At 30.5% G+C, this 57,671-nt stretch carries 70 protein-coding genes and 1 pseudogene (2 of these 71 cut by a window edge); 61 read left to right on the top strand and 10 right to left on the bottom strand.

Features of this window, described 5'->3' with window-relative positions:
• The 9 genes in view from HW275_RS04385 to HW275_RS12380 are tightly spaced (at most 13 nt apart) and all read left to right on the top strand, a layout consistent with a single transcriptional unit that may run on beyond the window.
• Positions 1–209, top strand: the end of a protein-coding gene (locus tag HW275_RS04385) for a phage tail tape measure protein (protein WP_178935420.1). Its footprint begins 2,806 nt before the window's first position; 209 of the gene's 3,015 nt are visible here — the last part of the coding sequence; its start codon lies off the left edge, out of view; the stop codon is at positions 207–209.
• Positions 210–220: 11 nt separating this feature from the next.
• Complete coding sequence (locus HW275_RS04380; RefSeq protein WP_178935419.1) at positions 221–814, top strand: phage baseplate protein; 594 nt, start codon at positions 221–223, stop codon at positions 812–814.
• Complete coding sequence (locus HW275_RS04375) at positions 811–1,146, top strand: hypothetical protein (protein ID WP_178935418.1); 336 nt, start codon at positions 811–813, stop codon at positions 1,144–1,146. The genes HW275_RS04380 and HW275_RS04375 overlap by 4 nt, the downstream gene beginning before the upstream one ends.
• Positions 1,146–2,282, top strand: a complete 1,137-nt coding sequence (locus HW275_RS04370; RefSeq protein ID WP_178935417.1) for a hypothetical protein — start codon at positions 1,146–1,148, stop codon at positions 2,280–2,282. The genes HW275_RS04375 and HW275_RS04370 overlap by 1 nt, the downstream gene beginning before the upstream one ends.
• Positions 2,279–2,863, top strand: a complete 585-nt coding sequence (locus HW275_RS04365) for a hypothetical protein (RefSeq protein WP_178935416.1) — start codon at positions 2,279–2,281, stop codon at positions 2,861–2,863. Before HW275_RS04370 ends, HW275_RS04365 begins: the two co-directional genes overlap by 4 nt.
• A gap of 9 nt (positions 2,864–2,872) precedes the next feature.
• Complete coding sequence (locus tag HW275_RS04360) at positions 2,873–3,250, top strand: hypothetical protein (RefSeq protein WP_178935415.1); 378 nt, start codon at positions 2,873–2,875, stop codon at positions 3,248–3,250.
• 13 nt (positions 3,251–3,263) lie between these two features.
• The gene (locus HW275_RS04355) at positions 3,264–4,445 is read left to right on the top strand and encodes a baseplate J/gp47 family protein (protein ID WP_178935414.1); all 1,182 of its coding nucleotides are present in this window, start codon (positions 3,264–3,266) and stop codon (positions 4,443–4,445) included.
• Positions 4,438–5,178, top strand: a complete 741-nt coding sequence (locus tag HW275_RS04350) for a hypothetical protein (RefSeq protein WP_178935413.1) — start codon at positions 4,438–4,440, stop codon at positions 5,176–5,178. The genes HW275_RS04355 and HW275_RS04350 overlap by 8 nt, the downstream gene beginning before the upstream one ends.
• Positions 5,179–6,078 (top strand): hypothetical protein, encoded by a 900-nt coding sequence (locus HW275_RS12380; protein WP_255460014.1) that lies wholly within the window; start codon positions 5,179–5,181, stop codon positions 6,076–6,078.
• A 117-nt stretch (positions 6,079–6,195) separates the two neighbouring features.
• On the opposite strand, the gene HW275_RS04340 is transcribed toward HW275_RS12380, so the two are convergent.
• Positions 6,196–6,498, bottom strand: coding sequence for a hypothetical protein (locus tag HW275_RS04340; protein ID WP_178934344.1), 303 nt, complete (start codon positions 6,496–6,498; stop codon positions 6,196–6,198).
• Positions 6,499–6,573: 75 nt separating this feature from the next.
• Between HW275_RS04340 and HW275_RS04335 the strand changes: the two genes are divergently transcribed.
• The 9 genes from HW275_RS04335 to HW275_RS04300 all read left to right on the top strand — a co-directional run bounded on the left by HW275_RS04335 (position 6,574) and on the right by HW275_RS04300 (position 12,167).
• Complete coding sequence (locus tag HW275_RS04335) at positions 6,574–7,308, top strand: hypothetical protein (RefSeq protein WP_178935412.1); 735 nt, start codon at positions 6,574–6,576, stop codon at positions 7,306–7,308.
• Between the two features lie 16 nt (positions 7,309–7,324).
• A complete protein-coding gene (locus tag HW275_RS04330; RefSeq protein ID WP_178935411.1) occupies positions 7,325–8,308 on the top strand; it encodes a glycosyl hydrolase 108 family protein in 984 nt (327 codons plus the stop codon).
• 147 nt (positions 8,309–8,455) lie between these two features.
• Positions 8,456–8,779 (top strand): universal stress protein, encoded by a 324-nt coding sequence (locus tag HW275_RS04325; RefSeq protein ID WP_178935410.1) that lies wholly within the window; start codon positions 8,456–8,458, stop codon positions 8,777–8,779.
• 20 nt (positions 8,780–8,799) lie between these two features.
• On the top strand, positions 8,800–9,357 hold the full coding sequence (locus HW275_RS04320) for a hypothetical protein (RefSeq protein WP_178935409.1): 558 nt from the start codon (positions 8,800–8,802) through the stop codon (positions 9,355–9,357).
• A 123-nt stretch (positions 9,358–9,480) separates the two neighbouring features.
• Positions 9,481–9,903, top strand: coding sequence for a hypothetical protein (locus HW275_RS04315; protein WP_178935408.1), 423 nt, complete (start codon positions 9,481–9,483; stop codon positions 9,901–9,903).
• 10 nt (positions 9,904–9,913) lie between these two features.
• The gene (locus HW275_RS04310) at positions 9,914–10,129 is read left to right on the top strand and encodes a ribbon-helix-helix protein, CopG family (RefSeq protein ID WP_178935407.1); all 216 of its coding nucleotides are present in this window, start codon (positions 9,914–9,916) and stop codon (positions 10,127–10,129) included.
• A 105-nt stretch (positions 10,130–10,234) separates the two neighbouring features.
• Complete coding sequence (locus HW275_RS12375) at positions 10,235–10,360, top strand: hypothetical protein (RefSeq protein WP_255460013.1); 126 nt, start codon at positions 10,235–10,237, stop codon at positions 10,358–10,360.
• A gap of 109 nt (positions 10,361–10,469) precedes the next feature.
• Complete coding sequence (locus tag HW275_RS04305; protein WP_178935406.1) at positions 10,470–10,997, top strand: hypothetical protein; 528 nt, start codon at positions 10,470–10,472, stop codon at positions 10,995–10,997.
• A gap of 225 nt (positions 10,998–11,222) precedes the next feature.
• A complete protein-coding gene (locus tag HW275_RS04300; RefSeq protein ID WP_178935405.1) occupies positions 11,223–12,167 on the top strand; it encodes a hypothetical protein in 945 nt (314 codons plus the stop codon).
• A 39-nt stretch (positions 12,168–12,206) separates the two neighbouring features.
• On the opposite strand, the gene HW275_RS04295 is transcribed toward HW275_RS04300, so the two are convergent.
• Entirely contained in the window at positions 12,207–12,356 is a 150-nt protein-coding gene (locus HW275_RS04295; protein ID WP_178935404.1) for a hypothetical protein, read from the bottom strand.
• 341 nt (positions 12,357–12,697) lie between these two features.
• Between HW275_RS04295 and truA the strand changes: the two genes are divergently transcribed.
• The 36 genes and pseudogenes from truA (at position 12,698) to HW275_RS04120 (ending at position 39,786) form a co-directional block, all read left to right on the top strand.
• On the top strand, positions 12,698–13,450 hold the full coding sequence (gene truA, locus HW275_RS04290; protein WP_178935403.1) for a tRNA pseudouridine(38-40) synthase TruA: 753 nt from the start codon (positions 12,698–12,700) through the stop codon (positions 13,448–13,450).
• Between the two features lie 169 nt (positions 13,451–13,619).
• Entirely contained in the window at positions 13,620–14,087 is a 468-nt protein-coding gene (locus HW275_RS04285; RefSeq protein WP_178935402.1) for an N-acetyltransferase, read from the top strand.
• A gap of 246 nt (positions 14,088–14,333) precedes the next feature.
• Positions 14,334–14,570: a hypothetical protein gene (locus tag HW275_RS04280; protein ID WP_178935401.1), complete on the top strand. Its 237-nt coding sequence runs from the start codon at positions 14,334–14,336 to the stop codon at positions 14,568–14,570.
• A 148-nt stretch (positions 14,571–14,718) separates the two neighbouring features.
• The gene (locus HW275_RS04275; RefSeq protein ID WP_178935400.1) at positions 14,719–15,405 is read left to right on the top strand and encodes an N-acetylmuramoyl-L-alanine amidase; all 687 of its coding nucleotides are present in this window, start codon (positions 14,719–14,721) and stop codon (positions 15,403–15,405) included.
• 40 nt (positions 15,406–15,445) lie between these two features.
• Complete coding sequence (locus HW275_RS04270; RefSeq protein WP_178935399.1) at positions 15,446–16,114, top strand: hypothetical protein; 669 nt, start codon at positions 15,446–15,448, stop codon at positions 16,112–16,114.
• Between the two features lie 25 nt (positions 16,115–16,139).
• Entirely contained in the window at positions 16,140–16,676 is a 537-nt protein-coding gene (locus HW275_RS04265) for a YqeG family HAD IIIA-type phosphatase (protein WP_178935398.1), read from the top strand.
• Positions 16,677–16,678: 2 nt separating this feature from the next.
• Complete coding sequence (locus HW275_RS04260; protein WP_178935397.1) at positions 16,679–17,515, top strand: VanW family protein; 837 nt, start codon at positions 16,679–16,681, stop codon at positions 17,513–17,515.
• Positions 17,516–18,475: 960 nt separating this feature from the next.
• Entirely contained in the window at positions 18,476–19,093 is a 618-nt protein-coding gene (locus HW275_RS04255) for a lysozyme inhibitor LprI family protein (RefSeq protein ID WP_178935396.1), read from the top strand.
• Positions 19,094–19,206: 113 nt separating this feature from the next.
• A pseudogene (locus HW275_RS04250) lies at positions 19,207–19,470 on the top strand (N-acetylmuramoyl-L-alanine amidase); the annotation flags it as partial.
• Between the two features lie 449 nt (positions 19,471–19,919).
• Positions 19,920–20,168 (top strand): hypothetical protein, encoded by a 249-nt coding sequence (locus tag HW275_RS04245; protein WP_178935395.1) that lies wholly within the window; start codon positions 19,920–19,922, stop codon positions 20,166–20,168.
• Positions 20,169–20,212: 44 nt separating this feature from the next.
• The gene (locus HW275_RS04240) at positions 20,213–20,824 is read left to right on the top strand and encodes a lysozyme inhibitor LprI family protein (protein WP_178935394.1); all 612 of its coding nucleotides are present in this window, start codon (positions 20,213–20,215) and stop codon (positions 20,822–20,824) included.
• 53 nt (positions 20,825–20,877) lie between these two features.
• Positions 20,878–21,390 (top strand): hypothetical protein, encoded by a 513-nt coding sequence (locus HW275_RS04235; RefSeq protein ID WP_178935393.1) that lies wholly within the window; start codon positions 20,878–20,880, stop codon positions 21,388–21,390.
• Between the two features lie 234 nt (positions 21,391–21,624).
• Positions 21,625–22,635, top strand: a complete 1,011-nt coding sequence (hrcA, locus tag HW275_RS04230; protein WP_178935392.1) for a heat-inducible transcriptional repressor HrcA — start codon at positions 21,625–21,627, stop codon at positions 22,633–22,635.
• A 21-nt stretch (positions 22,636–22,656) separates the two neighbouring features.
• Positions 22,657–23,241 carry a nucleotide exchange factor GrpE gene (gene grpE / locus HW275_RS04225; RefSeq protein WP_146997462.1) on the top strand — a complete coding sequence of 195 codons (585 nt, stop codon included), beginning with the start codon at positions 22,657–22,659 and terminating at the stop codon, positions 23,239–23,241.
• Positions 23,242–23,319: 78 nt separating this feature from the next.
• Positions 23,320–25,146 carry a molecular chaperone DnaK gene (dnaK, locus tag HW275_RS04220; protein WP_178935391.1) on the top strand — a complete coding sequence of 609 codons (1,827 nt, stop codon included), beginning with the start codon at positions 23,320–23,322 and terminating at the stop codon, positions 25,144–25,146.
• Positions 25,147–25,286: 140 nt separating this feature from the next.
• Positions 25,287–25,535: an AbrB/MazE/SpoVT family DNA-binding domain-containing protein gene (locus HW275_RS04215; RefSeq protein WP_178935390.1), complete on the top strand. Its 249-nt coding sequence runs from the start codon at positions 25,287–25,289 to the stop codon at positions 25,533–25,535.
• The gene (locus HW275_RS04210) at positions 25,529–25,858 is read left to right on the top strand and encodes a type II toxin-antitoxin system PemK/MazF family toxin (protein ID WP_178935389.1); all 330 of its coding nucleotides are present in this window, start codon (positions 25,529–25,531) and stop codon (positions 25,856–25,858) included. Before HW275_RS04215 ends, HW275_RS04210 begins: the two co-directional genes overlap by 7 nt.
• Before the next feature lie 31 nt (positions 25,859–25,889).
• Positions 25,890–26,771, top strand: coding sequence for an aldose 1-epimerase family protein (locus HW275_RS04205; RefSeq protein ID WP_178935388.1), 882 nt, complete (start codon positions 25,890–25,892; stop codon positions 26,769–26,771).
• A gap of 469 nt (positions 26,772–27,240) precedes the next feature.
• Positions 27,241–28,428, top strand: coding sequence for a molecular chaperone DnaJ (gene dnaJ / locus HW275_RS04200; RefSeq protein WP_178935387.1), 1,188 nt, complete (start codon positions 27,241–27,243; stop codon positions 28,426–28,428).
• Between the two features lie 267 nt (positions 28,429–28,695).
• Positions 28,696–29,280, top strand: a complete 585-nt coding sequence (locus HW275_RS04195; RefSeq protein ID WP_178935386.1) for a biotin transporter BioY — start codon at positions 28,696–28,698, stop codon at positions 29,278–29,280.
• Between the two features lie 406 nt (positions 29,281–29,686).
• Positions 29,687–30,361, top strand: coding sequence for a metal-dependent transcriptional regulator (locus tag HW275_RS04190; RefSeq protein ID WP_026748722.1), 675 nt, complete (start codon positions 29,687–29,689; stop codon positions 30,359–30,361).
• Complete coding sequence (locus tag HW275_RS04185) at positions 30,354–31,289, top strand: metal ABC transporter solute-binding protein, Zn/Mn family (RefSeq protein WP_178935385.1); 936 nt, start codon at positions 30,354–30,356, stop codon at positions 31,287–31,289. Before HW275_RS04190 ends, HW275_RS04185 begins: the two co-directional genes overlap by 8 nt.
• 157 nt (positions 31,290–31,446) lie before the next feature.
• A complete protein-coding gene (locus HW275_RS04180) occupies positions 31,447–32,223 on the top strand; it encodes a metal ABC transporter ATP-binding protein (RefSeq protein WP_178935384.1) in 777 nt (258 codons plus the stop codon).
• 1 nt (position 32,224) lies between these two features.
• Positions 32,225–33,181 carry a metal ABC transporter permease gene (locus tag HW275_RS04175; RefSeq protein ID WP_178935383.1) on the top strand — a complete coding sequence of 319 codons (957 nt, stop codon included), beginning with the start codon at positions 32,225–32,227 and terminating at the stop codon, positions 33,179–33,181.
• A 3-nt stretch (positions 33,182–33,184) separates the two neighbouring features.
• Positions 33,185–34,285: a metal ABC transporter permease gene (locus tag HW275_RS04170; RefSeq protein ID WP_178935382.1), complete on the top strand. Its 1,101-nt coding sequence runs from the start codon at positions 33,185–33,187 to the stop codon at positions 34,283–34,285.
• A gap of 313 nt (positions 34,286–34,598) precedes the next feature.
• Positions 34,599–35,078, top strand: coding sequence for a hypothetical protein (locus HW275_RS04165; RefSeq protein WP_178935381.1), 480 nt, complete (start codon positions 34,599–34,601; stop codon positions 35,076–35,078).
• Positions 35,079–35,128: 50 nt separating this feature from the next.
• Entirely contained in the window at positions 35,129–35,293 is a 165-nt protein-coding gene (locus HW275_RS04160) for a hypothetical protein (protein ID WP_178935380.1), read from the top strand.
• 84 nt (positions 35,294–35,377) lie between these two features.
• Entirely contained in the window at positions 35,378–36,103 is a 726-nt protein-coding gene (locus HW275_RS04155) for a hypothetical protein (protein WP_178935379.1), read from the top strand.
• Positions 36,104–36,165: 62 nt separating this feature from the next.
• The gene (locus tag HW275_RS12370; protein ID WP_255460012.1) at positions 36,166–36,300 is read left to right on the top strand and encodes a hypothetical protein; all 135 of its coding nucleotides are present in this window, start codon (positions 36,166–36,168) and stop codon (positions 36,298–36,300) included.
• A gap of 41 nt (positions 36,301–36,341) precedes the next feature.
• A complete protein-coding gene (locus tag HW275_RS04150) occupies positions 36,342–36,719 on the top strand; it encodes a hypothetical protein (protein ID WP_255460011.1) in 378 nt (125 codons plus the stop codon).
• A gap of 235 nt (positions 36,720–36,954) precedes the next feature.
• The gene (locus tag HW275_RS04145; protein ID WP_178935378.1) at positions 36,955–37,218 is read left to right on the top strand and encodes a hypothetical protein; all 264 of its coding nucleotides are present in this window, start codon (positions 36,955–36,957) and stop codon (positions 37,216–37,218) included.
• A gap of 11 nt (positions 37,219–37,229) precedes the next feature.
• Positions 37,230–37,685 carry a hypothetical protein gene (locus HW275_RS04140; protein WP_178935377.1) on the top strand — a complete coding sequence of 152 codons (456 nt, stop codon included), beginning with the start codon at positions 37,230–37,232 and terminating at the stop codon, positions 37,683–37,685.
• Positions 37,658–37,939, top strand: coding sequence for a pre-toxin TG domain-containing protein (locus HW275_RS04135; protein ID WP_178935376.1), 282 nt, complete (start codon positions 37,658–37,660; stop codon positions 37,937–37,939). The genes HW275_RS04140 and HW275_RS04135 overlap by 28 nt, the downstream gene beginning before the upstream one ends.
• Positions 37,940–37,971: 32 nt before the next feature.
• Entirely contained in the window at positions 37,972–38,430 is a 459-nt protein-coding gene (locus HW275_RS04130) for a hypothetical protein (RefSeq protein ID WP_178935375.1), read from the top strand.
• A 14-nt stretch (positions 38,431–38,444) separates the two neighbouring features.
• Positions 38,445–39,338, top strand: a complete 894-nt coding sequence (locus tag HW275_RS04125) for a hypothetical protein (RefSeq protein ID WP_178935374.1) — start codon at positions 38,445–38,447, stop codon at positions 39,336–39,338.
• 121 nt (positions 39,339–39,459) lie between these two features.
• Positions 39,460–39,786 (top strand): transposase, encoded by a 327-nt coding sequence (locus tag HW275_RS04120; RefSeq protein ID WP_370464343.1) that lies wholly within the window; start codon positions 39,460–39,462, stop codon positions 39,784–39,786.
• 246 nt (positions 39,787–40,032) lie between these two features.
• Here the strand turns inward: HW275_RS04120 and HW275_RS12365 are convergent, their stop codons facing one another.
• Positions 40,033–40,380 carry a hypothetical protein gene (locus HW275_RS12365; protein ID WP_255460010.1) on the bottom strand — a complete coding sequence of 116 codons (348 nt, stop codon included), beginning with the start codon at positions 40,378–40,380 and terminating at the stop codon, positions 40,033–40,035.
• Positions 40,371–40,739 (bottom strand): replication initiation protein, encoded by a 369-nt coding sequence (locus HW275_RS12360; protein WP_370464342.1) that lies wholly within the window; start codon positions 40,737–40,739, stop codon positions 40,371–40,373. Before HW275_RS12360 ends, HW275_RS12365 begins: the two co-directional genes overlap by 10 nt.
• Before the next feature lie 271 nt (positions 40,740–41,010).
• On the opposite strand from HW275_RS12360, the gene HW275_RS04110 reads away from it, so the two are divergent.
• The 7 genes from HW275_RS04110 to HW275_RS04080 all read left to right on the top strand — a co-directional run bounded on the left by HW275_RS04110 (position 41,011) and on the right by HW275_RS04080 (position 49,976).
• On the top strand, positions 41,011–41,265 hold the full coding sequence (locus tag HW275_RS04110; RefSeq protein ID WP_178935372.1) for a type II toxin-antitoxin system RelB/DinJ family antitoxin: 255 nt from the start codon (positions 41,011–41,013) through the stop codon (positions 41,263–41,265).
• Complete coding sequence (locus HW275_RS04105; RefSeq protein ID WP_304599209.1) at positions 41,258–41,521, top strand: Txe/YoeB family addiction module toxin; 264 nt, start codon at positions 41,258–41,260, stop codon at positions 41,519–41,521. The genes HW275_RS04110 and HW275_RS04105 overlap by 8 nt, the downstream gene beginning before the upstream one ends.
• Positions 41,522–41,705: 184 nt before the next feature.
• On the top strand, positions 41,706–42,212 hold the full coding sequence (locus tag HW275_RS04100; RefSeq protein ID WP_178935370.1) for a hypothetical protein: 507 nt from the start codon (positions 41,706–41,708) through the stop codon (positions 42,210–42,212).
• A gap of 216 nt (positions 42,213–42,428) precedes the next feature.
• A complete protein-coding gene (locus HW275_RS04095) occupies positions 42,429–43,673 on the top strand; it encodes a DKNYY domain-containing protein (RefSeq protein WP_178935369.1) in 1,245 nt (414 codons plus the stop codon).
• Positions 43,674–43,967: 294 nt separating this feature from the next.
• A complete protein-coding gene (locus HW275_RS04090; RefSeq protein WP_178935368.1) occupies positions 43,968–44,387 on the top strand; it encodes a hypothetical protein in 420 nt (139 codons plus the stop codon).
• 39 nt (positions 44,388–44,426) lie between these two features.
• Complete coding sequence (locus tag HW275_RS04085) at positions 44,427–49,442, top strand: DUF4132 domain-containing protein (protein WP_178935367.1); 5,016 nt, start codon at positions 44,427–44,429, stop codon at positions 49,440–49,442.
• Between the two features lie 39 nt (positions 49,443–49,481).
• On the top strand, positions 49,482–49,976 hold the full coding sequence (locus HW275_RS04080; RefSeq protein ID WP_178935365.1) for a DUF441 domain-containing protein: 495 nt from the start codon (positions 49,482–49,484) through the stop codon (positions 49,974–49,976).
• Between the two features lie 111 nt (positions 49,977–50,087).
• On the opposite strand, the gene HW275_RS04075 is transcribed toward HW275_RS04080, so the two are convergent.
• From HW275_RS04075 to HW275_RS04050, 6 genes are all read right to left on the bottom strand, one after another.
• On the bottom strand, positions 50,088–53,042 hold the full coding sequence (locus HW275_RS04075; protein ID WP_178935363.1) for an autotransporter domain-containing protein: 2,955 nt from the start codon (positions 53,040–53,042) through the stop codon (positions 50,088–50,090).
• 158 nt (positions 53,043–53,200) lie between these two features.
• Positions 53,201–53,848, bottom strand: coding sequence for an N-glycosylase/DNA lyase (locus HW275_RS04070; protein WP_370464341.1), 648 nt, complete (start codon positions 53,846–53,848; stop codon positions 53,201–53,203).
• Between the two features lie 85 nt (positions 53,849–53,933).
• Positions 53,934–54,809 (bottom strand): alpha/beta hydrolase fold domain-containing protein, encoded by an 876-nt coding sequence (locus tag HW275_RS04065; RefSeq protein WP_178935359.1) that lies wholly within the window; start codon positions 54,807–54,809, stop codon positions 53,934–53,936.
• A gap of 95 nt (positions 54,810–54,904) precedes the next feature.
• Positions 54,905–55,675 carry a LamB/YcsF family protein gene (locus tag HW275_RS04060; protein ID WP_178935357.1) on the bottom strand — a complete coding sequence of 257 codons (771 nt, stop codon included), beginning with the start codon at positions 55,673–55,675 and terminating at the stop codon, positions 54,905–54,907.
• Between the two features lie 112 nt (positions 55,676–55,787).
• Positions 55,788–57,131, bottom strand: a complete 1,344-nt coding sequence (accC, locus tag HW275_RS04055; protein ID WP_178935355.1) for an acetyl-CoA carboxylase biotin carboxylase subunit — start codon at positions 57,129–57,131, stop codon at positions 55,788–55,790.
• 92 nt (positions 57,132–57,223) lie between these two features.
• Positions 57,224–57,671 carry the 3' portion of a helix-hairpin-helix domain-containing protein gene (locus HW275_RS04050; RefSeq protein ID WP_178935353.1) on the bottom strand. Its footprint extends 134 nt past the window's final position, so only the last 448 of its 582 coding nucleotides appear in the window; its start codon lies beyond the right edge, outside the window; its stop codon occupies positions 57,224–57,226.

Raw genomic sequence — 57,671 nt, 5'->3', positions numbered from 1 at the left:
GGTTGCCAAATGGAAGTATGGTTGCAAGAAACACTACAACTCTTGATATGTTGAACAATTTAAAATCCATCAAGAAAAATACACGTGGCGGTGCAAAAGAAACAGGAACAGTCGTTACAAATAATAATCATTTTGTATTCAATGTTAATGGAACCGATGAAACATTGCAGGAATTGAAACGTGAACTTGAAAAATTAGGGATAGTGTAAAGGGGGATAGGATGCAAGTATTAGATTTTTTGAAGACAAAGTTTGCTGAATTTGAAGTTCAGAAAGATAAACTTGAAAAACTGTATTTGAAATATTTTGGTATTAAGCCTAATGGATTTTTAGGCACTATACCCCTTTTAGTTCTTTCAACTGATTATAGCCAAGATAATGAGATAACAGGGTATAAATCTTATTTAAAGGATAATTTCAATGAAAATATGTTTATAAATCCATATACTTTGAAAATTGAAGTTATTTTGCATGGCAAAGAATGGAAAGATGAACTTGAAAAATTAGTAAAGGAATCAAGGAAAAGAAATTATACGATGTTTATGTATACTAAATTCGACAAGATTTACGCACCGCTCGCAATCACAAGTGTAAGTTATTCAGAAAATTACGAAAGTTATACAAACATTAAGGTTTCAATAAATCTGAAAGAAATAAATTTGCTTAAATTTACTACAGCTGACGGAAAAACAACAACGGAAGCATACGTTCCTGAAACAAGTACACAGAACAAGGAAGTTACGGAAGTCAATTTGAATGAATCAATGCAAAATGAATTTGAAATTGATCCTAGAGCGGGAGATGTTATAGAATGAAAAAATTATATAGCTTTGATATTACGTACAAAGAAAATGGCAAAAGCAGTTATAAAATATTGCTTGATGATGGGGAAAAGACGCTTGTAGCAACGTTGGATATTTATAACATCAGGGAGCTTTGGTATTTGGATATAAAGAGCGATAACGAGGATTTGCATATTGGACAGAGAATTAATACTTATGAAGATTTGTTTTTGATATGCAGGAGAAGATATAAGGAATTTCCAAATGTTAAGATGATAGCCTTACCAATCAATTTAAATGGCTTTGATGTTGAGTTTACAACGGAAACGGCTGGAGTGTTGCAAGATATTATGGTGGTGGTTTAATGGCTGAAAATACACAAAATAACAATAATTATTATATTTTATGGGATAGATACGCAAAAGTAACTTTTAAAGTGAAAAACGGAAGTGAAATAGAAGAAATTGAGTTTGAAAGGTTTCAGATTGAAAATGGTATCGATTCATCGCCTGACTTCGAGATAGAAACAGAGTTTGATATTACCGAGAGTACGAATATTGCCAAAATAGTTATCTACAACCTAACAGATGAAATGATTAAGAAACTAAAAAAAGGCGTGGAAGTAGTTATTGAAGCAGGATACTGGAACGATGGAAAAAACAAGGATATTGGAGTTATTTACAAAGGAATTATCGAAAGTTTGAAAGGGAGCTGGAACAATGCTGACAAGAAATTTGAGATAATTTGCAACACTTATAATGATGAATACAAGGACACAAAAATTAATTTAAAGGCTGGAAAAGGAACTAAGGCAAGCACGATTATAAAACTTATTTTATCAAAGCTGGATAAATTAAAGGCTGGAACAATAGAACTTGGTAAAGATATTGATTATAAGGACGGAAAAACTTTACACAACAATGTCAAGCATATTTTCAAGGAACTTGCAAAAGATACAAAAAGTGTATTTTTTATAACAAACGGAGTTGTAACGTTTCAGCCAAGAGATAAGATAAACAGAGGTGTTTTAGAGTTCGATCCAAACAGATTTCAAGATGTCAAGGAAAATGACGGAACTTATACTTTGAAAGCGATATTTGACCATAGATTCCAGGAAGGATTCAAAATTAACCTTGATTTGAAAAAGACTTTTGAACAGCTTGAAATTAAAGGGGAGTATCTTATTACAAAAGGCAAGCACGTGATGAACTTTAAAACAGAGGCGTACACAGAATTGGAAATTAAAACTAAATTTGATGACGAAGAAACTAAAAAAGCTAATGAAATTGAGATTGTTACAGGCAAAAAAGGTAAAAATGAAAAATCATCTAAGAAAAAAGATAAGAAAGATAAAGATGATAAAAACAAAAAAGAAAAAGGAAAAAACTCTAAAGATTCTAAAAAGAATAATAAGAAAACTAGCACAAAAAGTGGTGGAAAGAAAAAAGAAAAAGATTGGGATGGAATTGTAAGAACTTATGGAGTAGGAGGCAACAAATGAGAAAAAAAACAGTAGGTGATCATATCGAAAGTATGATAAACGGAAGTTTTGATAATTTAAATACTTTTGCAATAGCCAAAATTGTAGAGATGGATAACTCGAATATGAGTTGCAGCATTCAAATGCTTGATATTCCTGAACTTTTTGGAACTCGTGATGAAGTTGAAGTGATTGAAAATGTGCCGGTTGCTCCAATATTTTGGAGTAGCAAATGTAAAATAAATGCTCCGTTGTCTGCAAATGATAAAGTTTTAGTGGCATTTTGTCAGCATGATACATTCAATGCTCGTAACGCTTCTGAACCTTGTGAGCCGAACTCCAGTGCTAAATTTGACATAAATAACGCTATCGTAGTCGGACAGATAACAAGTGATGCAGAAAAGAATGTATCTAATGACTTCTACATTGCTTACGGTGGAACGCTTGTAACAATAAATGATAGTGAAGTTACCATAAAAGGCAATTCTATAAACATAAGCGGAGCAGTAAGCATTGAAGGGGATTTGGAAGTGAGCGGAGATGCTACGATTGGCGGTAAATCATTCTTGACTCATACTAACGGTGGAATGCCGTTGGATTAGGAGGTAAAAATGAAAAGCATTCAAAGTTGGCAAACTGAAAAAGATGACAACAAAGAAATTGATGTTGTAATGGGCAAAAACATAGTATTAAGTTCCGAAATAGAAAAAATAAGGCTAAGGCTTGAGAATAAGTTAAGATTATTCTTCAATGAATGGTTTTTACATAGGAGTGAAGGCATTTACTGGATTAAAAGAAAAGAGAATAACGGGCAGATAGGAAACTTACTGGAAAAGTTTAATATTGAAACTCAAGTAAAAGAAACGATTTTGGCAGATGAAGATGTGGCAGAAATAATAAAATTTGAAAGTGATTTTAAAAATGGAACTGGAAATTATAATTTCGATGTAGAAATATTGTTGAAAAATGGAAAAACTTTGACAATTTAGGAAAGGGGGAGCAATGGATTTTGGAGTAACAAATACAGGATTTGTGTTAAAAAGTTTTTCAGATATTATGAAAGATATAGAAAAACGGTACAAATCAAGATTGCAGGATAATGAGTATACTTTGGATTTTAACACTCCTGAGGGGATTCATTCAGAGGCGATAGGGTTCGAGTTATCAAAATTATGGGAAGAACTTTTGGAACTCAATAATCAAACGAATTTAAATACGTCAACAGGTGTATATTTGGATTACTTTGGAACTTTATTAAGAACTCCACGAAACCCAGGGGCATATGCAACTGGACAGGTAAAAATAACAGGAGAAAAGAATAGAGTTATACCAGCACAAACTATTATAAAATATGCTGAAAAAGAATACAGATTATTATCTAACGTTACATTGGATAAATTAGATAATAACGAATATTACGGAGTAGGGTTTATTCGGGCAGTTGAAATTGGAGACGAGAGTAATATCACAAGTGATGTTTCATTTACAACCGAATACGGTGGGGTTGCTAAGATTACAAATGATGTTGATGTAATTGGTGGAGCAGATGAAGAAAGTGATAGCCTTTACAGAGCAAGGTTAAAAAGAAAGCAAACAATTGAACAGACTGCAACACATTCAGCACTGTATAACGGACTTATGGCGTTGGAGAATGTAAAAAACGTATTAATACTAGATCCTGAAACAGAGCCAGCAACAGAAGCTGGAACTATTAAAATATTTCTCGAAGGAACTCCTGATGACAAAATTTTTGAAACTATATTAGATTTGAAGGCGGACGGAATATTGACGCTTGCGGATTCTAATGCACAGACTTTTGAAAAGAAACTGAAAAGAGATGTGTTTGAGAGAAAAATAATCTATAACATTATCAAATACAGCACATTATTAATTAAAGTGGAAGTTCTGGAAGTGAAGAACTCTGATGAAAAAGATAACCGTTGGACACAACAAATAAAGCAAGAGATATTGAACTATATAAATAATCTTAAAACAGGGGAATCTATCAGCTATTTAAAAACGTATTCAGAAATTTTGGGAATTGATGATATACGAAAAATTAATCTAAAAATGGGATTAACAGAATCGAGTGTTGCAATTCAAAATTTTGATAAAGTTTTTAATGTTCCTGTGGGTCAAAAATTCCAGATAAATGAAAATAATATTGAGGTGCTTTATGTATAAAAATAGCAAAGAATATACAGATGAAATAATCAATAAATTTCCACATATGTATAAAAGGGATAGAGAAAGCAATAATTATTTTTTGCTTGAGCTTTATTTAGAAGAAATAAGGCAAGTAAGCAGAGGAATATACGATTTACTAAAATCTCTGGACATCATGAAAGCAACTGGATATGTTTTAGATAAATTCGGAACGTCATTTAATATGAAAAGAAACGCAAGAGAAAATGATGAGGAATACAGGAAAAGAATACTTGCTGAAATTTCAAGGAAAAGCAGAAATGCGACTTTTGAAACAATAATAAGCGTATTAAAAATTATAATTGAAAATTATGAACAAAATATATTTATTTTTAAAGAAGGAATTGTAAAGAACGTTAGTAAAGATATTGATTTTAATATAAAAAATGGAAGTTTTAAAGGAAAATCTGAAACACAGTTTTACAAGGAAAAGGCAGGAAGCATTTATATAGTTTTGAATAAAAGATTGCCAACATATGTTAAAAAAAGCGTTTTAAGTATTTTACTTGAAATAAGAGCGAAAGGAGTTGAAATAACAATTGATTTTAAATATAGAGTGCAGACAGCAAATTATATTTCAAATGGAGCACTTATAGGAGTAAAAAGAATGCTAAATATTGAAGATAGTTTTTATGATGAAATTTTGCAGCAAAAAAATTATGAAAGTAATTTGGCTAGAATGAATGTAATCACGCAGGAAGGGGTAAGATAGATGTTAAAAAAGATAAAGGACTGGGTAGGATCTAATTTAGATGTTTACAAAGTTGAAAATGCAAGTGATGTTGGAGCAGGATTAGTGAGACACATTTGGAAAGGCGAGGAGACCGCGAGCCAAATCGGTACAACTTTAACGGCTCAAATTATGAACGATTTACAAAAAGGACTGGTACACACTTTAAACGCAACAAGAACATCAGGTACAAATAAAGATATTTATGAGGTAATGTTGGTTGGAATCGAAGAATTTGGAGTATTCGATGGATTAAAATTATTAATCAGAATAGACAGAGAAAATCAATACGATGATGTATTTTTAAAATTGGGTGGTGTAGAATATCCAATTTACAGAGTTAAAGAAAATTCAGCGAGAAAATTGGATAAAGGAGTATTGAAAGAGAAAAAAGAATATTTATTAAATTATAGCAATAATTCTTTTGTTTTATCAGACAGTACATTGTATGGCACAACAGCGGGTACAGCTCTCGAAGGCAACCGATTAGCCGAAATTCTGGGAATAGAATTTGGAGGGAATATTCAAGATACTGGTAACAAAGTTAAAGGGAAATTTTACTTTGATAGTGTGACTAAATTTTATTACGAGTGTATAGAAAATACTAACCTGACTTATAACGAAAGTTCTAAATTCAGAGCTATCTCCAACAAACCACTTTCAGATAGAGTGGAAAATTTATTCAAAATTACAGAATATAAGAACTTAGCTTTAACTAACGTGAATCACGGAAATGCAAATGGGTATACTATAGGAAATAATCGCTATGTTCCATTTTCACGACGTTTCCCCCGTGAGTTCAAACGGAAATACTACAATTTGCAAACTTCCTGTTTCTCCAATTTCAGCATTCGAAGGTACGGCAGCAATCATTCAGAATAATCTTCGTGCTGAAAGATTTTCAGTCAATAAAAACGGAGAAGTCAAAGTCGTCGGAGATGGAACTATAACAGCAAATATTAAATATAGTTTCAGCTTTAGCTTTCCTTTTGCTATTAGTTAATACCCGATAGCAGTCCAGAAAAATCCAGCTTTTTCGCCACCGCCGCCACGTTGTCGCATTACTTGCAGTAAGAATTTTTCTTTAGTGATATTTGACGAGACAAAAGTAACTTCCAAACTTTCATCTGAATAGTTGTAAATCCCTGAAATTTGGACATTAACACATTTCTGTTTAAAAGTTTTTGGGAAATTAATATTTTTAGTAATAGATGCCCCAGGTGTACTTGAAAGTCCTTCAAAATAGTTTTCTCCCCACTGGATTATTAGACCATCTGGAAATTCAATATAATTATTTCCCATTGTGTGTAAATTTTCCAATTTGCACAGAGTTGGAAACAAATAAATAAATAATAAAAAATATTAGGAGGTAAAAAAATGATAATTTACATTTATGACAAAAACTCTTTAGAGTTAATAGCTCAACCGATGACACTTGGTGTCGAAAAATTTAAGGAAGAACCTAACTTGTTTTTCCCAGACTGGAATTCAGAAACAATGGTTTTCTCAACATCATACCTTGTAAATCCTGTTATTGATACAGAAACAGGCGAATTAAGGGAAATGAATGAATATGAACAGATTGTTGCTGGAAAACTCTTTTTAGCGGACGGTGAGTATTTAGATGAAAAGTCTAAATCAGTTAAAAGGATTGCAAAGCCAAATGACTGGAGTATCTGGGATAGAGAAAATAAAAAATGGAAAGTGGATAACACTTTGATGAATGAAAGAAAAAAAGAACTTAAAAACAAGCTTTTGCAGGACTTGGCAGAAGCAAAGTCTAATTACTTAAATCAGACAATAGAAATTGAAAAAGCTGGTAAAAAGTATACATTTGAGAACAATGAGAAAAACAGAAATAGATTGTCTCTAAAAATTTCATTAATGTGGGTGCTGGAACAGGACAAAATAGAAAAAGTGAAAGCACAAAATGACAAAGGGCTTGTTGAATTTATAGAACTAAATAGAACGGAATTAAAAGTTTTATCTAAAAAAATACAGGACATCATAGAAGTTGCTGACATAGCAGAGCAAATGGCTGTTACAGGACTTGAAAGATACACTATTGATCAGATGTTAGAGCTTAATGTAAGTGATTTTTTTCAAAATTAGAAAAGGAGTGATTTAAATGGACAGATTTGAAAGAATATTTGACTATCTGCTGAGAGTTGAGGGCGGATATTCAGATGACAAGCACGACAAAGGTGGAAAAACAAAATATGGAATAATTGAAGAAGAAGCGAGAGATTTTGGATATAAGGGAGATATGCAAGATTTAACAATTGATTTTGCAAAAAACATATATCTAAAAAAATACTATCTTGGGAATAAATTAGATAAAGTTGTAAACGACAAAGTGGCTTTATCTATATGCGACTGGGCTGTAAACAGCGGCAGAAATGGAACAAAAAACGCACAAATTGCTATAAATCAATTGACAAACGCAAATCTCGATGTTGACGGAATAATCGGAAACAAAACATTGGAAGCATTAAATTCGGTGGATCCTGAAAAATTTTTGGAAGTTTATCATAATTTGCAACGGATTTATTACAAAGGCTTGGTTGAGGCTGATAACACGCAAGAGAAATTTTTCTTAGGCTGGATGAATAGAATTGAAAGCAAGGAAAAATATTTAAGAGATTGGGATAAGGAAAATACAGAAAATAGAAAATATTATTTTGCCCAATCAAGTCTGGATAAAATGAAAAAAATACATCCGAGACTTGTTGAAGTTATGAAAGTGGCAATCGAAAACAGCCCATTTGATTTCAGAATCACTGATGGTGCTAGAACAGCAGAGGAGCAGTTTGCTTTATACCAAATCGGAAGAAGCAAGCCAGGCAGAATTGTAACAAATTGTGACGGCAAAAGAGCAAAATCAAACCATCAAATCAAAGCTGACGGATATGGACATGCAGTTGACATATTTCCTTGCGGAGTTATCGAAAATGGAGTATACAGAAAATTTACATCAAACGAAGGATATGACGACAAGAAATTAAGATTAATTGCAAATCATATCTTGGCAGTTGCAAAATCCAAAAACATTAACGTAGAATGGGGCGGAAACTGGAAAATGCACGATACGCCACATTTTGAACTAAAGTAATGAAAAAATACTTCAATAGAAGCTGTATTTGAACGCTAAAAATAATTTTGGTATAAATGGTTGGCTAGCAAGGTAAAATTGATTAAACGGCTTGTTAGCTACGTTAAAACTGATATTAACAAAAATAAGGAAAAAGGAGAGATAAAAATGGATAAAATGGTAAAAATTTGGATAATTAACAAGGCAGTTGAAATGGTAAAAGGTAAAATTTACAAAAATGAAATTGTAAATAAGGCAAAAACAGGAGCAGAAAAATTTGACGCAATCGCAAATGGATTTTGGGAAAAATTGGAAAGCTATGTTTTAAAAGAAAAAGAAATTGACAGAAAGTGGATCCCGAATTTTATCGAAGAAATTGGAGAGGATACAGTTCTAGCTTGCATAAAGGAATTGAAAACTAAGCTCGTTCCGTCTGAATTTATTCAACAAATTTTTGATTTTGAGAAAAAAGGTAACAAAAACATATTGTAGCAGCGAAAAGAGGACAAATTGTGGGGATAAATTTTGAAGAAGTAAAAGCTATAGTGGAGTTGGGGATAATGGGTGTCATAAGCTATACTTATATTACTCAACAAAAAAAACTTTTTGAACAGCAAGAGAAAACTATAACAGTTTTAGCTAAATTAGAAAATCAATTAAACAATGATTTTCTAAAAGGCAAAGGGCTGGAAATAGCTTTGATATTAAAAATTCAGGATATGCGTTGGGCAGTTCAAAAACGTATATTGAAGTATATAAAAAATAATCATTTAGAAGAAAACTGGGATGTTATCAGCAAGGAAATCAAAACTTTCTTTGATTCTAAAATGATTAATTTTGAAAACGAAATGCACGATATTATCGAGGAAACAACTTATAAACTATTATCTAAAATGATAAAAGATGAGTTTGAGCAGACAAAAGAGATATTGCTGCATATCTTGGACGATTTGAAAAAGGAAGGGGTTAAGGAAAAAGATTTGTATGGAAAAGCTGCAAGGATTGTGGAGACACATATGGAATCGATTGAAAACGAACTTGTTGCTAAAATAAAATCGATTATAAATTGATAGTCAGAAATGGCTATCTTTTTTTGTAAATAAATTTAAATATTTTTATCAAAAGGTGTTGACTTTTGATAAAAAGTGTAGTATAATAATATCAAGATAAAGGATGAATGAGGAGTGATTAAAATGACAAAAAATGAAATAGCTAAAAATATAAATAAAACAGTTAAAGGGATAGGAAGAACAATAGCTTTAGATTATAAAGCTGAGTTCAAAGTTGGGCAAATATTAACAGCTGAAAAAGCCGAAAGCTGGACAAACGGTGGAGAATTTATTGTTGAAACAACTAGAAAATATGAATATTTTCTTAACTGTATAAATGAAGTTGATGTTCACGAAGTAAACTATGATTTACTAAGTGAAGCTGAAACAGAAGAAGATGAAAAATATGCAGAAGAATATTATGAAGTATTGGGGACTGATGAAGATAGTTATTATGAAAAAGAAGTGTTAGTTCCAGCAGGTACAAAATTTGAAATCATAAGCGTAGCAGATGACAGCGCTTTTGAAGAAGTTGGTTATTGCGAAATAACTGTAAAAAGAATATAAGGAGGAGAAAATGGAAACAAAAAAAGAAACTCGGGGAGCAAAAAAAGGACGTCCAAAACCAGCAACAAGCGGACGCAAAAAAGCTGACCCAGGAATGAAGATAAAAAAAGTTTCTGTTGCGCTTCCTGAAAAGATGTGGGAAGAACTAACAGAACGAGCAGAAAAACAAGAGATTTCTAGAAATAAACTTATAAAAAATATACTAGAAATTTATTTAAAAAAATAACAAATATTTTTATCTAAAGGTGTTGACTTTTGATAAAAAGTATAGTATAATAATATCAAGAAAGGGGGAGATTGTTAAAAGACAAGGAACAGAAAGGAGAAAGAGATGAGCGAAATGACAGCTAAAGAAAATGAAATACTGATAAAGCTAATTATCAATCTTGTTGAAACAAGTAAAGATAAAGCAGAAGCAGTAGAAAAACTAAAAGCTCTACTTGATACAGACAAATAGAGCTTAAACCTAAATTATATGCAGTTGAGCCACCTTGTCGGCTCTCTGTATGTAAATTATAGCAAAAATTTAAAAAAATGGCAAGGGGAATAAAAAATGGAGGAAAAAAATGAGAACATTAGAAAACAAAATAATAGAAGATGTGAGAAATACAATTTTAAGAGAAGATTTAGACGATTTGAAAGATGAATATTTTGAAAACAAATTAAACATATTTAAGTTTTTTGAAAAATTCAAAATGAACGAATTAACATTAAAATATATTAAAATGTTTGAAAAAGTATTAAACAAAATTGCAGAAAAAGATTTTACAGAAGAAAAGTTTGAAGAAATAAAAAATGCTTTTCAAAAAAAAGAAAAGCAAATAAAATGGTTCTATGAAAATGACATCGAAGGAAGAAATTATGTAATAGATAAGCACAACAACTTGCAAATACAAGAAAGATTTGAAGAACTAAGTTTTGTTATCTATGAATTTGCAAAAAGAGAATACAGAAATCTAGAAAACAAAACAGAATCAGAAAAGCAAGAATTATTAAAAGATACTTCACTAATACACAATTATCTGAGAGAAAATAGTTTTGCAGCAGTAGCAGACGCAATAGCAGATGTAAAACTAGCTTGCAAAAAAGATTAATCAAATCGAAGGGGGGTGAGGTATTAAAAATCAGGAGGAAAAGGAATGAAAAAATTAAACTACTGGAATGTAAAAGAATATGCGTCTAAATCAGATTATTAACAAAGAGAGAGCAGATTTTAAAATCTGCTCTTTTTATAATTCAAAAAAAAGCATTGACAAAACATAAAAAAATGATACACTATATTAAATATTTATAATAAATATATTTTCAAGGGGAATAAAATGGCGGGAAAAAAGAAATATCAACGAGAGGAACTGATAATTAAACTGCAAGATTTAATTGATAGCGGCAAAGTGAAAAATACAAGTGATTTGGGAGGAAGTTTTTATAATACTTTAAGAACTTATATAGCTCCAAGTTGGAGTGAGATATTAAAAGTGGTTGATAGAGATTTAGAACATATTAATGTAAAAACAGAATCAGAAATAATAAAAGAATTACAAGAAATAGTAGATTCAGGGATAAAAGGAATTATGGAAGTGGAAAAAGTTTTATCTCGTGAAAGAATTTTGGCAAGATTAGATTGTAAAAGTATGAAAGAAGTTTTCAAAAAAATTAGCAGAGAAAAAGAAACAGAACATCTGTTTTTGTCAGAAAAAACAAAAGAAGAAATAACTAAAGATATTCAAAAATTAGTAGCAGAAGGAATTATAAGAACAATTTATGATTTAAACAAATATGATTATTCGTATAAAAGACTAAAGAAAATTTTTGGAAATATAACTTGGCGACAAATGGCTAAAGAAATGAAGTTAGATTTACATTTTAAAGCGGAAGTTGATGTAACTAACGAAGAACTGATTGATATTTATAAAGAATTATCAAGAGATTTGGACAAAGATGTAAAAGGAGCAACTGCAAGAGACATAAACGACAATTGCATTTATAATCGAGGATGTTTTGAGTTAAGATTTGGCAGTATCAATAATTTAAGAGAAATTTGCGGATATGAATTTAAAAAAAGGGAAGAAAAATGGACAAAGGAAGGAGTACTTGAAACTTTAATTAAAGAGTATAAAAAAAGAAATGGAAAATTAACTCTGAAAAATTTGAAGGAAATAAAAACACTCCCTTCTCAAGGCACTATTTGTAAAAAATTTAAAGTGACAAATTTTACAGAAGTTTTAAAAATAGTAGAAGCAGAAATAAAAAATGGGATTCTATAATCTTGGTATTGTATTTTAAAAAAGAGCCTAATATGGCTCTTATTTTTCTATATTCTTAATAGCTGTTTCAATCTTAATCTTCAAAATCTTTAAATCCTGAATTTTCATCTCTTCCAGCTCTATAATTTTAATTTGTTCTAGATTCTCAATATCTTTTTCATCTAAGTTTTTGATTTTTAAATTTTTCATTTACGACTCCATTGTATTTTCAAGTTATCTATGATAAAATGGTACAGGGAAGTTAATTAAATATCGCTCTAAAAGTGTGTGGTTAAGATTAGTGCGTACTTTCGCACCATTTGAGAATAAAAATTACCGATAGATACAAGAGCATAAGTTGCTCTTTTTTTTATAATTTAGATTGCAAATGTATGTGTATCTTAAAATAAGTTATTGGACTAAACCCATTTAGACAGTAAATTATTTGATGACAAGGAGTTCTGATTTTTTGCTGAAAAGAATTTCTTATAAATTCATTATTTCAAGTGTTAAGTGGGAAATGGTATTAAATAAAGAAAAAAGAGGGAAAAATGGAAAAAAGGAATGTGAAGATGATTTATCAGTATGACGGGAGTAAATTTTGCGGATTTCAGAGGCAAAACACAATGAAAACGGTACAGGGGGAGATTGAGAAAGTTATTTTCAGGACATTTTCGCAAAAGATAAATATGATTTCGTCGGGGAGGACTGACAAGGGAGTTCATGCGATGGAACAGGTTTCTAATTTTCTGATTGACAAGAATATTCCGCTTGAGGCGATAAAAAGGCAGATTAATAAATGTTTGAAAGGGGAAGTCAAAGTTTTAGGCATTGAGGAGGCAGATGGAAAGTTTAATGCACGGTTTGATGCAAAAAGTCGGACTTATTTGTATATTATGAGAACTGAAGAAGATATTACGCCATTTGAGGTGAATTATGTTACTGGCTTGAGAAAAAATGTGGATGCAGAAAAGTTTCAAGAAATAATGAATGATTTTGTAGGGAAATATGATTTTAGCAGTTTTATGAAAAAGGATAAGGCTTACAGGAATCCCGTGAGAGAAATTTTTTATATAAAATGCTATTATGATGAAAAATTTGGAGAAAAGCAGGTGAATGTGGAAATCTGTGGAAACGGGTTTTTAAAAACGATGGTTAGAATTATGATTGGCTCGGCACTTGCGGTTTATTTTGGCAATGAAGGAAAAGACTGCATTAGGAAAAAATTGGCAAATCCCAATGCTGACGGCAAGAAAATTTTGGCGGCTTCGGAAGGGCTGTACTTGTATAAGGTAAATTATTAGTAAAATTGAAAATAATATGTATAAACTTATTGATCTGGTAGAAGTTTAGATAGGTAGCAAAAAGTTATAGGCTTTAAATTATTAAATTATTATAAATTACAAATTATTTAATATAATTTTAGGTTTTATTTAAAAAAATTTATATTAGATATGTGAAAGGAGAATTTTTATGGAAAAGAATTATAAAATTAGGATATTGGATGCGAAAAAGGATTCGGACTTGCTGTTTAGGATTGTTAAGCATGAAAATGAGGTTTTTGGAGAGGCGACAGTTGGGAACTGGAATATTAAGCCATTTACGAAGTATGGAAAAGTTTTTGCGATGCTGAGTAATGATGAAAATGAGGAATTGATGTCGGTTATTGAGGTTTTGAGCAGCTTTGACAAGGAAGTGGCTTATGTTTACGGGGTTTCGACTGTGCCGAAGTTTGAAAGAAATGGATATGCGAGAATATTGCTTCAGTATGTAATGGAAACTTTGAAAGAAATGGGAATAAGAAGAATAGAGCTTACTGTCGATATGGATAATTTTACTGCGAAAAGAATTTATGAAGAACTGGGATTTGAAATTGTGGGAACTTTGGATAATGAGTACGGAGATAATGTTGAACGGTATTTGATGAGATATATGGTGTAATGAATTATGGTTGTCCTATTAAAACTTTAAGAATACTTAAATATCATTTTTTGCTTAAACTTTATTTAATTTAATTTAAAAGAAAATCAAATAATAGCAGGGTATAATTTATAATAACTTAGTTTTCGTTTATCGAAAATTTTGATAAAATTTTATGATTGGAATGTTTGGCAAAAGTCAATCATAAAATAGATTTAAGCATCTCAATTTTGCATTTCAAAAAAACTTATAGAGGAGTGATTAATTATGAAAAAATTGATATTAGGAATATTTTTATTATTTGGTGTACTTGGATTTTCAAGATATGTGGAACGTTGCAGAATAGTATCGGGGGATACTTGCGTGAGCCTTGAATCTGGAAAAAGATTTAATTTTAGAGGATACCCATTTTCAGGATTTAGAATTGGAGATGTCTATAGAGTATACTTTGAAGGGAATGGATACAGAAATCTATACTTCACAGGATCATCTTACCTTTATTAAAAAAGTTTTATAATTTAATTGTATAAAAAAATTAGATAATTTTTAGCAATTTTGCCAGACAAAAAAATTAAATTATTGTGATAAATTGAGATGTTTAAGAAATTTGGAAAAACAAATATAATAAAATATTGGAAAAGAGGAGATAATTATGAAACTGTTATTTAAAGCGGCAATTTTATTAAGCAGTATAGCAGGATTGATGAATGCGGCTGAAAAAGTGTGCATTGATCCGGGGCATCAGGCGAAAGGGAATATGCAGACAGAAGAAATAGCGCCTGGTTCAAAAAAGAGAAAACCCAAAGTGGCTTACGGGACAAAAGGAGTTGCTACGAAAAAGACAGAATACCAGCTGACTCTGGAAGTAGGATTGAAATTGAGGGATGCCTTGAAAGCTAAAGGGTACTCGGTATTTATGGTAAGAGAAACGAATAATGTAAATATAAGCAACAAGGAAAGAGCATTGATGACAAATAAGGCAGGATGCTCGGTTTATATAAGATTGCATGCAGATGCGGCAGGAAGCAGCACAAGAGGAGCAAGTGTACTCACATCATCACCTAATAATCCACATACAAAAAAAGTGCAGAAATCAAGCGACAGATTTTCAAGAGCAGTTTTATCAGAATACACAAAAGCAACAGGATTTAAAAGCAGAGGAGTTTCCTATAGAGATGATTTGACAGGAACAAACTGGTCAACAGTAACTAATACATTGCTAGAAATGGGATTCATGACAAATCCTGAAGAAGATAGAAAAATGGCTTCTTCTGATTTTCAAAATGTGATGGTAAAAGGAATTGTAAACGGGATTGAAAAATATTTTAGGGAAAGATAATTAAATTTTGAAGTAACAAGGCAAGTATGAAAGGAATTATATGAGTAATAAATTAAATTTAATTGTGATGCTCACCTATAATGATGAAACAGTGGACAATGCTCATGAAATTTTTGAACAGTGTAAAAATTCAGAAGCGAAATTTTGGGGACTTAAAGAAAAGTCCCTTTCGTTAGATAAAATGAAAAATTTATATAAATATATGAAGGAATGCGGTAAAATTACGTTTTTGGAAGTTGTAGAATATACAGAAAAAGGAGGGCTTGAAGGAGCCAGGATTGCAGTGGAATGTGGTTGTAACGTTCTTATGGGAACTGTATTTTTTGATTCTATTAATAAATTTTGTAAGGAAAATAATTTAAAATACATGCCATTTGTCGGAAAAGTTACAGAGCGTCCGTCAATTTTGGAAGGAGAAATAGAAGAGATTATTAAGGAAGCCGGCGAATATCTCAAAAAGGGTGTTTATGGATTTGATCTTTTAGGATACAGATATACTGGGAATGCACAAAAGCTTAATGAAACTTTTGTTTTGGAAATAAAGGCTCCAGTGTGCATAGCTGGAAGCATAAACGGCTATGAAAGGCTTGATGAATTGAAAAATGCTAATCCATGGGCATTTACAATTGGAAGCGCTTTCTTTGAAAATAAGTTTGACGGAACCTTTGAAGAGCAAATTAATAAAGTGTGCAGATACATAAGAAATTAAAAAATGAGTTTTTAGGGAGAAGTAAATGTTCAAAATTTTTTATCCATATGAATATGTTAAAAATGTTTTTTCCATTGACTATGATAAATTATACGGTAAAGGGTATAGAGGTTTAATATTTGATATAGATAATACATTAGTGCATCATGGAGATGATTCAACAGATGAAGTGGATGAGCTGTTTAAATACATACAGCAAATAGGTTTTAAAACGATTATATTATCAAATAACAGTGAAGAGAGAGTTAAAAGATTTCTTAAAAACATTAATTCACTTTATATATATGATGCAAAAAAGCCTGCTACGCTTAATTATTTAAAAGCTATAGAAAAATTGGGATTAAAAAAAGAAGAAGCGGCAGTTATAGGAGATCAGATTTTTACAGATATATGGGGAGCAAATAAAAGCGGAATACCAAGCATACTTGTAGAATATCTACGTAAGGAAAATGAAACTAAAATAGGTAAAAAAAGGCAGATTGAAAAAATAATTCTTATGTTTTATAAAAGAAATAAGGCATGTCAACATAGAATTGGAAATATCGTGAAAGAGGAGGTTTAAGTATGTCAAAGCGAAAAAGGAGAAATTTTTGTGATATTAATCCACTTTTTTATAGCATTTCTTTACATAAGGAAATTATAAAACGTAATTTAAAGGACTTTTTTTCAAAAGAAAAATTTGCTAAAACTAGGAGCAAAGAAAAATTACCTAATCTTGTCTCAAGTCATAGTTCCAACATAATAAGAAAAGGAAAAGGAATAGATCCAAAACTTCAAGAAAATAAAGCGATAAATTTAGAATTAGCCAGCAACAGGATTAATGGAATACTGATCCGTCCAGGCGAAGTATTTTCTTTTTGGAAAACAGTAGGAAAAGCTACAAAGAAAAAAGGGTACAAAGCTGGACGTGTAATATCTAAAAACAAACTGAAGCCTGGAATTGGTGGAGGACTTTGCAATTTAGGAAATACAATAAATTGGTTAGTTCTGCATAGTCCATTAGAAATAGTAGAACTTCATACTCATTCGGATGCACTAGATCCAAGTGCAGAAAAAAACCGAATACCGTTTAGTTCAGGGACATCAGTTTCTTATAACTATATTGACTATAGATTTAAAAATAATTCCAATCAGAATATTCAATTATTTGTTTGGTGTGAAGCTGGTAAATTAAAAGCGGAATTGAGGAGCGAAGCTGAATTCCCTTTGAAATATGAATTAGTTGAAGAAAATCATCATTTTAGAAAAAAAGGCGATAAATATTATAGAAGTTCTAAAATTTATAGAAACGCTATTGAAAAGTCAACAGAAAATTTGTTAAGCAAAGAGCTTATTTGGGATAATAATTCAATGGTTATGTATGATTACAATTTAATTCCGAAAGAACTGATAAGAGATTAGAATTCTAGTTTTGTCGAATAAATCTAATATACTTGTGTATATTTCAAAAAAATTAAATTAAAAGTGTTATAATTAAATATATGTTAAAATAAGAGCTGTTTTAGTGTTTTATAACTAAGGCAGTCTTTTTTTAGAAAAATTAGTTAGGATGTGATTTTATAAGTTAATACTAACCCCTTTTGAAAATAGGAATAAATTTTTATAACAGGGTTACTTAATAGCTATTTCATAATCATTCGACTTTTTTCTTTTTTATTTTTGTAGGATTGCTCATTGTCGCAAAACCTTATCTTGCAGTAAAGGTTTGTCCTAATAATTAAAATTGTGGCAAGATTGCTACGCAATAACCTATGGCTAGTCTATGACATTTTTATGCACTGACAAAAAACTCGTTATGCTCAAAAAGTTTTGTCAGCACAAAAAAATGCTCTGACAGATTAGTTTATACTAGACTCTGTTTAAAAAGTAAAAATTATATTTTAATTATTTGAAAATATTAGGTTTTTATCCTTTGCTAGAAAAGTTTGTAATAAATTCGTTATTTAAATGGAGTTTAGTATAAGATTTTTTTAGTCTAAAGGATATTTAAAATTATAAAAAAATATGACTTTATCTAGAATTTTGTTTCAAAAAATAAAAAAAGCATAATAATAATTCAATTTTTATTTAATTATATTGAAACCAAAATCAAACATGGAGAGGGTATACTATATAATATAAAAGGCTTAGTTTTTTTGTTCAAAATTTTGAAAAATATTTTTTTTTGATTTTTTGGTAAAAATGAATCTAAAAATTAAATATAATAAATATTTTGATTGGAAAAAATGATGAAATTTATAAAGGAGAAATTGAATTAAGAAAAAATTATTACTGTGGAAAGAAAGTACAGATAATCCAAGATTAATTTGGATAAATGGAAGTTTATTTTAAAGATAGTGGAAAGTAGAAAGGAAAGAAAATATGGATAGAAAAAAAGCAATAACTTTAGTTTGTATTGCAATATTTGTATTTTTTCTAGGAGGGGCTTTTTTGGCATATAGTTCTGGTATAAAAACACAGGAATTACAGACAAAAGTAAAGTTGGAGCAAGAAAAGACAAAACAGGAAATGATAAAAAATCAAAATGAACAGCAGCAAATGGCACAAGTAACAACTTTACAGAAAACCTCAACATCAGCGGCTGCTAGAAAAAGAACAAATTATGAGGCTGAATTGATGGATAGAATGAGTTCAGTTCAGGATATAGGTTTTGATGGGACTAATGGAGAAATGGGCGCACAGGCAAACCGAGCATATAAAGCTTGGGATAAGGAATTAAATAAAATTTATAGGCTTTTTATGTCAGAGTTGCCAGCCAGTCAAAAAACAAGATTACAAAATGAGGAAAGAGCTTGGTTGAAAAAAATGATTGATACAGTGGAAAGAGAATTAGATGATTCTTGCGGATTAGATGAAAATGGAACACGAATGGCATGTGGAACATTGGCTACATTAATTGAAATTGGAACAAAACTGGATATGGTAAAAGCTCGGACAATAGAACTTGCTAAGATGTATGATGAATTGCATGGTAATTAAATTTAGATATAAAAATAAAAAAATTAATTTTAATGTTAATTATATTTATTTTAACACTAAACGTGATAAGTTATGGTACTACAAAAAAGAAATCAGTAAGCGATAATAATACACTGAAAAAAGTGCAGAAATCAAACGACAGATTTTTAAGAACAATTTTATTAGAATACACAAAATCAACAGGATTTAAAAACAGAGGAGTTTCCTATAGAGATGATTTAATAGGCACAAATTGGTCAACAGTTACAAATACATTACTAGAAATGAGATTTATGACAAATCCTGAAGAAGATAGAAAAATCGCTTCTCCAGAATTTCAAAATGTAATGGTAAAAGGAATTGTGAATGGAATTGATAAGTATTTCAGAGAAAGATAGAATAAAAAATTCTGAATTTTATAAGAGAAAAAAATTAAAGTTAATAATATGTAAAGATAAGGACTGTTTTAGTGATTAGGCTAAAATAGTCTTTTTTTTGAGAAAAATAATTAGAAAATATAAGATTTGACTTTAGATTTAAGGTATTTTTATTTTAAAAGATACTTAAAGTTATGATAAAATGTGATTTTATTTAGAATTTTGTTTTAAAATATATGAAAAAATGTAAAAAAACATTGATTTTCTTTTTAAATTAATTTTTATTTAATGTTTTTGAAATTAAAATCAAACGGGGGGGGGTATAATATAAAAGGCTTAGTTTTCATATATTGAAAATTTGGAAAAAAATTTGCTGATTTTGTTATTTAGGAAAAATTAGACATAAAATTAAAATTATGAGATGATTTGTTTTCAAAATGTAATAAAATTTATAAAGGAATGATTAATTTATGAAAAAACTAATATTAGGAATGTTGTTATTATTTGGTGTTCTTGGTTTTTCAAGATATGTTGAAGAATGTAAAGTAATAGAAGATGATACTTGCATAAGTTTACAATCAGGGAAAAGGTTTAATTTTAGTAATTATGTTTTTGAAGACATTTCATATGGAAGTGTTTACAGAGTGTATTTTGAAGGAAATGGTTACAGAAATTTATATTTTACAGGAGCAACATATTTATATAATTTATATGACTAAATCTATTTTATCCAAAATATAAAAATAATGAAAGGAAAATAATTATGAATAAAAAAATTACTATAATAGTTATTATAGCAAGTGTTGTAATATTTACATTTTTTCTAGGAGGAGCTTTTTTGATGTACAGCTCTTACATAAAAACTCAAGAACTGCAGGCAAAGGTGAAACTAGAGCAAGAAAAGACAAAACAGGAAATGATAAAAAATCAAAATGAACAGCAACAAATGGCACAAGTAACAACTTCACAAGAAACATCTGCATCAGTAATTGCTAAAAAAAGGACAAATTATGAAGCTGAATTGATGAATAGAATGAGTTCAGTTCAAGATACAGGATTCGATGGTTCTGATAGTCAAATGTATTATCAAGCTGAAGCGGCGTATCAAGCATGGGATAAAGAATTGAATAAAGTTTATAAACTTCTTATGTCAGAGTTGCCAGACAGTCAAAAAACAAAATTACGAAACGAGGAAAGAGCTTGGTTAAAAGGAATGGTTAATAAAACCAAAAAAATAATATATGAAGAATGTGGAGAAGAAGGAGAAAATGGATGTGGAAGTATAGTTCAGTTAAGAAAAATTGGAACAAAAATAGATATGGTAAAAGCTCGGACTATAGAACTTGCAAGAATGTATGATAGTTTACATAATTAAGTAAATTATTAAAAATTATAGAATAATAAATAAATTTTAGGAGGAATTAAATTATGAAAAAACTAATTTTAATGATAATTACATTAATTTTAACAATAAATGTAGTAAGTTATAGTGCTACAAAAAAGAAAGTGTCAAGTAATAGTAATACACCACAAAAAGTGGCAGAAAATTTTATTAATGGCTATGCTGTTAGAAGTGAAAATAAAAATAAAGATAATTGGGTTTTGAAAAATCAAAATATTACGGAAGATTTTAGAGATATTTATGGACAGTTGGTTGAATATAATAATAATGCTGATTGGAGTGAAGGAATACCAGAGGATTATTTAGGAGTACCTATGGATGCCGACTGGGTATTAACTGGACAAGCTCCAGATACAAATGGTGGGTATAAAGCAATATATTATGATGAAGATACAGGATATGTATTGTTGAGATCTCGAAATGTTCACAATACTTATGTAAAAATGGTAAATATAGATGGTAATTGGTATGTAGATGGAGCAGGTTATGTCAATACTTATGATTTTCCAGATAAATTAAATGAAAGATTATATAATTGAAATTAAAAAAGGTTGTTTTTTGACAGCCTTATTTTTTTGTAATAAAAAAATTTAAAAAATAAACTTAAAAAAGTTCAGTATTTATAGCACTTCCTTTAATATCATAAAAAATTTTCTGAAAAAATGAAAAAATTTTAAAAAAAGTGTTGACAAATTTTAAAAAATGTAATATTATATATCTATAGTTAGCAACCTAACACAGAGAGTGCTAACAAGAAAAAGGAAGGTGCCGAGATGAATGATAGGGAGCAATTGATTTTAAAGGCTATTATCAAGCATTATCTGGAATTTGGTGAGAGTGTGGGATCACGGACACTTGAGAAGAAGTATAATATTGGAGTGTCTTCGGCGACTATTCGAAATACAATGGCAGATTTGGAAGATAAGGGCCTGATTGCAAAAACACATACATCTTCTGGGCGTATTCCGACAAGTGAAGGATATAAGCTGTATGTCGATGAGCTTTTGAAAATCAGGGATATTTCTCAGGAGGAAAAGGCGAAAGTCATGCAGGCGTACAATAGACGGATGAATCAGATTGATATGATATTTGAGGAAACATCCAGGTTATTGTCAAAAATTAGTCAATATGCCGGAGTTGTATTAGAGCCGGCGTTTACGCAGGAAGGTGTAAAAAAAGTAAAACTGGTGCATATTAATGAAACGACTGTACTTGCCGTAGTTGTAATGAATTCTTTCCTTACAAAAAATCTGAATATTTTTCTGGAAAAACCTGTAACTGAAAATGAAGTGGAAGCAATAAATAGTTTTTTGAATGAGAAAATTGCAAATAGTCAGTATTTTACATTGTCTGACTTGAAGGATTTTTTCACAAATACAAGTTTATTTTTGCAAAGCGATTTCGAGGATAATGGAATTTCCGATGAAGGAAAATTATTTTTTGAAGGGGGAACGAATTTAATTGAAAATAACGCATCCGATGTAATGAACCTTATAAACCGAGTAAAACTGTTTAATAATCCGAATGATTTGCGGAATGTGTTTTCACAGTTTTTGCAGATGGAGGAATTTAAGGATGGAGAAGTGAATGTGATTTTTGGAGAAGATTTGAAAATCGCAGGACTTGAGGATTTTTCGTTTGTGTTTTCGGTTTACACACTTAATAATGCGAAGGGGATTATTGGTGTGATTGGGCCAAAGAGGATGGAATATTCAAAGACGGTTGGACTCGTTGAATATGTGGCAGAAGAAGTAAATCAGTTATTAAATCAAAAAAATAAATAAGAAGGAGAGTGGGTTTTTTAAATGTCGGAAAAAGATTTGGAAAAGGAAAATTTGGAAGGTGAAGCTGTACAAAATGAGGCGGTTGAGGAACAAAATGAAAATGCAGAAAATAAAGCCGCTGAAAAAAGTATGGAGGAAACTTCTGATGATTGTGGCAATAAGGTAAAAAAATTGGAAGCTGAACTTCAGGAATGGAAAAATTCATACACAAGAAAGTTAGCTGAATTTCAAAACTTTGCAAAAAGGAAAGAAAATGAAGTTGCTGAAATGAGAAAATACGCTTCTGAAGAAATTGTCGTTAAATTGCTGGACAATATAGATAATCTGGAAAGAGCGGTTGACGCCTCGAAGGAAAGTCAAAACTTTGATTCATTAATCGAAGGAGTTAATATGATTTTGAATAATTTGAAGCATTTATTGACTGAAGAAGGCGTGGAAGAAATTGAAGCGGCTGGAAAAGAGTACAATCCTTACGAACATAAAGCAATGATTACTGAAAACAAAGAAGAACTGGATGACAACATGGTTGTGCAAGTTTTCCAGAAAGGGTACAAGATGAAAGGGAAGGTTGTAAGGCCTGCGATGGTAACAGTTAATAAGAAATAGTAAAAAATGAAATTTAAAAATAAATAAATTTGAAAAAAATTATAATAAAATATTTGATAATTAAGGAGAATGATAGATATGAGTAAAATAATAGGAATAGATTTAGGGACAACAAACAGCTGCGTGGCAGTTATGGAAGGTGGAAACTTTTCAATTATACCAAATTCTGATGGTGGGAGAACTACTCCGTCAGTTGTAAATATTAAGGATAATGGAGAAATTATTGTAGGGGAAATTGCAAAAAGACAGGCTATTACAAATCCTGATTCGACTGTAATTTCAATAAAGACACAAATGGGATCAGACTATAAAGTAAATATTCATGGAAAAGACTATACACCACAAGAAATTTCAGCCATGATATTGAAAAAATTGAAAAAAGATGCTGAATCTTACTTGGGAGAATCTGTAACAGAAGCTGTAATTACAGTGCCTGCATACTTTACAGATGCACAAAGACAAGCAACAAAGGATGCTGGAGAAATTGCAGGACTTAAAGTTCAAAGAATTATAAATGAGCCAACAGCGGCTGCATTATCTTATGGACTAGACAAGAAAAAAGAAGAAAAAGTATTAGTATTTGACTTGGGTGGAGGTACATTTGACGTATCTGTGCTTGAAATTGGGGATGGAGTTGTGGAAGTTATTTCAACTTCTGGAAATAACCACTTAGGTGGAGACAATTTTGACCAAAAAATCATTGACTGGTTGGCTGATGAGTTTAAAAAAGAAACTGGAATTGATTTGAGAAACGATAAAATGGCAGTTCAAAGATTGAAAGATGCAGCAGAAGATGCCAAGAAAAAATTATCAACTACATTAGAAACACAAATTTCATTACCATTTATTACAATGGATGCAAGTGGACCAAAACATTTGGAAAAGAAATTAACTCGTGCGGCATTTGATGAATTGACAAAAGACTTGGTTGAAGCAACTAAAGGGCCAGTAAAACAAGCGTTGGAAGATGCTGATTTAAGCCCTAACGAAATTAATGAAGTATTGCTGGTTGGAGGTTCTACAAGAATTCCAGCGGTTCAAGAATGGGTAAAATCTTTCTTAGGAAAAGAACCTAACAAATCAATCAATCCTGATGAAGTAGTTGCGGCAGGAGCGGCAATTCAAGGTGGAGTATTAATGGGAGACGTTAAAGACGTATTGTTATTAGACGTAACTCCATTATCATTAGGAATTGAAACTTTAGGTGGAGTATTTACTAAAATAATTGAAAGAAACACAACTGTGCCAGTTAAAAAATCACAAGTGTTCTCAACAGCGGCTGATAATCAACCAGCAGTATCAATCAACGTATTGCAAGGAGAAAGAGCAAAAGCTGCAGACAACCACAAATTAGGAGAATTTAACTTGGAAGGAATCCCAGCAGCTCCAAGAGGAATTCCTCAAATTGAAGTAACATTCGACATTGACGCAAATGGAATTGTACACGTTTCTGCAAAAGACTTGGGAACTGGAAAAGAAAACACAGTAACAATTTCTGGAAGTTCTAACTTGTCTAAAGACGACATCGAAAAAATGAAAAAAGATGCCGAAGCACACGAAGCTGAAGATAAAAAATTCCAAGAATTAGTTGAAGTTAGAAACCAAGCTGATCAATTGGTAATTGCAACAGAAAAAACAATAAAAGAAAATGAAGCTAAACTTCAAGGAACTGAAAAAGAAGACATCGAAAAAGCAATAGAAGAATTGAAAAAAGTAAAAGATGGCGACGATGTAGAAGCAATCAGAAAATCAATTGAAGAATTATCAAAAGTTTCTCAAGGTTTCGCAACAAGAATGTACCAAGAAGCAGCTCAAGCACAACAAGCAGCACAAGGCGGAGAAACAGCTGGAGAAAATAATAACTCTGGTGCTGACGATGTGGAAGATGCGGAAGTTGTGGATTAATTAAGAAATATAAAAAATTGAAGTAAAAGAAAATATTGTGGAGGAAGGGGAATTAGTTCTCCTTCTTTTGTAAAAAATAATTGTTTTTTTTACGAAAAAAGTATATACTATGGATATACTTTTGAAAAGGAGAAATTGTTATGACAGAGGTTTCAAAAATAAAAAAATGGGGAAATAGTCAAGGTATCAGAATACCTAAAAAAATGTTAGAAATGTTAGATTTAAAAGTAAATGACAGTATTTCAATTGAAGAAGGGGAAAATTGCTTGAAAATAAAAAAAGTAGAAGAAAAATTGAGCAATATTGAGAAATTATTTTTAAATTATGATGGTGAATATGAAAAAATAGATTTAGACTGGGATAATGAGGTTGGTAAAGAAATATGGTAAAACAAGGGGATATAATAAAAATAAACTTTAATCCAAATAAAGGGCATGAGCAGGCAGGATATAGACCAGCTTTAGTTATTAGTAACAACACATATAATAATCAAACTAAAATGGCAATTGTTTGTCCAATAACTAACACATCGAAAGAATTTCCACTACATGTAGAATTAGATGAAAGAGTAGATATAACTGGTGTAATACTCTGTGAACATGTTCGTGCAATGGATATTTATGAAAGAGGATACAAATATATAGAAAAATTACCAAAAGATCTGTTAAAAAAGGTATCTGAAGTTATTGGGTTTGAGATTGAGGTTGTATAGAAATAAATTCTTTATAGAGGATGTGTTAAAGATGGAAAGTACAATAAATACTTTAAAATATGGGAATGTTGAAATTGCAGTTGCGGATAGAGGAGCGGAATTACGAAGTTATAAAGTGAATGGAGAAGAGTTTATGTGGGACAGAAAGCCTGAGTTTTGGGCTGCCAGTTCACCTGTGCTGTTTCCGTTTGTTGGGACTATAAAAAATGGGGCTTATAGTTACAACGGAAAAGAATATAAAATTTCTACACGGCATGGATTTGCTCGAACTGAGGATTTTGAACTGGTTGAGAAAAATGAAACTTCTTTGAAGTTTAGATTTTCTTCTAATAAAGAAACCTTACAGAAGTATCCGTTTGAGTTTGAATTGTTTATAACTTATACAATTGTTGGAAATACTTTGGAAATTGGGTATAATGTTGTTAATAAAAATAATTCTGATATGTATTTTTCGCTTGGGACACATCCTGCATTTGCACTTGATGTAAATGATGATATAAAATTGAGTGATTATTATTTGGAATTTGAGAAAAATGAAACTTCGCAGAAATATAAACTTACTGATAATGGGTTAGTTTTTGATGAAAAAGTTGATTGCTTGAATAATGAGAATAAATTGCAGATAACTGAAACAGTGTTTGATGATGATGCAATAGTATTTGATGATTTGAAATCAGAGAAAGTTACGATAAAAAATAGTAAAAATTCTAAAGAGCTTAGTGTTGAGTATAAAGGGTTTCCTTATATTGCATTCTGGAGCAAGCCGAAAGCTCCTTATGTGTGTATAGAGCCTTGGTATGGAATTTCTGACTTTGAAAGTGCGAGCGGGAAATTGGAAGAAAAAATTGGAATTTTGAAATTGAAAGATGGAGAAGAATTTTTTGCAAAATTAGTTGTGGAAGGAAAAAAATAACGAAAAATTTCAAATTTATATTGGTTTTATTGAAAATTTAGGTTATAATATACTCAATTAATTTTTAAAACTGATTATTAAATGATTATATTTTTAGTATGATATTTAAGGTTTAATGTAAACTAAAAAATTATAAATTCCATTAGTTGAAAATATTTTTATGGAATTATAATAGAAGGAAGTGAAAATGTTGGACGTACTAAAAAATAATTTGAAAAATTTATAATTTTTGTAGGTTCAGTATCGTTTGGAATGTTGTTATTATTTAGTTTAATAAGCCTGCTTAGAAGTATTTAAGTTTTAAAATACAATAATTTGTGATTTAACCATAAGATTAAATAATATAAAATTTTAGTAGAATTATTATAGTTTTTGAGTTGTATTTTAGAGTGATTTTACTATAATTTGTGAAAATAAGAAAAATTAGAGAAATAAAAATTTGCAGAAGTGGAAAGGATAGAAATAGGAAATGGCAAAAAAAGATTATTATGAAGTGCTTGGCGTACCCAAAAACGCTTCGGAACAGGATATAAAAAAGGCGTATAGGAGTATGGCAAAAAAATATCATCCAGATAGAAACAAGGATAATCCTGAAGCTGAAGCCAAATTTAAGGAAGTACAGGAAGCACATGAAGTATTAAGCGATCCGCAAAAAAGGGCAGCTTATGATCAGTATGGACATGCGGCGTTTGAAAATGGAGGAGCTGGTGCTGGCGCAGGCGGCTTTGGTGAACAAGGCTTTGGAGGCTTTAGAAGCAGCACAGGTGGCTTTGGATTTGAGGATCTGGGAGATATTTTCGGAAGTTTTGGAAGTTTTTTTGATGGAAGAAGTCGTAGTCAAGGGCCAAGAGTACATCAGGGATCTGACTTGAGATATAACTTGAAATTGACGTTGGAAGATGTGGCTTTTGGTACAGAAAAAGAAATAAAATATAAAAGAGAAGGACAATGTAAAACTTGTCATGGAAGTGGTGCAGAACCTGGACATCATATGAAAACATGTGATAAATGTAACGGATCAGGACATGTAAGAGTGCAGCAAAGAACATTGTTTGGCATGACAAGTGGAATACAGGAATGTGACAAGTGTCATGGAACTGGAAAAATACCTGAAAAGGAATGCCATAGTTGTCATGGAACAGGCCTTGAAAAAGAAACATGCACAAGAAAAGTAAGATTCCCGTCGGGTATTGAAACTGGACAAAGACTTGTTGTAAGGGAAGGTGGAAACGCTGGAGAAAATGGTGGAATCTTTGGGGACTTATACGTGTATATAACAGTTGAAAAACATGATATTTTTGAAAGAATAAGCGAATACGATATTCATTGTGAAGTACCTGTAAAGATGACAACAGCTATTTTAGGCGGAGAAGTGGAAGTGCCTACACTTAGCGGCAAGAAAAAGATAGTAATTCCTGAAGGAACTCAAAATGGAAAAATATTCAGATTGAGAAATGAGGGAATTAAGTACAGCCGAAGTGAGAACAGAGGCGATGAAATTGTCGAAATAAAAGTGGAAACGCCAACAAATCTTACTGATAAGCAAAAAGAAATCCTACGTGAATTTGACGGCTCGTTAGACAATAAGAAAAATTTTAAAAAGGCAAATACTTTTAAAGACAAAATAAAAAGATTTTTTAGTAAATTTGAAAATTGAAAAAGTTTTTTTAAATTAAAATCTTGAGTTGAAAAAATAATAATTTATATTATATTTATTGTGTAAATAAAAAAATGGAATATTCAAGTTAAACAAAAAAATGTGAAAAGAGTACTTTAATCTTAACTGATTGGAGTATTTTTTTTGTATAGTAATAATCAGAATTCACAGTAATTTAATTTTACTTGAAATTATGAAAAATCACTTTATTGACTTTTTATACTCCAAGTGTTACAATAATATAAATAAAAAGATGGAGGTTTTCTTATGAAACAGAATGCTTTAATTAACAATATTGTTAAAATTGAAACAAAAGAAAAGGAGATTTTGAAAAATGTTCTCTTAGTATTAGGTGGAGTAGTATTTCTAAGTTTAATGGCTCAAGTTATGATTCCATTACCTTATACTCCGGTACCAATAACACTTGGAACATTTGGAGTTGCATTAATGGCATTACTATATGGCAGAAAATTAGGAACTGCTACTATACTTTCGTATGTTGCAGCAGGTAGCTTAGGTGCTCCAATTTTTGCTGGTGCTAAAGCAGGTTCTTTATTTTCAGCGACAGGAGGATATATCTTAGGATACATTGTTTCTACAATTCTTTTAGGATATTTAGCTGATAAGGGAGTTACAAAATCTTATGTGAAGACAATCCTTTCATTAATGCTTTCTAGTGCGATTATCTTGACATTAGGTGCATTGCAGTTATCATTATTTGTAACTGGTAAAAATGCGTTTATGGTTGGTGTGCTGCCTTTCCTTCCAGGAGATGCGTTAAAATCAACTGCTGTAACATTACTTGTCCCAACATTATGGAAATTTATTCCAAGAAAAGATGATAACAAATAATTAATCTATGAGTTATCTAAAAAGTTAAAACCAAAATAAAAATATTTGAGTATTATAAATTCCCGTTTTTTAGAAAAAATTTAAGCGGGAGTTTTTTTATGTAACCAAAGTTACACTAGTTTTTTGAAAAATATTATACAAGTTTCACTATAAAATTGTGGCAAGATTGCTACATAATACCTATGGTTAGACGGTTAGACTACGACTTTTATCTGCCTGGCTCCGAAACTTCTCCTTTTAGTCGTCAAGCAGTCGTAGCTGAACAAGTAAAAGCTCCGTCGGCTTATTAAAACTAAAAAATTATTAAAAGTATCTTGACAATCAAAGTATTTAGTGGTAATATAATATTGTTGTTAGGTAAGCCTAATTTTTGAATTAGGTTAAACTAAAATAGGAAGGAGTTGAGATGAGCAGAAGTATAGAAGATTATTTAAAGGGAATATATACTTTAAAAAAAAAGAAGGAATATTCCAATAAAAAACTTGCGGAATATTTAAATATCTCTCCAGCCTCAGTCAGCGAAATGATAAAAAAGCTGGTAAATGACGATTATTTAACTATTGACAAAAAAACAGTAAAACTTACTGAAAAAGGGAATGGATTTGCACTTGACATTATACGTAAACATAGGGTTTGGGAAGTTTTTTTATTTGAAAAGTTGGGATATGATAAGGAAGAAGTGCATAAAGAAGCGGAAATTCTGGAGCATGTAACAAGTGACAAGTTACTTCAAAAGCTGGAAAAATTCCTGTTTTATCCTAAGGAATGTCCACATGGCAGCCCAATTTTCTATGATGTAAAAAACTTCAATGAGGAAAATATTATAAAATTGTCTGAAGCTGAGGAAGATGACGAAATTGTTATACTAAGTGTAGAGGACAATATTGAATTATATGATTATCTGCGGGATTTGAATATAAATTTAAAGGAAGAATATATTGTGGAAAAAAAGGATCCGTTTGATGGACCGATATATTTAAAAAGTAAAGCAAATAATGAAAAAGTAGTAGCTTTCAATGCAGCAACTATGATTAAAGTTTATAAAAAAAATGAAGATATGGAGGAAACAGATTATGAGTAAAAATAATGTACTTAAAAAATTGAATTTGGTAATTGCGGTATGTGTGGCAATGATGTTGTTAATATCTTGTGGAAAAGGTGGAGCTGCATCAGGGAAAAAGATAAAAGTTACAACAACTACGACAATGCTTACTGATCTTGTAAAGACAATTGGTGGAGATAAAGTTGAAGTTACAGGACTTATGGGAGAAGGAGTAGATCCGCATCTATACAGTGCCAGTGCAGGTGATATTGAAAAACTTGGAAATGCTGACATTATAGTGTATGGTGGATTGCATTTGGAAGGTAAAATGACAGAAATTTTTGAAAAATTAACTTCTCAAAACAAAAATATATTAAATGTTGGGGATAAACTGGATAAAAGTAAAATTCATTTAGTCGAAGCAAATACTCCTGATCCGCATGTATGGTTCAATACAGAATTATGGGAAAAGGAAGCTGAAGCAGTGGAAGCTGAATTAAGCAAATTTGATCCTAAAAATAGCGGCTACTACAAAGAAAACCTAAAAAAATATAAAGCTGAACTAAATGAACTTACTACTTATGTAAAAACAAGAATTAATGAAATTCCTGAAAAAAGCAGAGTTCTTGTAACTGCTCACGACGCATTCAACTACTTTGGGGAACAATTTGGATTGGAAGTAAAAGCTATACAGGGTGTATCTACAGATTCTGAAACTGGTACAAAAAATATAAGTGATTTGGCTAATTTCATTGTGGAAAAAAATATAAAAGCAATATTTGTAGAATCTTCTGTTCCGAAAAAAAGCATAGAAGCATTGCAGGAAGCTGTAAAGGCTAGAGGAAAAGAAGTTAAAATAGGTGGAGAATTGTACTCAGATTCATTGGGGGATGAAGCACATAACACTGAAACTTATATTAAAACAGTTAAGGCAAATGCAGATACAATTGTAAATGCATTAAAATAAAATCGGTAATTATTTTTATTAATTATATATAAAATAATTCAAAAAAACATAGCAGAATAACTTTAATTATCACTCCCCTTTTATTATGTAAAACATAAAAAAATTCCTTAAAGTTGTTTTGCTATGTTATAATTTTTAAATTTAGGAGAGAAGTAAAATGAATCAAAATGTTTCTGATGATGTTATTATAAAAGTTGAAGATTTAACAATAGCATATGAAGATAAACCTGTTTTATGGGATGTTGAGCTGGGTATCAAAAAAGGTATTCTTATGGCGATAGTGGGGCCGAATGGAGCTGGGAAATCTACTTTGATTAAGGCGATGCTTGATTTGATAAATCCTGTCACTGGCGAGGTGAAATTTTATAATGAAAAATACGGTAAAGTAAGGGATAAGATTGCTTATGTACCTCAGAGAGGAAGTGTTGACTGGGATTTTCCGACTACTGTGTTTGATGTTGTGGAAATGGGACGTTATGGAAAAGTTGGATGGTTAAAGAAAGTTAGAAAAATTGATAAGGAAAAAACAAAGGAAGCTATTCACAAAGTGGAAATGGATGAGTTCTCAGATAGACAGATAAGCCAGTTATCTGGTGGGCAGCAGCAGAGGGTGTTTTTGGCACGGGCATTGGTGCAGGATGCAGAGATATACTTTATGGATGAGCCTTTTCAAGGCGTTGACAGCAAAACTGAAAAATCTATTGTAAATATTTTAAAAAAATTACGGGATGAGAAAAAAACTGTAATTGTTGTTCATCACGATTTACAGACAGTAAAGGATTATTTTGACTATGTGACATTTATAAATGTTTCTGTTATAGCTTCTGGGCCTGTGGAGAAAATTTTTACTCCTGAAAATATTGAAAAAACATACAAAAGTAAAAAATTAACTCAAAATAATAAAAATCAGTCTGAAATCGAAAAGAGGGATTAAAATGAACATATTAAATCTTCTTATTTCTGATCATACTTTTAGGACAGTTGCACTTGGCTGCTCGCTGCTTGGAATGGTTTCTGGAATACTTGGCTGCTTTGCAGTTTTACGAAAGCAAAGTTTATTGGGAGATGCGGTTTCTCACGCTTCACTTCCTGGAGTTTGCTTGGCTTTTTTATTTACAAACGTGAAAAATACAGAAGTTTTGCTGCTAGGTGCCTTAATAACAGGAATTGTATGTATCGGTTTGATCCAGTTAATTCAAAATTATACAAAAATAAAATTTGACAGCGCTTTGGCATTGATTTTATCGGTATTTTTTGGGTTTGGTCTCGTTTTACTTTCTTATTTGAATAAATTGCCAGGTGCGAATAAATCGGGATTAAATAAATTTATTTTTGGGCAGGCGTCAACATTTATTAAAAGAGATGTAAATATTATCCTGATTACCGGGATTGTTCTCCTAATTATAATTATTCTTTTCTGGAAGGAATTTAAAATTGTTTCATTTGACTCTGATTTTGCCAAGACATTGGGATTTCCAAGTAAAAAAATTGAAATATTGATTTCCATATTGATTGTAACTACTGTAATAATCGGTATTCAGGCGGCAGGAGTAATTTTAATAAGTGCAATGCTTATTTCTCCAGCAGTTGCTGCACGGCAATGGACAGACAAACTTTCAATCATGGTAATTTTGGCAGCATTTTTTGGAGGAATATCAGGTCTGCTTGGAACTTTGATAAGTATAAGTGAAAGCAATTTGCCTACTGGGCCTGTTATCGTTATAATTATAAGCATAATCGTGATTATTAGTATTCTTTTTTCAAATAAAAGAGGGATTGTATTTAAAATTATAAGGAATCAGAAAAGAAAAAAAGAATTTAGGGAAAAGCTTGAAAATAAAAAAGCTGGATTAAATAATTTTAAAATAAATAATTTGGAAAGGGGGAAATAAATTATGGATTTTTCATTTGAAATACAGTTAATTGCAATAATGGTGGCAAGTGCCTGCTCAATTTTGGGAACATTTCTGGTTTTAAAAAGTATGGCGATGGTTTCAGATGCGATAACACATACTATTTTGCTTGGAATTGTAATAGCATTTTTTGCAGTTCATGATTTGAACTCCCCTTTGCTAATCATTGGTGCGGGAATAGTTGGTGTTTTAACCGTTTACCTTGTGGAACTTCTTAATTCGACAAGGCTTGTCAAGGAAGATTCTGCAATTGGAGTGGTTTTCCCGCTGTTATTCAGTATTGCTGTAATTTTAATTTCAATGTATGCTGGAAATGTACATTTGGACGTTGATTCAGTATTGTTGGGAGAACTGGCATTCGCACCATTTAATCGGGTACAGATATTTGGCTTCAGTGTTGCAAAAGGGCTAGTTACAACTTTTGTAATATTTTTAATAAATGTATCTTTTGTTACTGTTTTTTTCAAGGAGTTAAAAATATCAGTATTTGACAAGGCTCTTGCAATAACACTTGGAATGAAGCCAGTATTAATTCACTATATGCTAATGTCGCTTGTATCAATGACAGCAGTGGCATCGTTTGAAGCGGTTGGTTCAATACTGGTGGTTGCCTTTATGATTGGGCCTCCAATTACAGCGTATTTATTGACAGATAAGCTAAAAGTAATGATTGGATTAAGCATTGTTCTAGGAGCTGTAGCAAGTGTGGCTGGATTTCATTTTGCAAGGCTTTTTGACATTTCAATCGCAGGAAGTATCGCAGTTGCAATTGGTATAATTTTTCTTTTAACATTGATATTCTCTCCAAGGAAAGGGCTAATTTTCACAATAAACCGAAAAAGAACTCAAAAAATGGTATTTTCAGTCAGAATTTTGCTAATCCATTTATCAAACCACATAAATACTAAGCAGGAAAAAGATGAATGTGGAATTGACACCATTGACAATCACTTACGTTGGAATAAAGGATTTTTGAATAAAGTTATTAAAAAAGCTAAAAAGGAAAAGTATATCTATGTGGACAGCAGTGTTTACAAACTTTCTGAAAAGGGAGAAAAATATTTGCAGTTAAATAATAGTTAATAATTAATTATCAGTCTTTGTATAGAGGCTGATTTTTTTTCATTTTTATTTTATTTAAAAATATCATATATTTTTTAAAAAACAATTATAATTTAAAAAATAATTAATAAATTAACTATACATTAAAAAATATGGTATTTTTATTGATTTATTATTTAATAGATGATATAATAAAAAAACTTAGTTTAAGCGATTGAATATGTATGAAAAAGTAACAAAAGATAATAATGATGAAACAGATAAAAAAGATAGAGAAAAAATGGATAAAGAAAAGAATTTATAAAGAAATGATGAAAAAATGGGGAGAAAAAGAATGATAAAAAAAATATTAATATTTTCAGTTTTTAGTATTTTATCTTTTTCAAAAAATTATACAATAAAGGAAGTAATAAAAATTATTACTGAAAATGAAAAATTTGAATGTAATCCAGATAAAAAAATTATAAAATTTGAAGGAGTAAATTTTATAGGACATTTAGATGAATTTGGCAAGCCTTATGGAGAATGGAAATTAAGAGATAATTCTATAATGCAATGTTTTTTAGATAATGAAAAGATCGGATATGAAAGTGGAAGATACTTTTCTAAAAGAAACAATGAGTTTAGTTTACTAATTTCATATTCAGATGAAAAAAATGAAGATGCAACTTTTATTCAATTTATAGCAGAACCAATTCTTGATAATAAAGTTTATTTATTTTCAAGAAAAAATGGTAAGTATAAGTTAATTAAAAATAAAATTATGACACTTACTGAAAATATTCCATTATATAATTTAGTTGTAATTGAATAATATTTTTTATTGCACGATACATTCTGGATTCATCCAAGTTCAAGGAAGATTTGGAAGTAGCAATACTTGAAGGAAAAGCTAAAGGAGAAACTGCATTAAAGTTCATAGAAACTGCTGTGAATGGAAGAAAAAGCAGTAATATTGGAGATCCTGAAAGAAGAACGGTTAATGAAATGAAAACTGTAATAAGGATTAAGACAACCAACAAAATCTAAGAAAAAAAGATATGTTAAAAACATTAATATCAGACAATTTAAACATGAACCTGAATATCATAATTATATAAGGAGTTTGAAATAATGAACAAAATAAAAATATTTTATATTGTATTTTGTATTACATTCCTTTTTCTAGTATTCATAAGTACAAAAAAAATAAAAGAAAATAAGCAGTTAAATTTAAATAAAAATTATCGTATAACCAAATATGAAGGGTATAATTTTGATGAGCAAATAGAATATTTATTAATTGGACCAGAATACAGTATAACTTTTTATGAAGAAAAAGATATAAATAAAGCAACACTTGATTATTATGGAGATATAGAAACTCTTGTAAAAATAAATGGTTTTTGGGTTGGAAAATTAGCACCATATGAAAAAATTATTGAAAAAGACTATTTAGGAAGAGAACTTTTTTATTTAGGAGAAGTTGGAAAGAAAAATCACGAGGAATTTTTAGAAAATTATGGTGGATATTTTGTAATTGGAGAAAATATTGAAAAATTTAATTTAACTTATAAAGAAGTAATACATTACGTTAAAGTTCCAAGAATTATTTTTAAAAATCCAAATAAATTATTACAGCAGTATGGCAACCAAAGTGATTTTACATATGAATATTTGAAAAAACAATATAATTATGTTTTAAAGGGGTACAATTTTACTGATGAACAATTATTGAAAATTTTTAAAAAAAGAAAATGTATATTGATATTGATTACACTATTAGCATTATTAATAGAACTAATACTTTATATGATTGCAAAAAAGATAAAGTTTAATAAAAGGAATAAATACAAATAGAGTGTATACATTCCAAAAATTATTTATAAAAAAGAAAATAGAGGAGGAGGGAATAAAAAAAGATGATGACAGAAACTTTTATAAATGAAACTTATGGAATAAATGGAATAACGAGAATATCATTAAAAAAGATAATAGAAGTATTTTCATTTCCAAATGAAGTAAATATAAAGTTTTCTAATAAAAAAAATCAATAAATATAAAGTTTATTTATGATGGATTAGAAGTCAATTATATATTGTATTTTTTTTCAGAAAATATCGAAAAGCCTGAATATCAAACATTATATTTTGATGTAAAATATGTACACTTAAATGATGATAGCATAAAAATAGGTGATGAAATAAAAACTGTAATTCCAAAAATAAAAAAATTTTTAAAAAAATACCAAAAAAAATCAGATTTTAAATATTCTGAAGATAAATATACAGGGAGATATTTATTTGATAATGAAAGTATTGATATATTTTTTCAAAAATATAGAAATAAAAAAATTGTTGATGGTATAATGATAAGTTTACCTTATGAAGATATATTACCTAATAATTATATCGTTGATGAAATTAAAAGTATTATAGAAATAAAAAATAAAATTGATAGTTTTTTTTGGAAATAAAGAAATACCTTCACAAGAAAATATGATTTGTTAAATTTATTCCTTTTTAGAAAAATACTATATATGAATAATCAATATACTAATTTTTAAAAGTTTTATCTCAAATAAAACAAAAATTTCAAACTCGTTTTAATAGCAAATTAAATTTTCAAATAATCGTTGTTGTAAAAGACATTGGTATTTACATTTATATATGATTAATGTTAAAATAATAAAAAAAGAAAGAAATATCAGTATGGCAAACAGCAACTTCTACGCCAACATCGGAGTAAGTGCAGGATACTCTGTTTCTAAAAATAGCAATAATTTTCACGTAGCTGGAGATGTTGAGAGCCAGACTATTGAATATCTTACTAATCTTGGTAAGTTAAAAGAAGATTTGAGTAAGGCTAAAGATGAAATAAAGGATGTTACAAAGGCACTTGATAATTCAATTCATGATCTAGGAGATGACAATAGAATTTTCTTTGGGCAGCTATCAGAAGTATTGATAACATAACAAGTCAAAGATTGATAGGTAAGACAGTAGATACTGAAATAGCAGGTGTTTTTAAGGATGCCTACAAGAATTTAGGATATGACATAAACATCATATTTTCAGATCCTAAAAATTCTCCGCAATTATTAGATGAGAAAGGAAAGCCAAAAACAGGAACAGCATATGTTGATGATTATGGAGTTAAAACAATAATAATCAATGCACAAGATTCAAAAAATGCAACAAAGGCTGGACTTATTGGAACAATAGTTAAAGAAGGAAGCCATGTAATAGGAAAAGTTGAAGGCAGACAGAGAAAGACTGGAACTGATGAGAAAGGACTAGAAAGCACAAGAAGAGCTTCAAATGAATACTTGCTGAGAAATACAAGGATGACAATACACCTATTAGTATCCATTCGGACGGGAAGGATTATTCCAATGTTGATTTTGGGGAGAATGTGGGGGACACAGGAGGAGCTTGTTTAGGTGGAAAATTATTACAAGATTGTTTGGCACGTAACAAAAAATTTATGGATGATTATAAAAAAGTTGATAGAAAAAAAATATTGCCTATAACAAGCTTCTTTTTAGACCTTTCTCCAGCAGGAACAATAAAAGGTGGAATAGAAGGAATAATTGGAAAGGATATACTAACAGGGGAAGACCTTAATCTTTTAACAAGAATTTTAAGTATTATTCCAATAGCAAGACCGGCTTTAAAGGGACAAAAAAACTTATAAAAATATTTAAAATTGCAGGCAAAAAACAAGTAGTGCTAGCAGATGGTACTGAGATAATGTTGAATTTAGATGAAGTTACTAAATTTGAAAAACAGGCTAAAGAAGCTAAAATTAAAAATAAAGGGAATTCTTCTAAACCTTCAACAGAAATGATTGTAAGAAGAGGGCACTTTAATGGAGAATATAAACCATCCCCAAAACATAAAGGACCTAAAATGCCTCCAAATGCAAGTCCCGATTCAATTCCTGATATTAAAACAGGTAATGATTTATTAAAAAATCATTCTTATAATTCGGCGACCAAAAAACAGAGGTTTGCTATATATAAAGGGAAAATGATAAAATTTCAACCAACTGGCACTAATAATGAATGGCACGCGTATGAACTAACGGATAAACAAATAAAAAGTCAACAAGTTACACTAGATGTATTAAAACAAATGCTAAAAGATGGTGTTATAACAAAAGCACAATATAATAAATGGCATTAAAGGAGAGTTTAAAAATGAAAAATATAAAATTTTATTTTGATTTTGAATACTTCCCAGAGATTTCGTATGAAAGTTATATTTTGAAATTTTATGTAGATGGGAAAGATTTATGTGAATTAAAAAATGAAAAATATAAATATGATAAATTGGGAGATATATATTTCACAGCATATTTACTTAAAGATAAACTGGATAAAATCTTAAATGAGCCTTTTCCAGATAAAGAATTGAAAATAAAAAAGGACAGAAAAGATACTGCAATCGAATTAGTAAAGAAAGCTAATGAACTTTATAAAGATGTAGCGTTTAATTTAGATAGCACGGAATTTTGGCTTTTGTACGAGTGGGCATACAATCATCAATTACCTCAAGCGAGTGGAGAAATATATCCAAGAGTTTTTTTTTCTGTAACAGGAAACAAAATTGAAATTACATGGGAAAGTGATAAAGAATTTAAAAACAGAAAAGGTGTTTATTATATCTCAAAGAAACTTTTTGAAGAAGAAGTTTTAAAATTTATAGAAATAATGTTTGAGAGAAGAGAAATTGTGGAACAAAAATTAGATCTTGTAGTAATAAATGGTAAAAAAATTTCTGCTAAAAGAAATTATGATACCGAAATGGAATTTGAAGATCAAATGTTGGAAGAATTGAAAAATGTAAATTATAATTTAAAAACAGTTTATGAATTAATTCATATGACGGAAAAAGATAGAATAATAGTGCCTATTATTTTAAAATATATAAAATTGACGAATAATATATATGATAAAGCAAATTTAATTAGATTTTTGGGAATAAAAGGGCTTTTTGAAGCGTTGCCTGATTTGGAAGAGCAATTAAAAGGGGAGGATAATTTGGATATAAAAGCGGCGATTTTGAATACAATTTCAGTAATAAAAAAATGATAATAAAGTCTCAAAATTTCCATCTATGAAGTAAAAAAATATTTAGTAAAGTAGCAGCTTTATTTAAAATGAGAGTGTCCAGAATTTTGTGTAAACTAAATATGAACTAAACGATAAACAAATAAAATCTAAACAAGTTACAACAGATAGAGGAAGCCAGTATATGAGTAAAGAATATCGTAAATTTTGTGCAAAAAAAGGCATAAGCATATCTTACAGCAGAAAAGGAAATCCTTATGACAATGCCTGTATAGAATCATTCCATGCAACATTGAAAAAAGAATATGTACATAATGAAAACTTTGAAAATCTAGAAAGTTTAAGAAGCGGAATGTACGAGTATATAGAAATATGGTATAATAACAGCAGAATACACAGTAAAATAGGATTTACAAGTCCGGATGAATACGAAGAAAGCATGAAGAAAGGAAACAAAGAAATTGCTTAAAAATAGTCTAAATTTTGGGGGACACTCCAATTTTCAAATAATCGTTGTTGTAAAAGACAGCGGTTATTTTTTCTCTCATTTTTATACATCCAAATAATTAATACAAAAATTTTAGTTATATCAAATTCGCCCATATAACCCCTATAAGCCAAAATTTTCATTTGAGGCATAGTTTTATTACCAAAAATTGATTTTTTAAGCTTTATGGGCATTATATGGGATTTTTAAATGATATTTTTGAATAGGTTAGATAGCATATTTTCTAAACCAGTTTTCAAAATTTTTGAAACTGTCAAAAGTAAAGTCCTGAACATAGCCATCATCTACATTTTTGATTTTTACATTCAGTTTATCATTCTTTTGATTGAATGCCAGAATTTCAAGATAGTTGTACTGTTCATAAAAACTGTCGTACATTTTAACTTTTCTGTACAAATAAAAATCAGATACCTTATTTATCCTATTTTTTTCTTCCTTCTGTATTTTTTCTTTTATTTTATGCTCCTTAACTTTTTCTATGTCAAATCCTGCCTGTTTAATCCCTTTAAGATTTTCCTGTTCAGCAACTTGTCTACTTTCTTTTTTTAAATGCAATTCAAATCCACTGACACTGCTTCTTCCACGTCCTGTTTTTTTGAATATTTTTTTATTATTTTTAAATTGTATTTTTCTCCAAGTTCACTTAAAATAGGCTGAAAAATCCTTTTGTCAATATCTGATATTTTATAGCTTTCAGAAATCCCTAGAAGTCTGTTAAACTCATCTATGGAAATTTTCCAGACTCCAGTGTGCCTAAATTGCTTTATTCTTCGATAAAATTCTTTTGTATAGGTTGATTTAAAGTTTACAAACTCATCTAATTCAAATCTCGTAAAATTGGAAGTCAATTCATTTAACAAAAACAAGAATTCATCATTGACGGAAACTTCCAAAGTCTGAAGACCCGTATCAATTACAAAAGACTTGAATAAGGCAAATTGGATTATTTTATTCTGATTGTAAAATGTAAAATTTATTTTTAATAATATTCAAAGCTAGTATTCATAAGGGTTACAGAGTATGTAAAAGATATAAATATAAAAATGGTATAATAAAAAGGAACTAAAAAAAATATTTTAAATAAAAAATTTTAAAAGTCAATAATTAATAATTAATCCTAAAAACATTGACAAAACATTTTGAAATGATATAATTATTATATTAAATGAAAGGAATTGATGTAATATGGAAAAAGCAGTTGTTAATTTCAGAATGGATAAGACTACTAAGAAAGAAATGGAAGAAATTTGTGAAGATATAGGAATTTCTATAGGGACAGCATTTAATATTTTTGCAAAAAAATTGGTTCGTGAAAGAAGAATACCATTTGAGTTAGATTCAGATCCTTTTTACAGCAAAGAAAACATTGAAAGATTAAAAAAATCTATTGAGCAGATGGAAAAAACTGGTGGAACTGTTCATGAAGTTGACTATGATTAAATCATGGACTGATGAAGCATGGGAAGAATTTGAATATTGGGCAAAAAATGATAAGAGGATTTTTAAGAGAATATTAGAACTCATAAAAGATATTGATAGAAATGGATATACAGGAATTGGTAAGCCAGAAGCTCTGAAATATGATTTGAGTGGTTATTGGAGCAGAAGAATAGACGCTGGAAACAGGATTATTTATAAAATTGAAGATGGATTTATAAAAATCGTTCAATGTGGCTCTCATTATAAGGACAAATAAAAGACAATCGATGATGAAATTATGAATTTCTAAAAATGGCTTAACTTTTATTAAAGGTAACAGCTATGAGTCAACAGGAAGAATTCTAAATACAAATCATCTTGAATTTGATGTAAAAATATTACAAAAGAGTGTATGTATATTTTATCAAAAAAAGTAAACTGTGACAGTTAGGGAGATTAAAATGAAAAAATTTGAGATTTTTGTTAAACTATTTGTAGTACTGCTAGTTATTTTTTGTTTTGAAAGTTATTTTAAAGGAGAAATTATACAAAAAACTTCTATGGATATAAATGAATACTATTATCTTGAAAGTGGACCCAGTCCTTTTTATTCAGTAAACATATGTGAGTCAAAAGGTAATTTAGATTGTTTTGTTGTAGAAGAAATTTCAAATCAAAATAAAGATTATTTAATAGGAAAAATGGGAAATAACCAATATTTTTATATTAATTATTCAGATAATAATAAAAAGAAATTTAATTTAACAAAAGAAGAGATAGAAAAAATTTTTTCTCAAAAAATTAAATTGGAAAAATCTAAAAAATATATAAATAAATATGGTAAAGATGAATTTAATATCTTTGATGAAATGTTAGCTGCTAAATTTATAAAAACTTTGCTTTTTACTCCTATTATTTTAATGTTAATTAAATTTAAAATATATCCGAAATCTTGGAATAAGGAATAGAGATTGGAATAAGCAGAATCCAAGTTATCCTTTAAATCAGTCATTATTGAAAAAATAAGTTTTCTATTGAGGTACAAATTTATGATTTCTTGTAGATACATTAAAAAAAATGAATATTTTAGAAGAAATATTTAAATGGGATAAAGAGTTTAGAGAGATATATCAAAGAAATAGAATATAATTTACTATTAGAATGAAAAAATGGGGAGAAAAAGAATGATAAAAAAAATATTTATAAAAACTCTAATCATAAAATGTTTGATTTTTTTAATAATTTTAAATATGCTTTATGCCAGTGATAAAGATTTTAAAACTCAAAAAAATAGATTTAATAAAATAAATAGCTATTATTTAAAGGACTCTCATAATTATTATGGAACTAAAAAAAAGGTTTTATTAGCTGATATTTCAGATGTAAATAAATTAATAATTGGTGAGAAAGATTTGGAGGAAATTTTTGAGATAGATGATATTCCAATTAAAATAATAAAAGAATACTTTTTTTCAAAAAATAATATTTATTATTGTGGGGAAAAAATAAAAGATGTAGATTTAAAAAGTTTTGAAATTTTACCTTATGGTTTTTCAAAAGATAAGAATAATTTATATTTTGAAGGAGAAAAGATTTTAGAAAATATAGAAAAATTTAAAATTTTAGGAGAAAATTTTTTTCTTATTAATGATAAAGTTTATGTTCTTTTTTTTGAGGAGAAAGCTAGAATTTTAGAAATTAATTTTAATACATTAAGAGAAGTGAAGATTGATATTTCAACAATGAAAGTATTAGGAAAAAATTATATTTCTGATAAAAATAATATATATTATGCAAATAATATTATTGAAAATGTGGATAAAAATAGTTTTAAAATATTAGATGAAAATTTTTCAAGAGATAAAAATAATATTTACTATCATGGAGAAAAAATAAAAGATGTAGATTTAAAGAGCTTTGAAATCTTATCTTATGGATATTCAAGAGATAAAAATAATATATATTATGAAGAAAATATTTTTTTGAATTATTCTATCAAAAATTTAGAAATTTATAATAGACATTTTTTTAGAGATGATAAATATTTATATTTAAGAAGAGTTTTTTTTAATGATACTTTGGTTGAAGATTTTAAAAAGATAAAAATAAATAGTAATATCAAATTAACAAAAATAGATGATTATTTTTTTTCTTTTGATAATAACACAATTTTATATGAAGATTTTGCAGGAGTTCATTTTATAAATGTAAAAAATAGTAGAAAATTTAAGAAAATTACAAATTATTATTATACAGATGAAGAAAATGTTTATTACATGTATAAAAAAATACCGCAAGTAGATTTAGACAGCTTTGAAATAATTAATAAATATTATTCAAAAGATAAGAACAATATTTATTTTAAAAATTTTAAGACTGACAAGTATATAGATGTTGATTTAATTCCCAGAAAAAAAATATTTTATTAAATGTAGAAAATACTGAAAATTTTTTGACTTGGCAACAGTAACTCCGAAAGAATGGAAAGAATGGAAAAACAGGTGGAATTTAAATTTATAAAATTTTCAAATAATCGTTGTTGTAAAAGACAGCGGTTATTTTTTTCTTTCTGTATTTTTTCCTTTATTTTAGTGTTTCCTAACTTTTTCTATGTCAAATCTTGTTTTTTTGAATATTTTTCAATTTTTTAAAACTTTTCATACTGTAAAATAACAGAAATATATGATAAAATATAAAAAATTAATGAAAGTGAATGAGGAAAAATGAAAGTTTATGTGAATGTAAAACAAATTGGGAAGAAAAAAAATAAAATTGATAGGAAGGAATATAAAATTAGCGGGGAAATAAAGACTGTAAAGGAACTTTTGAGAGAATTTGTTACGATAAATGTGAAAAAATTTAATGAAGGGCTTATAGAAGAAGATGTTGTTCCATATTTGACTGATGAAAAAATTAGTGATTTGTCCGATGCTGGGAAGATTTCATTTGGGGTGGATTATAATGGACAAAAGCAGGATTTGGAAAAGGCGATTGAAAATGCACTGCAAAGTTATGAAGATGGAATTTACAGGGTTTTTGTGAATGATGAGGAGCTGGGGAAAATAAATGACAAGGCGACTTTAAAAGAGAATGATGAGCTGACGTTTGTCAGGCTTACAATGTTGGCTGGGAGAATGTGGTAATTAACAAATTTAAAAAATAATTTATAAGGAGATATTATTATGGTACTAGATTACAGTATTCCTGACGAATTGAAAAAGAGCTACAGAGAAAAATTGTCAAAGGAAAAGGAAAAATTAAATCCAGAAAGCCGAAAATTTATTGAAAATGTGCTGGAAGGGACTGTCAAAACTGGAAAGTATGAGCATGAAATTTTTGCGATTGCAGAAATAAAAAAGAAAATTAAAGATATTGAAAATGTTAGGCTTGAGGATATTTTTCCAAAAGAAATCTATCCTGCCTTTGATGTGATGATTGGAAAGCGTTTTAGGGAACTTTTTATTGAAATTTGTGAAAAAACCGTATTAACTCCTTATACAAAAGGATATTATAGAAAGATGATACTAAGCTCAAATTATAGGGATCATTTGCAGGATATGTGGAATACATTGACACATTTTGTGAAATTTCACATTTTGGACTTGGATATTATGAAAATTTTGAAAAGGGAATACGACACGAAACAGTATTCAAATGTTTATGCTTGTGCGGAGCATTACCTCTCGGCTGAAATTGACAGGGGGAATGAAGAGGTTATAGAGTTTCTGAAAGATTTAATTTTAAGTGAAAATAATACATTTGTATTGGATTATACAACATTTAGGGCAATTTTTGCTTCAAACAATCGTGAACTTGTAGAATTAGTGGGGAAATTGCTGTTGGCTGCAAAGCTTCAGGAGGGGCTGCGGCAGGCTATCTGTGAAACGATGGACGGCGGAACTGTGGAAAACTTTAACTATATGTTTAAAATTATACATGAGAATGACTTGTTACGTTTTTCATCGGTAAAAAGGGCATTGGCAACGTGGACTGGCATTGGGGAAATGTATGCTGACAGGGTTAGTAAAAAGGAAATTGAGGTTATTAATAAACTTGTGGAAAATTCAGGATATGCTGATGAACTTTTGGAAAGTGATGACAATGTGGAGGTGCTGCTAGGGCTTTGGCAAAAGGGAAGAGAAGATGTTTCGGTAGCTGTAAAAGCAATTGAAAAACTTATAAATATCGGGAAACGCCACACTATTCTGCTTGCTTCATATTATCTTGACATTATCCAAAATCCAGAATTATCTCAAAAAATTGCAAAAAAAGTTATTCGGCAAAATCCAGATGACTTGGAAATTTATGCTTGCTATTCAGGTAATTTTGTGGGAAATGTAAACACTTATCAGATTTTTCAGAGAATAAATAGTGGTAAAGTTAAGCTGACAGATTATTTTGTGGATGAAAATGAGGCAAAGGAATTTTTTGGAATACTTGAAAATTTGATTAAACAAATGACAAAAGTCAGAAAGGATTTTTCTCCTTGTATTTTCCCGTGGTATTCAGTTACGCTGTATAAAGTGGCGATTGCTGATAAAATGGCTATAATTGCACTATTTTTGAAGGGCGAATATATTGATAAAATTTTGGATTATGCAAAATTTCTTAATTATTATACAAAAGAGGATATTTTACAGCTGGTTTCTGAAAAATTTGAAAATGAAAATCATGAAAAATTTATAGTTGAAGGACTAAAGGATTCTGCAATAACTAATAAAGCCTTTGAAATAGCCAAAAAACATAATTTAGTCCAAAAATATTCTAAAGAAATGGAAGGAATGTTAAGGTTAAAAACTCCAGAAGTGCGTAAAAATCTGATTAATTTGCTTTACTTGCAGAAAAAGACGGCATTTTATGAAACTGTTGAAAATCTTATAAAGACAAAGGATGTAAATAGACGGCTGGCTGCGTTTGACTTGATTTTGAAGGCTAAGAATGAGAAAAAGGACGACGTGAAAACATTGCAGAAGTATGTAAAACTTGTGAAAGAGCCTACTTCAAGTGAAATAGTGCTAATCAGTGAAATTAACAGGGAAGAGAAAAAGGCCATTAATGAGGAACTGGAATATAACATTAATTATGAGCCAAGTTTTGAAAACAAAGAATTTTTGGAAGAAAAATTAGATGTAAAACAAGTATTTACAAAGTCTGCGGATGAGCTTCTGGAAATTGTAAAAAAACTGAATGACTTGTATGTAAAATATGAAAATTATGAGTATAAAACGGTCTGGGGCGAGGAAGCTGTGCTTTCTAATGCATTTTCTCCTATTTTTTCTTCAGATAGAAAATATGATTATAAAAATCAGAAACTGGAGGATTATCCGCTTAAGGAAGTATGGCGGAAATTTTATGAAACAAAAATTAAAGATTTTGAAACATTGTATCAGCTTTATTTATTTACGAAGGAAAAATTTTTAGCAAAGAAATATTTAGACTATACAAATGAAATGATTGGATTTGATGCAAATAATCTGATTGAACAAATAATGCTTGAAAAAAGCAAAAATAATAATTTAAAATATTTTGAGATGAATAACGGATATTATTATTCAATTGGAAAGATAAACCAGATTATATGTATACTTGTGAATGAATACAAGAATGAAAGCAAAAACAAAGAATATCGTTACAATTTTGGAAAAGTTATATTTTCTTATGTCTATAACCATTCAGATGAAAGTAAAATTTTGACAAAACAGGAAAATAATTACTGGAGCAGGAATAACGCTAAAGAAACATATCAAAGTATCTTTGAAAGTAATCTCATTTTTCAGGCTGCTAAAGATGATATGAAATATTATTCAGATGACAAGGAATTTTGTGAGCAGTTTATCTTAAAATATGAAATTTATAAAAAAATGTACAATTATGTGAAAAAGAAAAATGGTGATTTAAGCGGGAAACTAATTTCGCTTTATGAATTTGCTTTCGCTGTAACAAAAGGAATTATCGCAAAAGATGAGTTTTACATCGAAGTGCTTAATCGTGGAAATGCGAAGGACAATATAAGAACTTTGTGCAATTTTATTTATGGTGATGAAGATTCTGACAGGGGTGAAGATGAACAGAAAGTTGTGGAATTTTTTAAAGTGGAAGGGCAAAAAATAATAGACTACATTTTGGAAGCTGAGTTTAAAAGAGGGGAAAATCCTGTGGAATATTCAAATACGATTCATCAGATACCGATTGTAAAAGGTGTTGACAATCTTATCAAGATTTTGATGGCACTGGGGAATGAAAAGCTGGAAAGAGGAGGCTATTATTCCTACTATTACAGCGATGATTCCAAAAAATCAAATTTGAGCCATCTTCTGAAAAATAGCCAGCCTGATAAAAACGACACCAGTGAACTTTTTGCAAAAAAAATAAAAGGAAGCAAAATCAGTCAGCAGCGGCTTATAGAAGTGGCAATGTATGCACCACGATGGATACCGCTTATTCAGGAATATTTGGGCTGGAAGGGAATGGAAAGTGCCTGTTACTATTTCCACGCTCATATAAGTGATGTATCTAAAAATATGGAAAGCCTGTTTGCCAAATATACTCCTATTTCTGTGGAAGACTTGGCTGTGGGAGCTTTTGACATTGACTGGTTCAAGTCTGCTTATAAGGAGCTTGGGAAAAAACGGTTTGAGATGCTTTATGAGGCGGCAAAATATGTATCAGATGGAGCAAAGCACTCACGGGCAAGAATGTTTGCGGATGCTGTGCAAGGGAAACTGAAATTAAAGGAAACGGAAACAAAGATTCAAGATAAGAGAAATAAAGACCTGGTTGCCAGTTATTCCTTAATTCCACTTAAAAAAGCTCGTGACAAGGATTTGCTTCATAGATATAAATTTTTGCAGAAGTTTCTGAAGGAAAGCAAGCAGTTTGGGGCTCAGCGTCGGGCAAGCGAGGCAAAGGCATTTGAAATATCTCTTGAAAATTTATCAAGAAATGCTGGATATTCAGATGTAATCCGTTTAATCTGGAGTATGGAAACAGCTTTAATTAATGAAATGCAAAAATATTTTGAGCCAAAAAAAATTGATGAAATTTCGGTGTTTATAAAAATTGATGAATTTGGACAAACTAAAACAGTTTTTGAAAAAAATGGAAAAATTTTGAAAACAATGCCGGCAAAACTAAAGAAAAATAAGTATATTGAAGAAATTAAGGAAGTTAATAAGAATTTGAAGGAGCAGTATAGACGTTCTAAAAAAATGCTGGAAGAAGCAATGGAAGATGGCACAGAATTTTACAACTATGAAATAAAAAATCTGATGGAAAATCCTGTAATTTCACCACTGCTAGATACTCTTGTTTTCAAATCTGAAAACAATCTTGGTTATTACAGCGAAGGCGGCCTTGTAACTGTAAATGGCGATATTATTGAACTTGAAGAAAATCAGGTGTTAAAAATTGCTCATGCTCTTGATTTATATAACAGTGGAAAATGGAGCGAGTATCAGCAGGATTTGTTCACAAAACAGATAAAACAGCCGTTTAAGCAAGTATTTAGAGAAATTTATGTAAAAACTGCGGACGAAAAAGGTAAGGAAAATTCACTGAGATATGCTGGACATCAGATTCAGCCGAATAAAACTGTTGCTGTGTTGAAAAATCGAAGATGGGTTGCTGATTATGAGGAAGGGCTGCAAAAAGTTTACTACAAGGAAAATATCATAGCCAAAATTTATGCAATGGCGGACTGGTTCTCTCCATCTGATATTGAAGCTCCAACACTTGAATGGGTTTGCTTTTATGACAGAAAAACGTTTAAGCCTTTACTTATAGACAATGTTCCTGATTTAATCTTTACGGAAGTAATGCGGGATGTGGATTTAGCTGTAAGTGTGGCTCACATTGGCGGTGTCGATCCTGAAGCCAGCCATTCGACTATTGAAATGAGAAAAGCAATTGTTGAGTTCAATCTTAAATTATTCAAACTTGAAAATATTACATTTACTGAAAAACATGCTATAATAAAAGGCGAACGTGCAGAATACACAGTTCATTTGGGAAGTGGAGTGGTTCATCAGAGAGCAGGAGCTGAAATAAACGTGCTTCCAGTACATTCTCAGCAAAGAGGAAGAATATTCCTGCCATTTGTTGACGAAGATCCCAAAACAGCCGAAATTATGAGTAAAATTATTTTATTTGCGGAAGACGCTAAAATAAAGGATCCGTTTATTTTGGAACAGATAAAATAGGAAAAAATGGAAAAAAGAAAAAAATAGAAAGGAAGAATTTTGGAAAGTTTTATTTTTTTAGGATTAATTTTGTTAGTTGGTGCAGTTACACAGAATAAATCCATAGTTTATGCAACAATTTTTGTACTAATTTTAAAAGTTTTATTTAATATCACAGAAAGTTGCAAATTAAAGGGAATTGACATTGAGAATTTTATGACTCAATTTAGAAAAGAGGGTATAAATTGGGGTGTTCTGATAATTACAGTCGCTATTTTAATTCCTATTGCCACAGGGGAAATTGGATTTTCACACTTATTAAATGCTTTTAAATCTCCAATTGGATGGGTTGCGATTATAAGTGGAATTACTGTTTCCATCCTTTCCTCAAAAGGCGTAGGACTACTTTCGGGACAGCCTGAAATCACAGTCGCTCTAGTAATTGGAACAATAATGGGAGTTGTGTTTTTCAAAGGAATTGCTGCAGGGCCTGTCATTGCCAGCGGAATTACTTTTTGTATTTTGAGAATTATTGAATTAGTTTTTAAAAGATAATTTTTGATTTTAAAAATAAAAAATTTATAAATAAGAAAAGTTGCAACTAAAGTTAAAAGCTACAACTCTTCTTATTTTTTATTTATTTAAAATAATTACAGTAAAACTATACTAGAAGTTAAATCTAACTCCAGTCGTAAACACATTGTTATTTCCTTTACCTTTTCCGCTGTCAATAGAGCCGTCATAGTTTACATACCAGCCAAATCCAGAATTTACTTCTGTCAATGCTCCAACTCCTACCCAAGTTTTATTTTTAGAAAGTCCTATACCTTTAACCTTGAATGTTGCTCCCGGTAGTCCAGTATATCTTGCATCAAAGCTTAGGTCCTGATCATTGAAGGCTCTCTGATGTGTTACGTAACCTTGGAATGTAGTCTTGCTTCCACCGTTCCAGTTTACAGCTTTTCCAACTCTAAGCCCAAGTAATGCCGCTGTCTGATTGTAGTTCTTCTTATCAGCAGTCAATCCAAACTGGCTCTTTTCTTCTGAGAATGAACCTCTTACAACTGTATCGTGAGTTAATCCCACAAATGGTGTTACAACAAAGTCGCCATTACTGTTCTTAATGTCGTATCCTGTTTCCAAATATCCAGAATATACTTTGTCATTATGATTAATTTTTGCTCTTGTAAAGTCATTGTTACTTAAAATAATATCTCTTTCAACATCACTGTCAACAAATCCTATTCCGAAACGTCCTTGCAAGTAGAACGGAACATTTTTGTTGCCTAATCTTCCATATAGTGAAACGCCAAAGTTGTTTGCATCAGATTTTCCACCGTATCTGTCAAATTTAACGTCAGCTTTTGAGTATGATAATGCAGTACCTAAAATCAAGTTTTCACCAAACTGCTTATCAACTCCGACTTGTCCACCAGCAACTTTAGTATCTCCCTTACCATATCCATCCTGTTTTAACTTACCATTGGCACCAAATCCAGAAATCCACAATCCGAAATTATCTCCAACGTTGTCAAGTGTTCCCAGCATAACCAATCTGTTTGACAAGTCCTTGTTTACAGTATGTGAATGTTGGAATGTAAGTGCCTGTGCAGAAGCGTAAATTTGTCCAGATAGACTGTCTAAAACTGCTGCCCTGTTTGAAGAAGTAAGTGCTTGAAGTTTTGCGGCTTTTCTTTCAAATTGGGCTACATTTCCAGCCGTTCCATTTTCAATGTTTTGATCTAATTTTTGGAATGCAGTTTCCAAGTTTTCGGCAGTATTTTTTTGCATTTCGTCAGATTCTGCAATTTTTTCTACATAGTCTAATACATTTTTTCTGCTTACTTTTGCAGAAACAGCATTTTCGTTTTGGTTGATTTTAGCATTTAACATTTCATCAGTGTTTACATTTTCAAAGTTTCCTTCGATTTTACTGTCTGATGTAATTACATTTTGTGTAGTTCCGTTAGCTGTCACATATTTTCTTTCTCCATTTTCTTCTGGCTTTATTTCAAGTCTTGAATTATTTAAATTAACTTTTCCTTTTACGTGAATATTAGAATTTAAATCTGATACAACTCTTGAATTTTCCAAAGCCTGATAATTTCCACTAATTTGTGTTGAACCAGAGTTTTCCAGAGTTCCATTATTTGTAATATCATTTTTTATTACAGCATTATTTGTAGAAAGAGTAGCTTGTCTTCTTACGCTGATGGATGAAGTGTAGACACCATTTACTTGCAATCTTCCGGCATTTACTGTTGTAGGCCCTGTAAATGTAGAATTTCCAGATAAAATTAAATCTCCGGCTCCATCTTTAATTACACCTGCATCTCCTGAAATATCATTCGAGAAAGTATAAGTTCCATTTGGAATGTTAATAGTAACGTTATCTCCAAGCGCAAGCTGTTTACTAAATAACGCAGGCCCTTTAAGAGCTTTGTCAATATTCAAAAGTCCCCATCCGTAGACATCGTCAACTCCCGAAGCTCCAATGTCAGTTGCTGTTGATAAAATAGTTTGACGGATTAGGCTTGCATCCATCCAAGGGTACTTTTCTTTAAGCAATGCTGCTGTTCCTGTTACAAGTGGTGCTGCAAATGAAGAACCTCCACCGACATAATTTTTTCCGTTTATTGAGAATGTCTGATCTCCGACTGCGGTTACAGTCCAGTTTTTTGCAACTCCTGCAGGCGAAAGTGGCGTCAAGTTGCCCCAGCTTGTATCTCCTAATTTTGATTCTTCCTTTGAAGTCAACGCAACTACATTTATCCATCCTTTTTCAAGTTCAGTTTCAAAATAAGGCAATGCCCCTTCAAGTGTAGACTGCTTGTCAGAAGAATCATTTCCGGCTGCCCATACAAATAATGAACCGTTATTTACTTCGCTTTTATAGAAATTGAGCATATCGCTTCCTATTTGATATCCATAATAGTGGCTTGAAGTTGAGTCGCTGTTAAAATCTGTTACCACCCCGTCAATTCCAAATGACTGATTGTAAATAGTAACTCCGTGATCTTTCAATGCTTGATACATTGCCAGCGTTACTTTAGGGTATGTTCCCTTATCACCACGTTTACCTGAATCAATGGCATAAACAGTTGCACCTTTTGCGATTCCCTCAGAAGAACCTGCTGCAAGATCGGCTACGACTACACCATGATCGTCATTTGCAGTAGATTCGGCTGTGAAGTCAGAAACTGTAAGTTTTGTCAGACGGGTTCCAAATTTTGCTGTTAAATCCCCATCAAATGCTGAATTCTGGTATCCTACATCAATAATTCCTACTTTGACACCAGAACCTGTAAGTGTTGAATTTGAATTATTGTGCGGATTATCTTTGTTGTACGAAAGAGTGGTGTCATTCCATGCTACTACTGAACTTGTTGCAGTTACAGTTGGTTTAGTTGTTACCGGCGCTGTAGGTTTTGTACCTGTATCAGGTGATGGTGATGGCGTAGGGGTTGGTGTTGTTGATGCAGAACCACCTCCACCACCGCCACCGCCACCGCAACTGATTAATAAAGCGGATAATGCGATAAGGATTGATTTTTTAGTGAAGTTATATTTTTTAGTTCCTTTTTTTATATCTTCATTAAATTTTTTTAAATTAGAAGTCATAATTATCTATCTCCCTTCAATATATCTTTTAAAAATTGTTTTATTTGAATTATTTCTTATTTTCCTTTGAAAAAATTTAAATAAAATTAAGTTCTACGATAATTTTCCTATACTATTTTACCACATTTTTATTAGAATATCACTATAAATTTACAAATTTATTTAAAAATTTCTCCCGCTTCCTTATACCATAAAACTAAGTCCAGCTCGTCCATTTTTATTTTTGAAAATTCTGAATATTCCCGTATTTTTTCCTCGATTTCATAGTATTTTTTTTCTGTTACTGTTTTAGGGATTTCATCAATTACATTAAGTGCTTTGAGATTCCTTAGAACATGTCTGTCTAAAATTGCAATATTTTCTCCAAATCCAAGATTTCGCAACACGTGATTTGCCTCTTTTAATCCCATTCCTTTAATATTTTTTAAAATCCATTTTCTTTTTTCAAAAGTATCTCCAATTTCTGATAAAATTTTCTTTGGCTGCAATTTTCCATCTTTTGTCATTAATTCCCGTAATTCTACCAGATACCGGGATTTGTTATTCTTAAATCTGACAATGTTTAAAAAGTCAACGATTTCTTCGGGTTCTCCTTCGTAAAGCAGCCCATTTTCCACTAAATTTGAAATAGCTTGCCACGCATTTTTTGCTTTTGACTGAGGTGTCAGGATACAAAATGCCATTTCTGCAAATACTTCTTTTTCCGTACCTTCCCACGCCTTTTTGTAACCTTTTATTGCTTTTTCAATTCCCTTTTTTATTTCTTTGTGAATTTTCAAGATTTCATCATGTTTTTCCTTGTTAATTTTTTCATTGATTTCATTATTTTCAATATTCTTTTTTTTGTTTTTTTCAGACATAGTTAAAATTCCTTATTTTATTAATATTCTTTTATTTCAGAAAAAATTTTCCAATTTCATCAATAGTTTCCTCTGATTCCTTGAGCGGGGCTAAAATCCAGTCATGACACAAATTTTCCCCAATTTTTATTTTTACGCTTGTACCAACTGCAACTTCCAGCATATCGCTTAATTTTAGGCAATCTGGATACAAAATTTCATTTGTCCCAAAAATTAGAAAAATTTCCCCAAGATTGTCCATATTTCCATAAATTGGTGAAATCATAGGATTTTTCACGTCCAGTTCCCCTGCAAACTGTTTTCCTGTTACAATTAGCCCATTTAACGGCAAAAGAGGATCTTTTTCTGCAAATTCCTCTATTTCCTCATTTGTCATCGAAACATCTGTCCAAGGGGACATTAGAACAGTTTTCTTTGGGAATGGCAAGTCTTTCTCATTTTTCAATATTTGTAAAAATGCAAGAGCAAGTCCTCCGCCAGAAGAATCCCCAAACAAATAAAATTCATCAGTTTTGTATTTGCCGGTTATCTGCTTATAGGCGTCCATTACTGTGTTGTGTGCTTTATCAACAGTATTCTCGGGAGCAAGCGGGTAGTCAATGAATGTAACTTTCAAATGAAATTTTTTTACTAACTTTTCAATAATATTTTTATGAGCCCTGACGGCACGCATGACATAAGCGCCACCATGCAGGAAAATAATATGCCTGCTATGACTTTCTTCTGAAAAAACCGTCAAGACTTGGTATTTGTCAATAAACTGCTCATCAGTAATAAGCGACTTGTCAAAGTTTTTTTTATTCAAAAAATCCGTATCTCTCCTCGGATTCAAAAAATCCTTTTCCTTATATTTTTTCATATTTACCAATTTTGCAATCGGTACTGCAATATCTGATAATAAACTCATTTTTTATTTTATTTTTCAAAAAAATAATTAAACTCCTTTCTGATTTTTTAAATTTGCAGTTTTAATCAATTGAATTAAAAAAAATCTAAAATTTATTATACAATTTCTGATAATTTTTGAATTAAAATTCCTTCACTTTCTAATTTTTCACGTATTTTTCTTACAAAAAGCAAAGCCTTTTCACCATCGCCGTGAACACAAATTGAATCAGCCTTTATTGGTATTTCTTTTCCTGTTATTGAAGTTACCTTTTGCTCTTTTATCATTTTTATTACACGTTCTATCGCTTCATTTTCATCGTGAATCATTGCCCCTTCTTTTGAACGTGCGACAAGGCTTCCATCCTCCTCATAAGCCCTGTCTGCAAAAACTTCACTTGCATATTTTAATCCCAAGTCTTTTGCGGCTCTTAAAGTTTCACTTCCAGAAAGTCCAAGAATTATGAGAGAACTGTCAAAATCAGCAATAGCCTCACAAATAGCCCTTGACAAATCATAATCTTTTGCAGCCATATTGTACAATGCTCCATGAGGCTTCACATGCTGCAATTTTATACCTTCACTTTTACGAAAAGCCCCTAAAGCTCCTAATTGATACAGCACGTAGGCTTTTGCTTCATCTAATGAAATTTTCATTTCACGCCGTCCAAATCCCATCAGGTCCAGAAATCCAGGATGGGCTCCTATTGCAATATTATTTTTTTTAGCGATTTCTATCGTTTTTTTCATAACGACTGGATCTCCCGCATGAAATCCGCAGGCGACATTAGCACTGGAAATAAGTGGAATAATCTTATCATCCCCTCCAATTTTATAATTTCCAAAACTTTCTCCCAAATCACAGTTCAAATCTACCTTGAAAGCCATATTTTACCTCTTTTCATTTTTTAAGTTTAATTCATAAATTATAGTCACAATCCACTAAGCGGAGTTAGCCATCTAATCTTGTTTTAGACTGGAATTGCTATAATTTAAATTTTTAATAAAGCAGCACATTTTCAATAAAACTTGTAGTTGCCTTTCCTTTACAGAAAACCTCGTTTTTCATAATCTGATACTGAAAGTCCAGATTAGTTTCCACACCTAAAATTACAGTTTCGTTGAGTGCTGAACGCATTTTTTGGAGTGCCATTTCACGGGTTGGAGCGTGAACTATAATTTTGGCAATCATTGAGTCGTATTCTGTTGGTATTGTGTAGCCTGTGTAAATAGCAGTGTCAACTCTTATTCCATTGCCATCTGGCAAGTGCATGTTTGTTATCTTGCCAGGACTTGGCATAAAGTTTTTTTCAGGAATTTCTGCATTTATACGGCATTCTATCGCATGTCCCCGCAGCTGGATGTCTTCCTGCGTGAAACTCAATTTTTCATTCATTGCCACCCTAATCTGTTCAATGATTAAATCTGTTCCTGTTACCATTTCAGTAACTCCATGCTCCACTTGAATTCGGGTATTCATTTCCATAAAATAATATGAGCCATCCGCACCCATTATAAATTCTATTGTTCCAGCGTTTGTGTAATTTACTGCTTTTGCCGCCAGAATCGCATATTTGTTTAGAGCTTCCCTTGTTTTTTCAGAAATTGCAGGAGATGGAGATTCTTCCACTAATTTTTGATGATTTCTCTGAACAGAGCAGTCCCTTTCACCAAGAGCCACTACATTGCCAAAATTATCAGCAATTACCTGAATTTCAATGTGTCTCGGATCTTCTATAAATTTTTCAATGTACATAGTGTCGTCACCAAACGCATTAATTGATTCCCGCTGAGCCACATTAAATAAAAATTCAAATCCGTCCCTATCCTTTACAACACGCATTCCTTTTCCGCCCCCGCCAGAAGAAGCCTTTACCATGACAGGATATCCGATATTTTCAGCGGCTTTCATTCCAGCCTCCACGTCATAAACAGGCTCCTTTGTTCCCGGCACAACTGGAACACCAGCCTCCATCATCGTTTTTCTAGCCTGAGATTTATTTCCCATTCTATCAATAACTTTAGCTGTTGGCCCAATAAAGTTTATCCCATTTTCCTCGCACATTTTTACAAACTCTGAATTTTCCGACAAAAAGCCGTATCCAGGATGAATCGCATCTGCTCCCACATTCAAGGCGGCCGTAATGATGCTTTCCTTATTCAAGTAGCTATTTCTTGCAGGCCCTTCCCCAATGCAGATACTTTGATCCGCCAGTTTTATATGAAGACTCTCCTTATCCTCCTTTGAGTAAATCGCAACACTCATAATCCCCATATTTCTACAGGCTCTAATAATTCTAACTGCAATTTCCCCACGATTTGCAATCAATACTTTTTTTATCATAAATTAATCCTCTTTCTCTTTTTTTTAAAGTGATTTTTTTAATAAATTAGATTATTTAAGCAGCAGATTTTAAAAAATTTAATACATTATTTTTATTCCATAAATTTTATTTTATCTTCAATTTCTGCATAACGCTCTTTTCCAATAATCTTTTCCAAATCCACATTTGATCTTATGTTACTTTTTTCAATTTCAGGAAGTAATTTTTTTATTTCCTTATTTGTAAATCCTATTTTTTTTAATTCTTTTCCATTTAACTTGTTAATGCTGTATTTTGTAATTTCACGTCCATAATTTTGGTTTGGATTTTGGATTTTTTCATTATCCACAAATAAAAATTTTTGTGCAGTTTCTAATCCAGTTTTTCCAAATCCTGAAATATTTTTCACTTCGTTAATATCTTTAATAATCCCAACTTCATCCCGATATTTCACAAATTTTTCAGCCTTATTCTTATTAATCCCCAATTTTAGCAAATCCTTGTACTCAACATTATTAATATCGAATTTTACGTTACTTTTTGTCAAATCAGCATCTTTT

Source organism: Leptotrichia sp. oral taxon 223, from assembly GCF_013394795.1.
Lineage (GTDB): Bacteria > Fusobacteriota > Fusobacteriia > Fusobacteriales > Leptotrichiaceae > Leptotrichia.
The sequence above is the reverse complement of the archived record's forward strand: the minus strand, read 5'-3'. Positions and strand labels throughout refer to the sequence as shown.

Coding starts and splice junctions, on each gene's coding strand:
- HW275_RS04380 (WP_178935419.1), top strand. CDS start 221: ATGCAAGTATTAGATTTTTTGAAGACAAAGTTTGCTGAATTTGAAGTT.
- HW275_RS04375 (WP_178935418.1), top strand. CDS start 811: ATGAAAAAATTATATAGCTTTGATATTACGTACAAAGAAAATGGCAAA.
- HW275_RS04370 (WP_178935417.1), top strand. CDS start 1,146: ATGGCTGAAAATACACAAAATAACAATAATTATTATATTTTATGGGAT.
- HW275_RS04365 (WP_178935416.1), top strand. CDS start 2,279: ATGAGAAAAAAAACAGTAGGTGATCATATCGAAAGTATGATAAACGGA.
- HW275_RS04360 (WP_178935415.1), top strand. CDS start 2,873: ATGAAAAGCATTCAAAGTTGGCAAACTGAAAAAGATGACAACAAAGAA.
- HW275_RS04355 (WP_178935414.1), top strand. CDS start 3,264: ATGGATTTTGGAGTAACAAATACAGGATTTGTGTTAAAAAGTTTTTCA.
- HW275_RS04350 (WP_178935413.1), top strand. CDS start 4,438: ATGTATAAAAATAGCAAAGAATATACAGATGAAATAATCAATAAATTT.
- HW275_RS12380 (WP_255460014.1), top strand. CDS start 5,179: ATGTTAAAAAAGATAAAGGACTGGGTAGGATCTAATTTAGATGTTTAC.
- HW275_RS04340 (WP_178934344.1), bottom strand. CDS start 6,498: ATGGGAAATAATTATATTGAATTTCCAGATGGTCTAATAATCCAGTGG.
- HW275_RS04335 (WP_178935412.1), top strand. CDS start 6,574: ATGATAATTTACATTTATGACAAAAACTCTTTAGAGTTAATAGCTCAA.
- HW275_RS04330 (WP_178935411.1), top strand. CDS start 7,325: ATGGACAGATTTGAAAGAATATTTGACTATCTGCTGAGAGTTGAGGGC.
- HW275_RS04325 (WP_178935410.1), top strand. CDS start 8,456: ATGGATAAAATGGTAAAAATTTGGATAATTAACAAGGCAGTTGAAATG.
- HW275_RS04315 (WP_178935408.1), top strand. CDS start 9,481: ATGACAAAAAATGAAATAGCTAAAAATATAAATAAAACAGTTAAAGGG.
- HW275_RS04310 (WP_178935407.1), top strand. CDS start 9,914: ATGGAAACAAAAAAAGAAACTCGGGGAGCAAAAAAAGGACGTCCAAAA.
- HW275_RS12375 (WP_255460013.1), top strand. CDS start 10,235: ATGAGCGAAATGACAGCTAAAGAAAATGAAATACTGATAAAGCTAATT.
- HW275_RS04305 (WP_178935406.1), top strand. CDS start 10,470: ATGAGAACATTAGAAAACAAAATAATAGAAGATGTGAGAAATACAATT.
- HW275_RS04300 (WP_178935405.1), top strand. CDS start 11,223: ATGGCGGGAAAAAAGAAATATCAACGAGAGGAACTGATAATTAAACTG.
- HW275_RS04295 (WP_178935404.1), bottom strand. CDS start 12,356: ATGAAAAATTTAAAAATCAAAAACTTAGATGAAAAAGATATTGAGAAT.
- truA (WP_178935403.1), top strand. CDS start 12,698: ATGGAAAAAAGGAATGTGAAGATGATTTATCAGTATGACGGGAGTAAA.
- HW275_RS04285 (WP_178935402.1), top strand. CDS start 13,620: ATGGAAAAGAATTATAAAATTAGGATATTGGATGCGAAAAAGGATTCG.
- HW275_RS04280 (WP_178935401.1), top strand. CDS start 14,334: ATGAAAAAATTGATATTAGGAATATTTTTATTATTTGGTGTACTTGGA.
- HW275_RS04275 (WP_178935400.1), top strand. CDS start 14,719: ATGAAACTGTTATTTAAAGCGGCAATTTTATTAAGCAGTATAGCAGGA.
- HW275_RS04270 (WP_178935399.1), top strand. CDS start 15,446: ATGAGTAATAAATTAAATTTAATTGTGATGCTCACCTATAATGATGAA.
- HW275_RS04265 (WP_178935398.1), top strand. CDS start 16,140: ATGTTCAAAATTTTTTATCCATATGAATATGTTAAAAATGTTTTTTCC.
- HW275_RS04260 (WP_178935397.1), top strand. CDS start 16,679: ATGTCAAAGCGAAAAAGGAGAAATTTTTGTGATATTAATCCACTTTTT.
- HW275_RS04255 (WP_178935396.1), top strand. CDS start 18,476: ATGGATAGAAAAAAAGCAATAACTTTAGTTTGTATTGCAATATTTGTA.
- HW275_RS04245 (WP_178935395.1), top strand. CDS start 19,920: ATGAAAAAACTAATATTAGGAATGTTGTTATTATTTGGTGTTCTTGGT.
- HW275_RS04240 (WP_178935394.1), top strand. CDS start 20,213: ATGAATAAAAAAATTACTATAATAGTTATTATAGCAAGTGTTGTAATA.
- HW275_RS04235 (WP_178935393.1), top strand. CDS start 20,878: ATGAAAAAACTAATTTTAATGATAATTACATTAATTTTAACAATAAAT.
- hrcA (WP_178935392.1), top strand. CDS start 21,625: ATGAATGATAGGGAGCAATTGATTTTAAAGGCTATTATCAAGCATTAT.
- grpE (WP_146997462.1), top strand. CDS start 22,657: ATGTCGGAAAAAGATTTGGAAAAGGAAAATTTGGAAGGTGAAGCTGTA.
- dnaK (WP_178935391.1), top strand. CDS start 23,320: ATGAGTAAAATAATAGGAATAGATTTAGGGACAACAAACAGCTGCGTG.
- HW275_RS04215 (WP_178935390.1), top strand. CDS start 25,287: ATGACAGAGGTTTCAAAAATAAAAAAATGGGGAAATAGTCAAGGTATC.
- HW275_RS04210 (WP_178935389.1), top strand. CDS start 25,529: ATGGTAAAACAAGGGGATATAATAAAAATAAACTTTAATCCAAATAAA.
- HW275_RS04205 (WP_178935388.1), top strand. CDS start 25,890: ATGGAAAGTACAATAAATACTTTAAAATATGGGAATGTTGAAATTGCA.
- dnaJ (WP_178935387.1), top strand. CDS start 27,241: ATGGCAAAAAAAGATTATTATGAAGTGCTTGGCGTACCCAAAAACGCT.
- HW275_RS04195 (WP_178935386.1), top strand. CDS start 28,696: ATGAAACAGAATGCTTTAATTAACAATATTGTTAAAATTGAAACAAAA.
- HW275_RS04190 (WP_026748722.1), top strand. CDS start 29,687: ATGAGCAGAAGTATAGAAGATTATTTAAAGGGAATATATACTTTAAAA.
- HW275_RS04185 (WP_178935385.1), top strand. CDS start 30,354: ATGAGTAAAAATAATGTACTTAAAAAATTGAATTTGGTAATTGCGGTA.
- HW275_RS04180 (WP_178935384.1), top strand. CDS start 31,447: ATGAATCAAAATGTTTCTGATGATGTTATTATAAAAGTTGAAGATTTA.
- HW275_RS04175 (WP_178935383.1), top strand. CDS start 32,225: ATGAACATATTAAATCTTCTTATTTCTGATCATACTTTTAGGACAGTT.
- HW275_RS04170 (WP_178935382.1), top strand. CDS start 33,185: ATGGATTTTTCATTTGAAATACAGTTAATTGCAATAATGGTGGCAAGT.
- HW275_RS04165 (WP_178935381.1), top strand. CDS start 34,599: ATGATAAAAAAAATATTAATATTTTCAGTTTTTAGTATTTTATCTTTT.
- HW275_RS04155 (WP_178935379.1), top strand. CDS start 35,378: ATGAACAAAATAAAAATATTTTATATTGTATTTTGTATTACATTCCTT.
- HW275_RS12370 (WP_255460012.1), top strand. CDS start 36,166: ATGATGACAGAAACTTTTATAAATGAAACTTATGGAATAAATGGAATA.
- HW275_RS04145 (WP_178935378.1), top strand. CDS start 36,955: ATGGCAAACAGCAACTTCTACGCCAACATCGGAGTAAGTGCAGGATAC.
- HW275_RS04125 (WP_178935374.1), top strand. CDS start 38,445: ATGAAAAATATAAAATTTTATTTTGATTTTGAATACTTCCCAGAGATT.
- HW275_RS04110 (WP_178935372.1), top strand. CDS start 41,011: ATGGAAAAAGCAGTTGTTAATTTCAGAATGGATAAGACTACTAAGAAA.
- HW275_RS04105 (WP_304599209.1), top strand. CDS start 41,258: ATGATTAAATCATGGACTGATGAAGCATGGGAAGAATTTGAATATTGG.
- HW275_RS04100 (WP_178935370.1), top strand. CDS start 41,706: ATGAAAAAATTTGAGATTTTTGTTAAACTATTTGTAGTACTGCTAGTT.
- HW275_RS04095 (WP_178935369.1), top strand. CDS start 42,429: ATGATAAAAAAAATATTTATAAAAACTCTAATCATAAAATGTTTGATT.
- HW275_RS04090 (WP_178935368.1), top strand. CDS start 43,968: ATGAAAGTTTATGTGAATGTAAAACAAATTGGGAAGAAAAAAAATAAA.
- HW275_RS04085 (WP_178935367.1), top strand. CDS start 44,427: ATGGTACTAGATTACAGTATTCCTGACGAATTGAAAAAGAGCTACAGA.
- HW275_RS04075 (WP_178935363.1), bottom strand. CDS start 53,042: ATGACTTCTAATTTAAAAAAATTTAATGAAGATATAAAAAAAGGAACT.
- HW275_RS04065 (WP_178935359.1), bottom strand. CDS start 54,809: ATGAGTTTATTATCAGATATTGCAGTACCGATTGCAAAATTGGTAAAT.
- HW275_RS04060 (WP_178935357.1), bottom strand. CDS start 55,675: ATGGCTTTCAAGGTAGATTTGAACTGTGATTTGGGAGAAAGTTTTGGA.
- accC (WP_178935355.1), bottom strand. CDS start 57,131: ATGATAAAAAAAGTATTGATTGCAAATCGTGGGGAAATTGCAGTTAGA.